Source organism: Pseudonocardia halophobica, from assembly GCF_027922425.1.
Classification (GTDB): Bacteria; Actinomycetota; Actinomycetes; order Mycobacteriales; family Pseudonocardiaceae; genus Pseudonocardia; species Pseudonocardia halophobica.
Map to the genome: position 1 here is coordinate 1 of NZ_BSFQ01000021.1, position 56,244 is coordinate 56,244.

A 56,244-nucleotide genomic window follows, 5' to 3' on the forward strand; every position below is an offset into this window, starting at 1 on the left:
GGGCACGTCCGGGCGTTCGGCGCCGGCCGCGTGCCGCCGGGAGGGCCAGGGCTCCCGCGGGGCGGGCGCGTCGCCGGACCGGCCGGAGCCGTTCGCGACCCCGTTGCGGCCGGTGGGGCCGCCGCCCGTGCCGCCGTCGACGCCGTTCAAGCCGGAGCCGCCGGTGCCACCGGAGCCGTTCGCGGGCCGCCGGGGCGGTGCGGGCTCCTGCACGAGGGGCCGCTCGGCGCGGCGGGGCCAGGGCTCGCCGGAGTGCGCCGGGCGTCGTCGGGAGGGGAGCTCACCGGGATCCCGGACGTCACGGAGCTCCCGGACGTCCTCGCGGGCGCGTCCGGTGCGTGCGTCGTCGGCCACGTCGGACACCCCCTTCTCCACAGCGACTCGGGACCGTACGTGCTGGTACGTGTGGCGGGGGTGTGCGGGTGTCCTCGTCGCGAGGGCACCGGGTCCACCGCCGGCACGCGGGATCTCGGCGGCGAGATCCCGGCGAGGATACTGCCCGTCACGACACGGCCGGGGGTACCCCTACTGGTAGGACACGAACACCGGCCGGACCGGCCCGACGGCCAGCGTGTCGGCCGGGTCGAACATCGGCCGGTCCTCGTCGTAGAAGTTCTTCCAGCCCCAGGTGACACCGGCCGGGACGGCCTGGTGCAGGCGGTCCCAGGTCTCCATCTTCTCCGCACGCGTGCCGAAACCGTCGGCGTGGAGCACGACGGACAATTCGTCACGGTCCGTGACCAGTTGCTCCCGGTCCCGGATCATCTGGGCCTGGAACTGGTGCAGCATCAGCAGTTTCTGCGGCAGGCGTGCCTCCCGGCTGAGATCGGCGAGCCAGGTCGCGACGGCGTTGACCTCCGCCGCATCGACGAAGCCCACCTGGACGCGGTGCTTCTGTCCCGCGCGCAGCCGCCACTCGGGGTCGAGGGCGAGGCCGACGTTCGGCCGCCGCAGCAGGTCGGTGTAGCGGCGGGCCTGGGTGAGGAAGTCGCTGCGGCCGGGCTGGAGGTCGAGCACCACGTACATGCCCGCCGCGGCGGCCGCGTCGACCCACGGGACCAGGTCCTCGGGCGCGGACTCGTTCGAGTAGTCGCCGTCCGCCCCGGGGGCCGAGCTCGCGACGGTCGCGATGATCTCGAACGCCGGCACGACGGGTTCGCCCGTGAGCGGGGCGTACCGGTCGGCGAGGTCGCGGGCGCGCTGCACCGAGGCATCGACGCCCTGTTCCCCCAGCACGCCGAGCGCGGGCGCGCCCGGATGGCCGTAGAGCGCGACCATCGTGCGGCCGGGGAAGAGGACGTGTCCGCCGCCGGGCAGCTCCGGGACGGGCGGCGGCGCGGACGTGGTCGGTGATGCCGCCGTGGGCGGGGCGGTGGACGGCGGGGCGGCCGCGTCGAGCGGGGCCGCGGCGCTGGTCGCGCACCCGGCGAGCACGAGAAGGACACCGAACAGGGGGAGCAGGAGCCGGATCCGTCGCGTCGCCGCCATCGACGATCACGCTAGGTGACGCCCGATCGGGCGCGCCCGACGACACGCGGTGCACGACGAAGGGTGCACCCGGTCGGCGCAGCGGTCGGTGGTGCGCCGGACGGTCGGTCCGGTGTGAGGTGCAGGGCCCGGTCGGTGGCCCCGGTCAGCGGATGCGCGCGAGCGGGCCCGTGGGCCCCTCCTCGCGCGGCGGGCGGCCGCGGAGGATCCGCTTGAGCGCGGCGGTGTGCCGGCGGCTCACCGGCAGCTCCGGCGCGCCCGGCCCGTGCCCGATCCGCACGACGTACCCCGAACCGGACAGCCGCAGCTCGGTGATCAGCGGCAGCGAGACGAGGTACGCGCGGTGGATCCGCACGAACCCGGCCTCGCGCCAGCGCTCCTCGAGCACGGACAGCGGGATCCGGACGAGGTGGCCGCCCTCCGTGGTGTGGAGGCGGGCGTAGTCGCCCTGGGCCTCGACGAACCGCACCGTGGACCGGGGGACGAGCTTGGTGGTGCCGGCCAGCTCGACCGGGATCACCTCGTCCTCCGGCGGCTCGGGCCGCGCGGGCGGGCCCTGCGGGGCGGGCCGGGCCGGCATCGGCCTGCTCTGCGCCTTGGTGGCGATGGTGCGGTCGATCGAGCCGGCGAGCCGCTCGGAGCGCAGCGGCTTGAGCAGGTAGTCGACCGCGCCGATCTCGTAGGCGTCGACGGCGCGGTCGTCGTGCGCGGTCACGAACACCACCGGCGGCGGCGAGGCCATGGCGGACAGGACGCGGGCCAGCTCCAGCCCGTCGAGGCCCGGCATCCGGATGTCCAGGAACACGACGTCCACCCCGGACTCGCCCGGGCCGGCGCCCGGCCGGCTCCCGAGGATGCGGAGGGCCTCCGTCGCGTCGGGCGCCGTGAGCACGGTGCCGACGCGGTGGTCCTCGTTCAGCAGGTGGGCCAGTTCCTGAAGCGCCGGTTCCTCGTCGTCGACGGCCAGGACCGTCAGTCCGTCCGAGACCTGCGTGCTCACGAGCGCCTCCTCGTGCATGTCGGGGAGCGGGCCGGGGAGCGGGCACCGCCACCTGTCGTGCCCCGACACCTGTGGGTGACTGCCGGCACAACGCTAGCGAAGGGGTGCGCCCCGCTCGACGACCGGTCGACGGCTGTTCCTCCCGCAGAGGCGAACGGCCCTACCGCGGGCCGGGCACCGGCGTGTCCCCGCATGTCCAGTCCGCGACCGACCGTCCGGGAACACCGGACGACCGTTCACCGTTCCGTCCGGTTGCCGATGCAATCATCGTCGGCGACGAGGGGGAGCACATGCAGTTCGGGATCTTCACGGTCGGGGACGTCACCACCGACCCGACGACGGGCGCCACGCCGAGCGAGCACGAGCGGATCCGGGCGATGGTCCGGATCGCCGAGCACGCGGAGGCGATCGGCCTGGACGTCTTCGCGACCGGCGAGCACCACAACCCGCCCTTCGTGCCGTCCTCGCCGACGACGCTGCTCGGCTACGTCGCCGCCCGCACCGAGAGGCTGGTGCTGTCGACCTCGACCACGCTGATCACGACGAACGACCCGGTGAAGATCGCCGAGGACTTCGCGATGCTGCAGCACCTCGCGGGCCCCGAGCGCGTCGACCTCATGCTCGGCCGCGGCAACACCCCGCCGGTCTACCCCTGGTTCGGCCACCGGATCCAGGACTCCGTGGCGCTGACGGTGGAGAACTACCAGCTGCTGCGCCGGCTCTGGGACTCGGAGGGGCCGGTCGACTGGGAGGGCCGCTTCCGCACCCCGCTGCACGGCTTCGTCTCCACGCCCCGCCCGCTCGACGGCGTCGCGCCCTTCGTCTGGCACGGCTCGATCCGCACCCCCGAGGTCGCCGAGATCGCGGCCTACTTCGGCGACGGCTTCTTCGCGAACAACATCTTCTGGCCGCCGGAGCACTACACCCGCCTCATCGGCCTCTACCGGCAGCGGTTCGAGCACTACGGCCACGGCCCGGCGGCGGCCGCCACCGTCGGCCTGGGCGGGCAGTTCTTCATGCGCCGCAACAGCCAGGACGCGTGGGACGAGTTCCGGCCGTACTTCGACGTCGCGCCCGTGTACGGCCACGGCCCGTCCATGGAGGACTTCACCGAGCGGACCCCGCTGACCGTCGGCAGCCCGCAGCAGGTGGTCGACCGGACGCTGACCTTCCGCGGGCACTTCGGCGACTACCAGCGCCAACTGTTCCTCGTCGACCACGCGGGTCTGCCGCTGAAGACGGTCCTGGAGCAGCTGGACCTGCTCGGCGAGATCCTGCCGACCCTGCGCGCCGAGTTCGAGGCGCTCCGCCCGCACGGCGTCCCGTCGGACCCGCCCACGCACGCGGAGCGGGTCGCGGCGCGGGCGGCGGCGGAGGCAGGGGTCGAGGACGCGCCGGCCGGCGTCTGACGTCACTCTTCGTGGTCGGCGTCCGGCCGGCACCACCCCGAGACGTGCGGCGGCGCCGGATGGTTCCCGTTCGCCCCCGGATGTGATGTTGACCCGCCGTGACGGTAACCCGGTTGCCGCAGTCGCGGCGGCACGGGCACTCTGGACTCCGTGATCGTGACTCGGGAGGTGGGAGCGGTGCCGCACGTGCCGCCGTCGCCGTGCCGTCACGGTCGCCATGCGCGCGGCTGGTGTCGCGGTCACTGACCGTTCCCCCGCCCGTCGCCCGTCCCGGAGATCCCCGATGCGCCCCCTGTGCTCGTCCCGGTGCCTGATTCGTCCGTTCCTGAGCCGTCGTCGCCCCGTCGACCATCTACGGACCGCGAGCGCACTCTGTCGGGCCGGCCTCCAGGCACCCGCCGATCCCGCCGCCGTTCACGTTCGTCCGTAGGAGTACGACATGACCGCCCCGATCCACGACCGGGAGGCCGCCACCCCGGCGCCCCGGGCCGAACAGGCCGCCGACCTCGACCCGCCGACCGTGCGGCTGCCGAGGCCGACCCGGGACGACCGCCGCACCGAGATCGTCGACCGGCTGCTCGACGCGCTGGAGGACCTCGTCGCCCGGCACCGCGCCCTGGCCGGGAACCCGGCGCAGGTCGACCTGCACGCCGAGCTCATCGCGGCCGAGGTCGCGCACGAGCTCGCGGTGACCCGCGCGGCCCTGCGCCGGGCACCGCACCTGCGCCGGACCGGCTGAGACCTTTCCGACGGCCCGCTTCCGACGGCCCGCTCCCGACGGCCCGCTCCCGACGGCCCGTTCCCGACGGCCCGTTCCCGACGGCCCGCGACGCACCCCGCGTCGCGGGCCGTCGGCGTTCACGGCCGTCCGCGCTGTTCACGGGCACCCCGGCCGCCCGGAGGAGGCCGGTCCTGACCCTTCGGAGGGGCTCGGGACCGGGATGCCGGGCCGCACTATGGCACCGAGTGCCGAAATAGTAGGGTGGCCGCAGACACGCGGATCCGAGCTGCGAAGGGGCAGGCGCGATGGCCAGCACGAAGAACTGGTTCGAGACGATCGCCGAGGCACAGCGGAGGGCCAAGAAGCGCCTGCCCCGCTCGGTGTACCTGGCGCTCGTGGCGGGCACCGAGAAGGGCGTCACGGTCTCGGACAACGTGGAGGCGTTCAGCGAGCTCGGGTTCCGCCCGCGCATCGCCGACCTGCCGGCGCAGCGGAACCAGGCGACCACGGTGATGGGGCAGGACATCTCCTTCCCGGTGATCATCTCGCCGACGGGCGTGCAGGCCGTCTACCCGGAGGGCGAGGTCGCCGTGGCGCGCGCCGCCGCCGGGGCCGGCACGGCGATGGGCCTGAGCTCGTTCGCGAGCCGGTCCATCGAGGACGTCGCGGCCGTGAACGACAAGACCTTCTTCCAGATGTACTGGGTGGGCTCCCGCGACCAGCTGCTGGCCCGCGCGGAGCGCGCGAAGAAGGCCGGGGCCAAGGGCCTGATCATGACCCTGGACTGGTCGTTCGACTCCGCCCGGGACTGGGACGCCCCGATGATCCCGGAGAAGGTGAACCTCAAGGCGGCGCTGCACTTCGCGCCCGAGGTGCTGCGCAAGCCGCGCTGGCTGTTCGACTTCGCCAAGACCGGCAAGCTGCCCGACCTGACCACCCCGAACCTGGCGATCGGCGACGAGGCGCCGCCGACCTTCTTCGGCGCCTACTTCCAGTGGATGCAGACCCCGCCGGTGACCTGGGCGGACGTCGCCTGGCTGCGCGAGCAGTGGGACGGCCCGTTCGCGGTCAAGGGGATCATGCACCCGGACGACGCCCGCCGGGCCGTCGACGCCGGCTGCACGGCGATCTCGGTGTCCAACCACGGCGGCAACAACCTCGACGGCACCCCGGCGTCGATCCGCGCGCTGCCGGCGGTCGTCGACGCGGTCGGCGACCAGATCGAGGTGCTGCAGGACGGCGGCATCCGGCGCGGCTCCGACGTGGTGAAGGCTCTCGCGCTGGGCGCCAAGGCGGTGCTGATCGGCCGCGCCTACCTCTGGGGCATGGCCGCCGCGGGCCAGCACGGCGTGACCAACACCCTCGAGGTGCTGCGCCAGGGCATCGACTCCACCCTGCTCGGCCTGGGCAAGTCCAGCATCCACGAGCTGTCCCGCGACGACCTGATCATCCCGGAGAACTTCGCCCTGAGGGCCAAGTCCTGATCCGGCCCCGGGGGCCTCACCGCACGACGAGGTCCCCGGGCTCCGGGTGGCGCAGCCACCGCCACATCTCGGTCCCCTCGAACGGGCAGTTCGCGGCCGAGCGGCCGTGCGCGTTGCGGTAGTAGTTGTCGACCCGCGGGTCGCTCCAGGTCCGGGTGCGCTCCCGGGCGTCGAGCGCGGTGTTGTAGGAGTCGTAGGCCTCCTCGGTCACCTCGACCGACGAGCGTCCGGACAGCACCAGCTCGGCCACCCGGTCCAGCGCGAACCGGGTCGTCATCTCGGAGAAGGTCACCACGCCGAGACTGAACGGGTTCATGTTCGGCCCGTAGAGCAGGAAGAAGTTGGGGAAGCCCGGCAGCATGGTGCCCAGCCAGGCCCGCGCCCCGTCGCGCGCCCACAGGTCCTCCACCCGCCGCCCGCCCCGGCCCCGGATCTCCATCGGCCAGAGGAAGTCGTTGGCCCGGAAGCCGGTGGCGTAGACCAGCACGTCGAGCGGGTGGTCGGCGCCGTCGGCGGTGCTGACCCCGGTCGCGGTCACCTCGGTGATCGGTGCGGTGACCAGGTCGACGTCGTCGCGGAGCAGGGTGTCCACCACGCTCAGCCCGGGATCGACGACGACGGGCCGTGCGGACATCGGCGGATGGTCGGGGGTCATCGCGGTGACCAGGTCCGGCCGGCCCGCCAGCTTGCGCTGCAGGAACTCCAGCCGCTGCTCGCGCAACCGCGCGTTGAGGGCGCTGAGCGTGTGCGGGTCGGACCACTCCGGGTCGATGGTGAACGCCGCGCTCTGCACGTGCGGGCCGGACAGCCAGCTCACCCGGAGCCGCTGGAAGTTGCGGTACCAGGGCACGTTGCGGTCCAGCCACGTCGCCTCCGGCGGGAACGCCGTCCGGTAGCCGGGCCGGTCGAACACCCACTGCGGGGTCCGCTGGAAGATCGACAGGTGGCCCGCGGTCCCGGCCAGCTCGGGTGCCATCTGGTAGCTCGTGCAGCCCGAGCCGATCACCCCGACCCGGGCGCCCTCGAGGTCGAGGCCGGCGGGCCAGCGGGCGCTGTGGAAGGCGGCGCCCTCGAAGAGCTCCGCGCCGGGCAGGTCCGGGATGTTCGGCCGGGCGAGGAAGCCGACCGCGCTGATCACGGCGTTGACGGCGATCTCGCGCTCGCCCTCCGGCGAGGCGAGCGTGACCCGCCACCGGGCGGCGGCCTCGTCCCACACCGCGGAACGGACCTCGGTGTCGAACTCGATGTGCGGCCGCACGCCGAAGGTGTCGGCGACCCAGTTGAAGTACTTCTCGTTCTCCGCCTGCTCGCAGAAGGGGTTCGGGTACTCGTAGTCCACGCCGAACAGGTGCGTGTAGGCGCGGCTCGGGGTGTCGACGCGCGCGCCCGGGTACCGGTTCTCGTACCAGGTCCCGCCCACGCCCGGGTTCTTCTCGACGACCGTGTACGGGATCCCGGCGCGCTCCAGCTGCACCGCGGCGCCCAGTCCGCCGAGCCCGGCACCGATGACGAGGACGGAGAAGCCCGCGAGCGCCTCCGGATCCGGCGTCCGCGGCCACCGCAGCCCCCGTGCGAACGGGTCGACGGCCAGCTCCTCGGTCCAGCACTCCAGCTCGTCGGCGGGCAGCTCGACGCCCGCGACCAGACCCATGCTGCGCGGCAGCCGGTCCGCGGGGCCCAGCGGCAGGTCCGGGGCGCCGCGGTCGCGGTGGGCCGCGAGGAACCGCAGGGCCTTCTCGCGGACCAGCGCGGCGTCGGCCTTGTCGGCCAGCCGCATGGCCTCGGCGTTGCCCGCCGGGGCGAGCGTGACCGGGAGCCGCGCGAGGGACTCGTCCCCGGTGAGCTGGTACAGCAGCCCGCGCAACGTCATCGGATCGGCGACGGCGAGCGCGGCGCGGATCTCGTCGTCCGTCGCCCCGCCCAGCTCCTGGCCACTGTTCGTCATCGAACGGCCTCCCCCTCGAGGAACGCCTCCGACGTTAAGACGAGTGCATGAAGGTTGGCAATGCTCTCTTCCGGGTGGGCGCCGGGTTCGGCTCCGGGCTCAGCTGAGGGCGAGGCCCCGGGCCCGCAGCACCCGGCGCTCGAGCGGCCGGAACACCAGCAGCTCGATCCCGATGCCGACCACGAGGATCAGCAGCACCGCCGAGAACACCGCGGCGATGTCGTTGAAGTCGCTGCCGTTCTTCAGGTACGCACCCAGTCCGATGCCCAGGGCCGGCCCGGCGGCGATGATCTCGGCGGCCATCAGCGAACGCCACGAGAAGGCCCAGCCCTGCTTGCAGCCGGCCAGGTAGCCGGGCAGCGCGGCGGGGAGCAGGACGTGCCGGGCGCTCGCCAGGCCGCGGGCGCCGAGGACCCGGCCGACCCGCGGCAGGATCGGCGGGATCTGGTCGATGCCCGCCACCAGGCCGTTGGCGATCGACGGCACCGAGCCGAGCAGCACCACGAAGTAGATCGTGGCGTCGGTCAGGCCGAACCAGAGCACCGCCGCGGGCACCCACGCGACCGACGGCAGGCTCTGCAGGCCGGACAGCAGCGGGCCGATGGCCGACCGCACCACCGGCACCTTCGCCACCAGCAGGCCGAGCGGCGTCGCGATGACCAGCGCGATCGCGAAGCCGAGGAAGGCGCGGCTGATCGAGGTCCACAGGATCGACCAGATGCTGCCGTCGGCGACGATCGTGAGGAACGAGTCCCACACCGCCATCGGCGCCGGCAGCTTGAACTCCGGCAGCACCGCCGAGGCCCACACGACCTGCCAGATCACCACGATCAGCACGAGCGCGACGACCGGCGGCAGCACGCTCGACGACGCCCGCCGCCACCACGGAACGCGGTTGACCGTCGGGGTGTCCAGGGCGTCGAGCCCGGCGAGCGCCTTCGCGCTGTCGTCCGTGCTGCTCCCGCCCTGGCGTTCCACGAGCTCAGGCGGCATGGCTGGTGATCACCTGTCGCAGCCGGCCGGTGATCTCGTCGTGCAGCTCCGGCCCGTGCTCGTCGACGCTCCACTCGCGCACGACCGTGCCGGGCCGCGACGAGAGCAGGACGACGCGCTGGGAGAGCCGGACGGCCTCGCGGACGTCGTGGGTCACGAAGACCACGGTGGTGCCGGTGGCCTCCCACACCCGCAGCAGCTCGCCCTGCAGGACGTCCCGGGTGATCGCGTCGAGCGCCGCGAACGGCTCGTCCATGAGCAGCAGGCCGGGGGCCCCGCCCTGCGCGCTGCCGTCCGTGCTGGTGGCCGCGGCGAGCGCGCGGGCCAGCGACACGCGCTGCCGCATGCCGCCGGAGAGCTCGTGCGGGCGCTTGTCGCCCACGCCGTCGAGCCGGACGAGCTCGAGCAGCTCCCGGGCCCGCTCGCGGCGGGCCCCGCGGCCCTGCCCCGCGAGCTGCAGCGGCAGCTCGACGTTGCGCGCCGCGGTGAGCCACGGCATGAGCGCGGCCTCCTGGAACATGAACGACGGGCGCGCCGTGTTCACCGACACCGTGCCGGTGGTCGGCTCCTCCAGCCCGGACAGCAGGTTGAGCAGCGTCGACTTGCCGCAGCCCGAGGCGCCCAGCAGGCAGAGGAACTCGCCGTGGGCCACGCGCAGGTCGATCCCGCGCAGCGCCGTGACGGCGCCCGTCCCGGTGCCGAAGGTCTTGCCGACCCCGGACAGCTCCACCGCGGTGTGCGCGGTGCGGCCCCGGCGGGCGTGCTCGATCTCGGACTCGATGCTCGTCGTCACCCGTCTCATCCCTGCTTGTCGAGGCCCGCGGCGTCGACGGGGGTCTGCCCGGCGGCCTGGCGGACGGTGTTGAGGGCGGTCACGTCGACGAAGCCCTGCAGGTTCGTCTCCGTCGGCGTGGCGCCCGCGGTCACGCTGTCCTCGGACAGCTGGGGGAAGGTCGAGGCGAGCGGGTCGCTGTCGAAGCTGAGCTCGGAGAAGGCGCGGTCGAGCACCGGCTGGGAGAGCGACGAGTTGGTGATCTGCTTGATCGAGTCGTTCGTGATCTTCTTGGCCTCGTCCGGGTTGGAGCTGGCGAAGTCGATGGCCTTCAGCTCACCGCGCAGCAGGGCCTCCACGGTCTGCGGGTGCTCCTGGAGGAACTGCGTGCGGACGATCAGCACGGTGGTCGGGAACTTGCCGTCCGGCCACAGCGACTTCTCGTCGACGAGGACCGTGGCGCCCGCGTCGACCAGCCGCGAGCTCCACGGCTCGGGCAGCCAGCCGCCGGAGACCTGGCCCTGCTTGAACAGGTCGAGCGTGCGCGGGTTGTCGATGTTCTGGACGGTGACCTTGTCCGGTCCCTCGCCGATCTCGAGGTTGTTCTCCTTGAGCCACTTCTTGAGCGCGACGTCCTGCGTGTTGCCGGCCTGCGGGGTCGCGATGGTCTTGCCCTTGAGCTGGTCCGGGGTGGTGATGTCCGGGCTGGTCACGAGCTGGGCGCCGGCGGAGGTGGAGCCCGCGATCAGCCGGACCGCCTCGCCGTCGGACTTCGCGAAGGCGTTGATGGCCGGGCTGGAGCCGATGAAGCCGGCGTCGAGGGAGCCGCCGAGCAGGGCGTTGACCTCGTCCGGGCCGGCGTTGAAGGTCTGGGTGGTCAGCTTCGTGCCGCTGCCCAGCTCCTGGGCGAAGTAGTTCTGGGCCACGCCGATCAGCGCGGGCGCGTGCGTGATGTTGGGGAAGTAGCCGAGGCGCAGCTCGGTCGCGGGGGAGGTGCTCGTCGGAGCCGCGGGGGTGCTCTCCTGCGCGCGCGAGCAGCCGGCGGCCAGGCCGACGGCGGCCAGGGCGGCGAGCAGGACGGTCGCGCGGCGGCGCAGGGCGGGGGCGAACATGGGCGGTGGTGGGTCCTTCCGGGGCACCGGTCCGCCCCGGACCGGCCGGGACGACCCGGCGGGTTGCGGTGCGCGTCAGACGGCGCGGGCGCTCGGGCGGGGTCGGGGCAGGGCGCGACGACCGGTGCCCGGGGTCCGGGCGGGCTCGTCGGCCCTCAGCGACATCCCTCGTCGAACGCGTGGCTCCGGCGCGAGGGCCAGAAGCGCTCGAGATCGAACGACCGCAGCGCGGGAGGCGGGACGGGGGACCCGTCACCGTGCGCAGCGGCCGTCATGCCCCCATCGTGCGACGTGCGCGCGGACCGGACAACCACGCGACCGGATCCCGGGACTCGCCCGCAATTGACCGGACATCCGTATGCGTAATGCGGATGCCTTGACCTCCCGGGGTCGCTCGGCGACCATCGGGCGTCATACCGAGTAGTACGGTCAACGACGACCTGGAGGACCCGGGTGCGTGTCACGAAGGTGTGGACGGCGGTCTGTGCGCTGGTCGGCGCGATCGCCCTGACGGCGGGCTGTGCGAACACCGGCTCGGCCCCGCAGGGCGGGTCGGGCGGCTCCGGCGCCGCCAGTACGTCGGGCCCGGTGAAGGTCGGCGTGATCGTGCCGCTCAGTGGCCCGGCCGGCCCCAACGGGCAGGACGTGCTCGACGCCATCCAGGTCCAGGCGGATGTGATCAACGCCGAGGGCGGGGTCCTCGGCCGGCAGCTGCAGATCGTCGCCAAGGACGACCAGAGCAACCCGGCCAACGGCGTGAGCGCGGCGACGCAGCTGGCGAGCGAGGGCGTGTCGGTCGTGATGGGCGGCTGGAACTCGCCCGTCACGCTGGCCATCCAGCCCGTGCTGGTGCGGGCCGGGATCCTCAACATCACCACGATCCCGCAGAACGCCACGATCCTCGGCAACGCCGACCCCGACGCCGTCCGGCTCAACGCCGGCAACGCCGTCGGCGCCTACGTCGCGGGCCAGTACCTGGCGAAGAACCTCGGCGCGAAGTCCGTCGGCTACCTGCTGGAGAACGACGCCTACGGCAAGGACCTGGGCGCGCTGCTCACCGCCCAGCTCCAGCCCGCCGGGGTGGCCGTGGCCTCCGAGCAGACCTTCGACTACTCCGCCACGGACTTCCGCGTGCCGCTGTCGAACATCCAGGGTGCGGCGCCGCAGGCCGTCTTCTCGGCCAACGCCGCCGAGTCGTCCGGGATGCCGGCGCTGGCCCAGCAGTACGCCCGCTCCGGGATCGGCGCGCCGCACGTCGCCGCGCTCGGCACCGTCTCGCCCAAGGTGATCGACCTGGCCGGGGGCACCGCCGTGGACGGGCTGTACTCCGCGGACATCTACTTCCCGGACGTCGCGCCGTTCAACGGGTACCCGGAAAACCAGAAGTTCGCCGACGCGTTCCGGCAGAAGACCGGCAACCCGCCCGACAAGTACGCCGCGCTCGGCGCGCAGAGCGTCGACGTGTGGGCCGCCGCGGTGACCAAGGCGGGCACGCTGGACCGGCAGCCGGTCGCCGACGCCATCCACGGGCAGACCTTCACCGACACCGTGATGGGCGACGTGACCTTCACGGACAAGGGCCAGATGCAGACGAAGGTGTACGCCTTCACCGTCGAGGGCGGGAAGATCAAGGTCCTCGACGAGGTGCCGGTCCCGGCCGAGGTCTGGAACTCGTGACCGCCCTCCGCGTGGAGGGCCTCTCGGTGCGGTACGGCAGCCTGCAGGCGCTCGACGACGTGTCGTTCGCGGTCGACGGCGGCGAGATCCTCGGCGTCATCGGCCCGAACGGCGCGGGCAAGAGCAGCAGCTTCGCCGCGGTCACCAACGTGGTGCGGCGCAGCGGCCGGGTGCTGCTGCGCGGCGCGGACACCGACGGCGTGCCCACGCAGGTGCTGGCTCGGCGCGGGCTGCGCCGGACCTTCCAGCAGAACTCGTTCTTCGGCGGCCTGACGGTGCTGGAGAACGCGATGACCGCGTTCCAGGTGGAGCGCGGGACGGGGCTCGGCGGCGCGATCGTCACGCCGTGGCGGGAGGCCCGGGCGCGGCGGGAGTGCCGGGCCGCGGCCCGCGCGCTCCTGGCGGACTTCGGCATCGCCGAGCGGCACCACGACACCCGTCCCGACGACCTGCCGTACGGCCTGCAGCGCGTGCTGTCCGTCGCCCTGGCCCACGGCCCCGGCGCGGACGTGCTGCTGGTCGACGAGCCGGCGGCCGGAGTGGGCGGCGACGACATGCGCGCCCTCGCCGACCTGCTCCGCGAGCTGCGGGAACGCGGCCTCGCGATCGTGCTGATCGAGCACCACATGGACCTGGTGATGGAGATCGTCGACCGGCTGCTGGTGATCGACCGCGGCGAGACGATCGCCTACGGCCCGCCCGCCGAGGTGCAGCGCGACCCGCGGGTGCTCGAGGCCTACCTGGGGAGGACGGCGTGAGCGCGCTGCTCGACGTCGCCGACCTGCGGGTGCGCTACGGGCACAGCCTGGCCGTCGACGGGGTGTCGGTCCGGGTGGGTGCCGGCGAGCTCGTCGCCGTCGCCGGGGCCAATGGTGCCGGCAAGTCGACGCTGGTCGACGCCGTCGCCGGATGGTCGCGCGGACGTCCCGCCGTCACCGGGTCCGTGCGGCTCGCGGGGCAGGACGTCGGCCGGCTCGCGGCCCACCGCCGCGCCGGGCTCGGCCTGGTGCTGGTCCCGGAGGGCAAGGGCGTGTTCGACGGGATGACGGTCCAGGAGAACCTGCGGGTGGTGCGTCCGCCCCGGGGAACCGCCGGCCGCCCCTACTCGGTCGACGACGTGCTCGACGTGTTCCCGCGGCTGCGCGAGCGGATCGCCGCGCGCTGCTCGACCCTCTCCGGCGGCGAGCGGCAGATGGTGGCGATCGGCCGCGCGCTGCGGGCGGCCCCGCGCCTGCTGATCCTCGACGAACCCTCGGTCGGCCTGGCCCCGCGGCTCGTCGTCGAGGTGCTCACCCACATCCGCGACCTGGTCGACGCCGGGCTGTCCGTGCTGCTCGTCGAGCAGAACGTGCGGGCCGCGCTCGAGGTCGCCGACCGGCTCCACCTGCTCGACCAGGGCCGGATCGTCGCCTCGGGCACCGCCGCGCAGATGCGCGAGGACGACCGCGTCGCCCAGGCCTACCTGGGAGGGCTGGGCCCGTGATCCTCGCCGCCCTGGTCAACGGGCTCGCGCTCGGCGCGGGCTACGCACTCCTCGCCGTCGGCTGGACGGTGCTGCTCGGCGCCGCCCGCCTGGTCAACTTCGCGCACGGCCAGCTCTACATGCTCGGCGCCTTCGTCACCTGGTTCGCGATCAGCCGTTTCGGGCTGCCCTACGGGGTCGCCGTCCCGGTCGCGCTGGTGGTCGTCGCCGTGCTCGGCGTGGTCCTGCAGCTGCTGATGACCCGGATGACGCTCGACCAGAACATCGTCAACCTCATGCTGGTCACGCTCGCGTTCGGCTACCTGCTGCAGGGTGGGGCGGCGCTGCTGTTCGGCGGTGACCCGCAGACGATCGACAGCCCGCTGCAGCAGCAGGACCTCGCGCTCGGGGCCGCCCGGTTCACGGGCCAGGACGTGCTGATCGTGGTGCTCGCGCTGGCGTTCTACGCGCTGACCTTCGTGGTCCTCGGCCGCACCGACCTCGGCCGGATGGTCCGCGGCGTCGCCGAGGACCCGAAGCTCGCCCAGCTCTACGGGATCGACGCGGCGCGCGTCTACCTCGCGGTGTTCGTGTTCTCCGCGGTCTGCGCGGCGCTCGCGGGCGCGGTCGTGGGGCCACGCAGCCCGATCCTCACGTCCATGGGCTTCGAGGAGGTCATCGTCACCTTCCTCGTGGTGGTGCTCGCGGGCGTCGGCAACCTCGTCGGGGGTCTCGTCGTGGCCATCGGACTCGGCCTGTTCACGGCGTTCTTCGGGACGTTCTTCCCGCCCGCCTACTCCACGGCCGCGGCGTTCGTCGTGCTGCTGGTGGTGCTCGTGGTCCGCCCGCAGGGACTGGCGGCCCGCCGATGACCGCCGACGTCGCGACCCGGGGGACGACCGGCGCGCCGGCCGCGCGGCGCGTGCCGACCTGGGCCCGCGCGCTGCTGTGGGTGGTCCTGGTCGCGCTCGCGTACCTGCTCCCGTCCCTGCTCGGCGGGTCGGACCGGATCTACACGACGGTGGTGCTGGTCGCCATCTTCGCGATCATGTCCTACGGCGTCGACGTCGTCCTGTCCTATCTGGGCGAGGTCAGCCTGGGGCACACGCTGTTCTGGGCGGCGGGCGCGTACACGACCGCGATCCTCGCCGTGCGGTCCGGCTGGACGCCGATTCCGGCGCTCCTGGCGTCGATCGTGGTGACGGTGCTGCTCGCGCTGCTGCTCGGCCTCGCCACCCTGCGGACGCGGGAGTTCGTGTTCTCGCTGGTCACGTACGCGGCGGCGATCATCGGGCTGACGGTCGTGCAGAACACGCAGGCCCTCGGCGGGTCCGACGGCGTCGTCGGCGTCCCGTTGCTCGAGCTGCCGGCGTTCGGCGGGACCTACGTCGCCCGCACCAACGCCGAGCTGTGGCCGATCGCGCTGGTCTGCCTCGTGCTCGTCGTGCTGCTCGTGGCGCGCTTCCGCCGGTCCCGGCTGGGCACCACGGCGCTGATGGCGCAGATGAACGGCGAGCTGTCCACGGCGATGGGGGTCGACGTCCGGCGCACCCGGATGCTGGTCTTCGTGCTGTCCGCGCCGATCACGGCGCTCGCCGGCTGGCTCTACGCCTACCAGCGCAGCTACGTCAGCCCGGACCTGCTGTCCCCGACCTTCCTGCTGTTCATGCTCACCGCGGTGATCCTTCCGGGCCGCCGGCTGCTGCTCGGACCGCTGGTCGGGGCGCTGCTGCTGACGAGCCAGCAACAGCTCGCCTCGCTCGGCGGCGACGCGGACAAGATCGTGCTGGGCGGCGTCCTCGCCGTGGTGCTGCTGGCCTCGCCGACCGGGCTCGTCGGGATCTGGCACGGCCTCGTGCGGCGGGTGCGAGGATCCCGGCGGTGACGCGCGAGCTCTCCCGGTCCGGCGCGGGCCCCGGACGCCAGGACATCCTCGAGGCCGCCGCGGTGGCCTTCACCCGCAACGGCTACGACGCCACCACCATCGACGACATCGCCGACGAGCTGCGGGCGACCAAGGGGCGGGTCTACCACTACTACCGGAGCAAGGCCGACATCTTCCTCGACGTCGTGCTCACCGGGATCCGGGACCTGCTCACCGAGGTGCGGCCGCTGGCCGAGGCCGAGGGCGACGCCGTCGAGCGGCTGGAGCGGATGGTGCGCCGGCACGCCGCGAAGATGATGACGCGCAACGCCTTCCAGCGCGTGGCGGTGCAGGCGGTGGAGATGCGGCGGCTGGGGCAGGGCCCGCGCTACGAGTCGCTCCACGACATCGTGCGGATGCGCGACGAGTACGAGCAGCTCTTCGCCGACGTCGTCGCGCAGGGGCAGCGCGAGGGCGCGTTCCGCGGGACCGACCCGCGGCTGGCGACCAAGCCCGTGCTCGGGGCGCTCAACTGGATCACCGTCTGGTACGACCCCGAGCTGGCCGGGGAGGACGGCGTCGGGCAGATCGCCGACGAGTACGCCGAGTTCGTGGTGGGTGGGCTGCGGAGGGGGAGCGGATGAGCGAGGCGCGACGGGTGCTGGTCGCGGGGGCGAGCGGGCTGGTCGGGGAGGCGGCGGTCGAGTCGTTCGCCGAGGCGGGCTGGGAGGTCGTCGCGCTGTCCCGGCGCCCGCCGGCGCGCCCGGTGCGGCACCTGGCCGTCGACCTGACCGACGCCGCCGCGACGGCCGAGGCGGTGGCCGACCTCCGGCCGTCGCACCTGGTCTACGGGGCGCTGCACGAGAAGCCGGGCCTGATCCGCGGCTGGCGCGAACAGGACCAGATGCGGACCAACCTGGCGATGTTCCGCGCGCTCCTCGACCCGCTCGCGCCCGGCCTCGAACACGTCACGCTGCTGCAGGGCACCAAGGCCTACGGCGTGCACCTGCACCCGATCCCGGTGCCCGCGCGGGAGCGGGCCCCGCGGGACCCGCACGAGAACTTCTACTGGTTGCAGGAGGACCACCTGCGCGCCTCGGCCGCCGAGCACGGGTTCGCCTGGACGATCCTGCGCCCGCAGATCGTGGTCGGCCCCGCGACCGGGGTGGCGATGAACCTGCCGCCGGTCATCGGCGTGTACGCCGCGGTGCGCCGCGAGCTCGGCCTGCCGTTCGGATATCCGGGCGGGGCGGGCATCGCGAGCGAGGCCGTGGACGTCCGGCTGGTCGGCGACGCCGCCCTGTGGGCCGCCACCGCCGAGACGGCCCGCGACCAGCACTTCAACCTCACCAACGGCGAGGCCTTCAACTGGCGCGACCTCTGGCCGGCCCTCGCCGACGAGCTCGGCATGGCCCCCGCGCCGGACGAGCCGGTCCGGCTCGCGGAGTACCTGCCCGCGCACGCCGACGTCTGGCGGCGGATCGCGGAGCGGGAGGGGCTCGTCGAGCCCTCGCTCGACGCGCTGCTGGGGGAGTCGCACTTCTACGCCGACTACTGCTTCGCCCACGGCGCCACCGAGGCGCGGCCGCCGGCCCTGGTCAGCACGGTCAAGGTGCGGCAGGCGGGGTTCGGCGACTGCTACGACACCGAGGAGTCCTTCCGGCACTGGATGCGGGTGCTGCGGGAGCGGAAGGTGCTGCCGGGCTGAGGAGGCCCGGAGCGGGCTCCACGAACCTCGTTCCCCGCGGCGCAGCGGACGGGGACGAGCGTCGACCCTCGCCGTCCACAGGCCGTTCTGGGAGCCTCACGTACTGAGGATCTCCGATTTGATGGTCTTCATGGCAAAGCGCGACTGCAGTCGTCCGAGTCCGGGCAGCGCCATCAGCTGTCGGGTCATGAACTGCTCGTAGGTGGGAAGGTCGGCGACCGCGACCAGGGCGAGGTAGTCGGGCCGGCCGAACATCCGGCGAGCCTCGACGACCTGCTCGAACGCCACCAGGGCCGCCTCGAAGGCCTCGACGGTGTCCTTGCCCTGGTCGGCGAGCTCGAACTCGACGTGGACCTCGAACGCGCGCCCGATCATCGACGGGTCGATCCGTGCGTGATAGCCCAGGATCACGCCTTGCTCCTCGAGACGGCGGACCCGGCGCAGGCACGGCGAGGGGGTCAACCCGACCCGGTCGGCGAGTTCGGTGTTGGTCAGCTGAGCGTTCCGGCGCAGCTGGTCGATGATTGCGCGATCCGGAGATGTCCGCGCTGCTGGCCTTCGCCGGCGTCGCCGCGACCCTGATCATGGTCCCCGGCCCGGACTGGGCCCTGGTCCTCGGCGCGGGCTCGCGACGTGGGTTCGTCGCACCCTCGGTCGCCGGTCTCGCCGTGGGCTACGTCCTGACCACCGCGGTGGTCGTAGCCGGCGTGGCGCCCCTCGTGGCGGTCCAACCGGCGGCACTGCTCCTGCTGACCCTGGTCGGTGCCGTGTACCTGCTCTACGTCGGGGTCGGCATGCTGCGCCGCCCGACCACCGACGCGCCACCGGGAACCCTCGCCCCGAGGAGCGTGAGCCTGGGTAGAGCCGTTCGCCAGGGTGCCGGGGTCAGCGCGCTCAATCCCAAGTCCTTGCTGTTCTTCCTGGCATTCCTGCCGCAGTTCGCCGACCCGGGCGGTCCTTGGCCTTTCGCCGTCCAGCTGGCCGTCCTCGGCGGCACGTGGATCCTGCTCGCATCGATGTTCTACGCCTTCCTCGGCTACACCGCGCAACGCTCCCTCCACCGGCGACCCACGCCGGCCCGCATCCTCACGCGCATCTCGGGGGCGGCGATGATCCTCGCCGCCCTCGTCCTGCCCCTCGAACAGCTCGTCCTCCACATCGCACACACCTGACAGCTGGCACGCGGGCAGCGCCGCGCTGGGAGGTCCGGGTTCCAGCTGGACCTCGGCGCGATCCGAGGTCTCGCGTCTCTCGTGGATGTCCGAGTGTCCGGATGCGCTGGAACATGGCGCCGAGGCAGCCACAAGTCCTCGGGTGATCAACTCTTCGTGCGGGGCCGCTGAGCTGCAGACTTTACCTTGTGTTCGAAGTGTCGTTCGAGTAGTCTCGGATCATGCTCCCCAGCCCGGTCGCCGACGCGCGCCGCCTCCTGGACGAGGCCGTCGACGCGCTCGCGGCCGCGGTCGGGCAGGCCTCGGCGGCCGAGCTGGTCGAGGTCGTGACGATCGGCGAAACGGTCACGCGGCGGCTGGAGCGGATCGGGGTCGACGCGGTGGCCGGGCTCGACCGGCACGGCACCTTCGCCGAGCACGGCTACGCCTCGCCGACCCGGGCGCTGCAAGATCTGCTGCGGCTCGACCGCGGGGTCGCCGCGCAGCGGGTCGCGGTGGCCGAGGCGGTCTGCCCACGGGTCGGGCTCGACGGCGCCGCGCTGCCCGCGAAGCTGCCCGCCACGGCGGACGTGTTCGCCGCCGGGGACACCTCCCTGGCCCACGTCTCGGTGGTCGCCCGACTGTTGGCCTCGCCGCCCGCCGGCCGGCTCTCCCCGGAGATCTGGGCCGGCGCGGAGATCCAGCTGGCCGGCGCCGCCGCCACCTACACACCTCGGGAGTTGCAGCAGTGGGGCACCGCGCTGCTCGACGCGCTCGACGCCGACGGCCCGGAACCCGACGACGCCCCGCCGCCGCAGGTCAACGAACTACGCCTGACCCGCTACGCCACCAAACCCGGCGGGCGGCTGGTCGGCCGCTACGACGACGCCGCCCTGTTCGAGGCGATCGCCACGGCCCTCGATGCGAAGGCCGCGCCCCTCACCGCCGACGACGACCGGACCGCCGCCGAACGCCAGGCCGAGGCACTGGCCGAGGTGTGCGGCTGGGTCCTCGAGCACGGCGAGCTGCCGTCGGTGGGCGGGCGGCGCCCCACCCTGACCGTGCAGATCCGCCTCGAGGACCTCGAACAGCGCGCCCGGGCCGGGATGCTGGAGTTCGCCGGACAACTGAGTCCGACCGCGCTGCGCCAGTTGGCCTGTGACTGCGGGGTCGTGCCGATCGTGCTCGACGGCCAGGGCCAGCCCCTGGACGTCGGCCGGCTCACCCGCTCGATCCCCGACGGGCTGCGCCGCGCGGTGACCGCCCGCGACGGCGGTTGCGCGCATCCCGGCTGCGACTGCCCACCATCCTGGTGCGAGATCCACCACGTCACCCCGTGGGAACACGGTGGCCATACGGCCCTGGGGAACCTGGTCATGCTGTGCAAGGCCCACCACCGCCAGATCCACTCCACGGACTGGGTGGTGCGCCTGCGCGACGGGATCCCGGAGTTCATCCCGCCCGCCTGGATCGACCCCGACCAGATACCCCGCAGGCGACCCCGCCCCTCGAACCTCGACCGATCGGACGAGGGACGACGGCGCATCGCGCAGCTCGTGTAGGCCCCGCGGCTGCGGGGCTGCAGCGCTGTGCCCACCGCGGACCTCCGCGCGGATCCCTCAGCCCTCCCGCGGAGGCAGCCCGTCGACGTGACTGGTCGCCCGCTGCTGCGGTCGGTCGCGGTCTCGTCTACTTCTACTTCGCGAAGTCCTGCACGGGGCGGCGCTCGGGTTCGCTCGTGCATCGCTGGGCCGAGCGGGACGGCAGCTACCCCGACCTGGTCGCGCAACGGTCGGAGACGCTTTCGCTGCTCCTCGGGCTTCGAGCCCCCTCAGCAACCATCCTCCACGGTCGGCGCGAAGAGACCCCAGGCCCCGCAGGACAGGCACTTGCGGTAGCTGACCGCGCCGTCCGAGGTGTGGTGGTGCGACCCGGCGGCCCAGGTGTGGCGGTGTTCCGGGTTCGGCAGGGTCCGGCCGGGCCGGACCGTGATGAGCGTGGTGGGCATCGTCGTTCCTCTCGTGGGTTCTTGCCGGACCGTCCGGCCGGGGCTCCTCGCCCTGCACCCACGCTCTCGTCTCCCGGCCCCATCGAGGATCCGGTGACCGACGGACGTCCCGCCCGATGCCCGGGTCGACCGATCGGCCGACCCGCTCAGCCCGCGCCCAGCGCCGCCTTCGCCCGCTCCAGCCCCTCGTCCGCGACCACCCCGCGGATCGCCTTCTTGTCGTACTTGCCGACGCTCGTCTTGGGCACCTCGGGCACGAACAGGAACGTGTCCGGGATCCAGAACTTGATGAACCCCTCGGCGAGCAGGTGGTCCCGCAGCTCGTCCGCGGTCAGGGAGGGATCGCTCGGCACCACGCAGGCCAGCGGGCGTTCGAGCCACTTCTCGTCCTCGATCCCGACGACGGTGGCCTCGGCGACCTTGGGATGCAGCATGAGCGAGTTCTCCAGGTCGATGGTGGAGATCCACTCGCCGCCGGACTTGATCAGGTCCTTGGAGCGGTCCTTCAGCAGGACGTAGCCCTCGGGGTCGATGCAGCCGACGTCGCCGGTCCTGAGCCAGCCGTCGATCATCGAGTCCTTGGTCCGTTCGTCCTTGTAGTACTCGGACGCGGTGAACGGGGAGCGGACGAAGAAGTCCCCGATGGACTGCCCGTCCCAGGGCAGCTCCTCGCGGGTCTCCTGGTCGCACACCTTGATCTGCAGCAGCGGGATCGGCAGGCCCTGGGTCTGGCGCAGCGCGTAGATCTCGTCGTCGTCCCCGTCGGCCAGGGTGGACTTGAGCGCGAAGAAGCAGATCTGCGGGGAGTTCTCGGTCATGCCGTAGCCCTGCATGACCTCGCAGTCGTACTCGTCGCGGAACCACTTCATGACGGCCTTCGACGGCGCCTGCCCGCCCAGCCAGAGCGTGGAGAGCGTCGACAGGTCCCGCGGCCGGTCCGACGCGCGGACGGCGTCGCGGATCATCGTCCCGATCGTCACCGCCGCGTTCATCCCGGTCACGCCGAGGTCCTCGATGATGTCGACGTAGTCGGCCGGCGACGGGTGCGCACCCGGCAGTACCAGCGTGGCGCCCTGCAGCAGCGCGGTGTGCGGGATGTTCCAGCCGTTGCAGTGGAACATCGGCGCGACCTCGAGCCACACCTGCGACTCGCTCATGTTCAGCTTGTCGTGCATGGCCAGGCACATCGCCTGCAGCACCATCGCCCGGTGCGAGTACACGACGCCCTTCGGGTCGCCGGTGGTCGCCGAGGTGAAGCACATCGCCGAGGCCGAGTGCTCGTCGAACTCCTCGAACTGCGCGTCCTCGTCGGCGGCGGCCAGGAGCTCCTCGTAGCAGTGGACCGGGAGCGGCAGACGGTGCTCGGGCACCGAGTCGGCGAGCACCACGACCGCCTCGACCGTGGGCAGGCCCAGGTCCAGCAGGTCGGCGACGAGGTCGAGCTGGTCGACGTCGACCAGCAGCAGGCGGTCCTCGGCCTTGTCGATGGTGAACTTCTGCTGCGCCGGGGAGAGCCGCAGGTTGATCGTGTGCAGCACGGCCTGGATGCCGGGCACGCCGAAGTAGGTCTCCAGGTGCCGGTAGTGGTTCCAGGCCAGCGTGCCGACCCGGTCGCCCGGCCCGATGCCCAGCGTGCGCATGGCGTCGCCGAGCCGGCGGGCCCGCTTGCCGAAGTCCCGGTAGGTGTAGCGGTGGTACTCGCCCGGCCCGAGCCGGGTGACGATCTGCTTGTCCGCGAACAGTCGCTCCGTACGCCAGAGGAACGAGTGCAGGAGCAGCTGGCTGTCGAACATCAGACCACGCATGGGCGCCTCCACGGTGAGACCCGGATCGCGGTGGAGCGTGACATGCTACTGATCCGCCGGGCAACCCCCGGCGGCTCCGATCACCCCTTCCGGACCTCCCGCGCGGTGCCTCCGAACCGCGCGCGGAAGGCCCGGCTGAAGTGCGAGGCGTCGACGAATCCGCGGTCGAAGGCCAGCTCGGAGATGGTGCGGTGGCGCTGGGTGGGGTCGAGGAGGTCGGCGCGCACGGCGTCGAGCCGCTGCGCCCAGATCCACTCGGCCAGGGAGCAGCCCGCGTCAGTAGCTCCGCGGCAGCCCCAGCACGTGCTGCGCGAGGTAGTTCAGCACCATCTCCTGCGGCACCGGGGCGATCCGCTGCAGCCGGGCTTCCCGGAAGTACCGCTCCACGTGGTACTCGCGGGCGTAGCCGAAGCCGCCGTGGGTCTGCACGGCGGCGTCGGCCGCCTGGAACGCGGCCTCGGCGGCGAGGTACTTGGCGGTGTTGGCCTGCTCGCCGGCGTGCAGTCCGCGGTCGATCCGCCAGGACGCGTCGCGGATGACCAGCTCGGCGGCGCGCAGCCGGGCGTGCGCGTCGGCGAGCGGGAAGGCGATGCCCTGGTTCGACCCGATCGGCCGGTCGAACACCACCCGCTCGCCGGCGTAGGCGACGGCGCGGCGCAGCGCGGCCCGCCCGATGCCGAAGGCCTCGGCGGCGATGAGCACACGTTCGGCGTTGAGGCCGTCGAGCAGGTAGCGGAAGCCCGCGCCCTCCTCGCCGACCCGGTTCTCCACCGGCACCCGCAGGCCGTCGTAGACCACCTCGCAGGAGGCGACGGCGTTGCGGCCCAGCTTGTCGATCGGCGAGATCGTGACGGCCGGGTCCTGCAGGTCGGCGACCAGCAGCGTCATGCCCTGGGTCGGCTTCGCGGCCTCGGCGCGCGGGGTGGTGCGCACGAGCAGCAGCACCTTGTCCGACTCGAGGGCCTTCGACGTCCAGACCTTGCGCCCGTGCACCACGTAGGCGTCGCCGTCGAGCACGGCCCGGGTGGTGACGTTCGTGGTGTCCAGCCCGGCGTCGGGCTCGGTCACGCCGAACGCCACGTGGAGCTTCCCGGACGCGACGTCCGGGAGTACGCGGTGGCGCAGGTCGTCGCTGCCGTGCAGCACCACCGGGTGCATCCCGAAGATCGACATGTGGATCGCGCTGGCGCCGTTCATGCAGGCTCCGGACGCCGCGACCTCCTCCAGCACGATCGACGCCTCGGTGATCCCGCGCCCGCCGCCGCCGTACTCCTCCGGCATCGCGATGCCGATCCAGCCGCCCTCGGCCATCGCGGCGTAGAACTCCCACGGGAACGTGTGGGTGCTGTCCCGCTCGCTCCAGTAGTCGTCGTCGAACCGGGCGCAGACCGCGCGCACCGCCTCGCGGATCAGCCGGTGGTCGTCCTCCTCGGTGAAGTCCACACCTCTACGAGTACAGGTCGGCGTGGGCCGCGCGCAGCTTGTACTTGAGGACCTTGCCGCCCACGGTGTCGGGCAGCGCGTCGGCGAAGACGACGGCCTTCGGCGTCTCGTATCCCGCGAGCCGCTCGCGGCAGTACGCGATGATCTCGTCCGCCTCGGGCTTGCGGCCGTCCCGCGGCACGACGACGGCGGTCACCGCCTCGCCCCAGTGCTCGTGCGGGAGCCCGATCACCGCCGCGCGCAGCACGTCCGGGTGCTCGTGGAGCACGGCCTCGACGCGGATGCTCGACACGTTCTCGCCGCCGGACTTCACGATGTCCTTGTACCGGTCGACCATGACCCGCAGGCCGTCCTCGTCGACGGTCGCGGAGTCGCCGGAGTGGAACCAGCCGCCGCGGAAGGCCTCCCGGGTGGCCTCCGGGTTGCGGTAGTACCCGGCGGTCATGATCGGCGAGCGGTAGACGGCCTCGCCGGGCCGGCCGTCGCGGACCGGGTCGCCGAGCTCGTCGACCACGTCCGAGGCCAGCATCCCGCTGGGCACGCCCACGTAGTTGACGGCGGGGGCGCTGCGCGCGTGGACCTCCGGCCAACGGGTGGGCCAGAACCGGTGGCACGCGATCGCCTCGGTCTGGCCGAAGATCCCGAGCGTGACGAAGCCCGGTGCGGCGCGCGCCGCCAGCCGCTCCAGCACGGCGGGGGAGAGCGCACCCCAGCCGTAGACGAGGATCGACAGGGGCGAGACGTCCAGGTCGGGACGGGCGTCGAGCTCCTCGGCCAGCGCGGTGACGAACTGCGGGGAGCCGGCCCACAGGGCGGTCGCGCCGGTGGCCGCGGTGGCCTCGGCGACCGGCCCCGGGGCGGGTCGGCGGCCGAGCGCGACGGACCCGCCGGAGACGAAGGCGCCGAAGGGGAACAGCTCGTCCCCGATGTGGTAGATCATCGGCAGGAACGTGCAGAGCCGCAGGTCGGAGTCGTGCCGCAGGCCGCGGGTGAGCGAGAGCGCGAAGTTGAGCGCCGCCAGGTGCGCGTAGCTGTGCGAGAGCATCACGCCCTTCGGCATCGCGGTGGTGCCGGAGGTGAACAGCAGCTGCCAGATGTCGTCGCCGTGGATCTCGACCTCGGGCTCGTCGGCCGAGGCCCCGGCGACGAGCTCGCCGAACGCCGGGCTGCCCGCCACCGGCCCGCCGCCGACCGTGATCGTGGCGCCCACGGTCAGCCCCGTCACCGCGAACACCTGCTCGACGCGCGGCCACAGCTCGGCGTCGACGAACGCGAACCGCGGCTCGGTCAGCCCGATCAGGTGCTCGAGGACGTCCGCCGCCAGGCTCGGGTTGAGCGGCACGGCGACCATCCCGGCCTTCGCGATCCCGATCTTCGCCAGCAGCGCCTCGACCGAGTTCTCGCAGATCAGCAGCACCCGGTCGCCGGGGGTGAGCCCCGCCGCGGCCAACGCCTGGGCGACCCGGTTCGCCGTGTCGTCCGCCTCCCGGTAGGTGACCTCGGCGAACCGCTCCTCGCCGCGCGCCCCGTCGACGGCCGTGAGCGCCACCTTGTCCGGGTAGCTCCAGGTCAGCCGCTCGAAGAGGTCGCCGACGGAGGTGCGTTCCCAGCGGTGGACGGCCCGCCGCCCGCGCAGGGTCTCGACGTCGATCGAGGCGGGATCGGGCAGCGCCGTGCCGTGCGGCTGGAGGGGCAGCATGCGGGCCAGCATGCCGTGATCGCCGTCACGATGGCAAGGCTGCAGTCATTCCCGGTTCACTCGGCCGTGCCGGGCACGGCCTCCGCCGACGCCGCCTCCGCGGGCTCGACGCCGAGGCACGCGTGGGCCATCCCGTCGAGCAGGTCGGCCTGCCGCTCGTCGGCCAGCCCGCTGCGGAAGAACAGCGTCGACTGGATGGCGCCGATGGCGGCGTGCACGGCCAGCCGGAGCTCGCCGTCGGCCAGGTCGCGGCGCAGCGGGGCCAGCACGTGCACCCAGTCCTCGAGGTAGTGCCGCTGCAGCCGGCGCAGCCGCCGCCGGTCCTCCTCGGGCAGCGTGTGCACCTCGCGGTGGTAGACGGCGAGCACGCTCCGGTCCTCGATCGCCACTCGAATATGGTCCCTGACCAGTGCAGACAGGTGAGCCCGCTCGTCGCCCGGGCCCGCCAGCACCGCCCCGGCGCCCTCCTGCAGGCGGGCCATCACCCGGTCGAGGAGGGCGACGAGGATCGCGGTCTTGCTGTCGAAGTGGCGGTAGACGCCGGACCCGACGATGCCGGCCTCGGCGCCGATGTCGGCCATCCCGACGGTGTGGAAGCCGCGCCGGGAGGCCAGCTCCGCGGCGGCGGCCAGGATCCGCTCGCGGCGCTCCGGGTCCCGCCGGCTGCGCCCTCCGGCGGCCGTGCCGGGGGTGGCGGCGGTGGTGGGGAGGGTCGGCATCTGGTCATCATGGCAGCCGCACGGTAGGGTCCGCCACGAGTGAACCAGAAATCACAATTGGGGTTCCGGGAGACGCGACGGGAGTCGGAGTGGACTTCGCCGAGAGCGACGAGCACCGCGACCTGCGGGCGGCGGTCGGGGCCGTCGCGGCGCCCTACGGGGGCGCGTACTACGTCGAGCACGCCCGCGCGGGCACCGAGTGCACCGAGCTGTGGCACGCCCTCGGCGACTCCGGCTTCGCCGGGGTCAACGTGCCGGAGGAGTACGGCGGGGGTGGCGGTGGCCTCGTCGAGCTCGCGCTGGTGTGCGAGGAGATCGCGGCGCAGGGCGCGCCGATCCTCCTGCTGCTGGTCACGCACGCGATCTCGGCCGAGGTGATCGCCGAGTACGGCACCGAGGAGCAGCGCAAGGAGTGGCTGCCCGGGCTCGCGAGCGGCCGGCAGAAGGTGGTCTTCGCGATCACCGAGCCCGACGCCGGGTCCAACACCCACAAGCTCTCGACGCGGGCGCGCCGGGTGGGGGACGAGTGGGTCGTGACCGGCGAGAAGTACTACATCTCCGGCGTCGACACGGCCGAGGCGCTGCTGCTGGTCGCCCGCACCGGCGACGAGGGGCAGCTGTCCCTGTTCCTGGTGCCCACGGACACGCCCGGCCTGCAGAAGACCGTGCTGCCGGTCGACGTCATGCTCCCGGAGAGGCAGTTCACGCTGCACTTCGACGAGGTCCGGCTGCCGGCGTCGGCGCTGGTCGGCGCGGAGGGCCAGGGCTTCCGGCAGGTCTTCCACGGGCTCAACCCGGAGCGGATCACCGGCGCCGCGCTCTGCGTCGGCATCGCGCGCTACGTCCTGGACCGCGCCGCGCGGTACGCGCAGGACCGGCAGGTGTGGGACCGGCCGATCGGCGCGCACCAGGGCGTCGCGCACCCGCTGGCCAAGGCGAAGATCGAGACCGAGCTGGCCGCGCTGATGACCCGCAAGGCCGCCTGGCTGCACCAGAACGGACTGCCGGCGGGCGAGGCGTCGAACATGGCGAAGTACGCGGCGGCCGAGGCCGCGCTGGCCGCGTGCGACGCCGCGATGCAGACCCACGGCGGCAACGGCGTGGCGCAGGAGTTCGGACTGCTGCCGTACTGGGGGCTGGCCCGGCTGCTGCGGATCGCCCCGGTGAACCGGGAGATGATCCTCAACTTCGTGGCCCAGCACAGCCTGGGCCTCCCGCGGTCCTACTGAGGAGCGCCCGTGACCACCAATCTGATCCATCGGGTCAACGTCGGCGACGCGCTGACCCGGTCCGCCTTCGCCCGTCCCGACCACCCCGCCGTGGTGGACGGGGACCGCCGCTGGACCTACGCCGAGCTCGACGCCTGGGTGAACCGGCTGGCCCGCGGCCTGCGGGACCGCGGCTACCGGGTCGGCGACGCGCTGGCCCTGGCCTCGGCGAACAGCGCCGAGTTCCTCGCCGTGTACTACGCCTGCGCCAAGGCCGGTGTGGTGTGCGTGCCGATCAACCTGGGCTGGCGGCCGCCCGAGGTCGCGTACGTGCTCGACCACTCGCGGGCGCGGGGGATCGTGGTGGAGAGCGGGCTGCTGGCCGGCCTCGCCGAGCTCGACCTGCCCGAGACGGTCGTCGTCGGGGACGGCCCGACCACCCTCGCCGACCTCGAGTCCGCCGACGGCTCCCCGGTCGAGGTGGAGATCCCCGACCGCGCGCCGCTGAGCTACCTCTACACGTCGGGGACGACGTCGTTCCCCAAGGGCGTGGTGGGCACGCACCTGGCGATCCACCTCGAGTCGATGTCCGCCGCGCTCGACTCCGGCTGGACGACCGCGGACCGCTTCCTCGCGATGATGCCGATGTTCCACACGGCCCAGCTCAATGCCTTCTGCACGCCGGCGGTCACGGTCGGCGCCACGATCCACGTGCACCGCGGCTTCGAGCCCGAGCGGTTCCTCGACACCGTCGAGTGCGAGAAGATCACCCAGGTGTTCGGGCTGCCGATGATGTACCGCGCGGCGCTGGAGCACCCGTCGTTCGGCTCCCGGGACCTGTCCTCGCTCAGGCGGGCCGTGTACGCCATGGCGCCGATGCCGGAGGCGCAGATCAAGGCCTGCCTCGACGGCTTCGGCTGCGACTTCGCGCTGCTGTTCGGCCAGACCGAGATGTCGCCGATCACCACGCTGTTCCGCCCGGAGCACCAGCTCACCCACGTCGGCGCCGTCGGCACGCCGCTGACCGGGGTCCAGGTCGCGATCATGGGTCCGGACGGTGCGCTGCTCCCGCCCGGCGAGCAGGGCGAGATCGTCTACCGCGGGCCGTCCACCATGCAGGAGTACCTGCGCGACCCGGAGGCGACCGCGGAGGCGTTCCGGCACGGCTGGTTCCACTCCGGCGACGTCGGGCGCTTCGGCGAGGACGGCGTGCTCTGGTTCGCCGACCGCTCCAAGGACGTGATCAAGACCGGCGGCGAGAACGTCGCGTCGATCGAGGTGGAGCGGGCGGTGTACGACGCCGAGCCGAAGGTCGCCGAGGTCGTGGTGGTCGGGCTGCCGCACGAGCGGTGGAGCGAGGCGATCACCGCCGTCGTGGTGCCGAAGCCGGGGGAGACGGTCGACCCGGAGGCGCTGCGGGTCGCCCTCAAGGACCGGCTCGACGGCTACAAGGTGCCCAAGTCCGTGATCGTCGTCGACGAGCTGCCGCGGACCTCCACCGGGAAGATCCAGAAGAACGTCGTCCGCGAGAGCTTCGCGGACCACTACGGGGGACGCTGATGCCCGTCCTGAAGACCCTGCTCGACGTCTCGTCGGAGACCTACGCGAGCAACCGCACGGCCCAGCTGGAGGTGATCGACCAGCTGAACGAGCAGCTGGACCTGGCGATCGCCGGCGGCGGGGAGCGCTACGCGCAGCGGCACCGCGACCGCGGCAAGCTCCCGGTCCGCGAGCGGCTGGAGCTGCTGCTCGACCCGGACAGCCCGTTCCTGGAGCTCTCCCCGCTCGCGGCGTGGGGCACCGAGTTCACCGTGGGCGCCTCGGTGCTCACCGGGATCGGCGTGGTGTCCGGGGTGGAGTGCGTGGTGATCGGGCACGACCCGACCGTGCGCGGCGGCGCGATGAACCCGTACTCGTTGAAGAAGACGTTGCGCGCGTTGGAGATCGCGCGGATCAACCGGCTCCCGGTGATCAACCTCGTCGAGTCCGGCGGCGCCGACCTGCCCACCCAGGCGGACCTGTTCGTGCCGGCCGGGCGGATCTTCCACGAGCTCACGGAGCTGTCCTCGCTGGCGATCCCGACGATCGCGCTGGTGTTCGGCAACTCCACCGCGGGCGGCGCGTACGTGCCCGGCATGTGCGACTACGCCGTGCTGGTCGACCGGCAGGCGAAGGTGTTCCTCGGCGGCCCGCCGCTGGTCAAGATGGCCACCGGCGAGGAGTCCGACGACGAGGCGCTCGGCGGCGCGGAGATGCACTCGCGGATCTCCGGGCTCTCGGACTACTTCGCGGCCGACGAGCGCGACGCCGTCCGGCTGGGCCGGCAGATCATGTCCCGGATCAACTGGCACAAGCTCGGGCCGGCGCCGGCGGCGAGCCCGGAGCCCCCGAAGTACGACCCGGAGGAGATCCTCGGGATCGTCCCGCCGGACCCGAAGGTGCCGTTCGACCCGCGGGAGATCCTGGCCCGCACGGTCGACGGCTCGGACTTCGACGAGTACAAGCCGCTCTACGGCACCTCGCTGGTCACCGGCTGGGCGAGCATCCACGGCTATCCGGTCGGGGTGCTGGCCAACCACCGGGGCGTGCTGTTCAGTGAGGAGGCCAGGAAGGCGACCGAGTTCATCCTGCTGGCCAACCAGACGGACACGCCGCTGATCTTCCTGCAGAACACCACCGGCTACATGGTGGGCAAGGACTACGAGCAGGGCGGGATCATCAAGGACGGCGCGAAGATGATCAACGCGGTGACCAACAGCCGGGTCCCGCACCTGACGATCAACATGGCGTCGTCCTTCGGCGCGGGCAACTACGGGATGTCCGGCCGCGCCTACGATCCGCGGCTGATGTTCGCCTGGCCCGGGGCGAAGCTCGCGGTGATGGGCGCGGCCCAGCTCGCCGGGGTCATGTCGATCGTGGGGCGGGCGTCGGCGGCGTCGCAGGGCAAGCCGTTCGACGAGCAGGCCGACGCGGCGCGCACCCGCGCGATCGAGCAGCAGATCGAGGCGGAGTCGCACAGCTTCTTCGTCACCGCCAAGCTCTACGACGACGGCATCGTCGACCCCCGCGACACCCGCACCGTGCTCGGCCTGTCCCTGTCCGCCGTGCACTCCCAGACCGTCGCCGGCCGCCGCGGCTTCGGCGTCTTCCGGATGTGAGCGCCCCCATGTCAACCAGCAGAATCCAGAAGTTGTTGGTGGCCAACCGCGGGGAGATCGCCGCCCGCGTCATACGCACCGCCCACGCCCTCGGCATCGCCACCGTGGCCGTGTACTCCGACCCCGATGCGGACGCCCCGTTCGTCCGGCTCGCCGACGAGGCGGTACGCCTTCCCGGCGCGTCCTCGTCGGAGACCTACCTGCGCGGCGACCTGGTGATCGAGGCGGCCCGCGCGACGGGTGCGGACGCGGTCCACCCCGGCTACGGGTTCCTGTCGGAGAACGCCGGGTTCGCCCGGGACTGCGCCGCGGCCGGGCTGACCTTCGTCGGGCCCTCGCCGGAGGCCATCGCCTCGATGGGCTCGAAGCTCGAGGCCAAGGCGCTCATGGACAAGGCGGGCGTGCCGGTCCTTCCCGGGGCGACGGTGGACGAACTCTCCGACCTGAGCGCGATCGCCGCCGACATCGGGTTCCCCGTGCTGGTCAAGGCCGCGTTCGGCGGCGGCGGCCGCGGCATGCGCGTCGTCCACGACCCGGCGGAGCTGGCCGACGCAGTGGCGGGCGCGCGGCGGGAGGCGGCGTCGGCGTTCGGCGACGGGACCGTGTTCCTGGAGCGGTTCGTCGTCGACCCCCGGCACGTCGAGGTGCAGATCGTCGGGGACACCCACGGCGAGGTCGTGCACGTGTTCGAGCGCGAGTGCTCGATCCAGCGGCGCTACCAGAAGATCGTGGAGGAGAGCCCGTCCCCGGCGGTCGACGACGCGCTGCGCGCCGAGCTCGGTGCCGCTGCGGTCGCCGCCGGGAAGGCGATCGGCTACACCGGCGCCGGGACCGTCGAGTTCGTCCTCGACCAGGACGGGAGGTTCTTCTTCCTCGAGGTCAACACCCGGCTGCAGGTGGAGCACCCCGTCACCGAGCTGGTCACCGGCCTGGACCTGGTGGCGCTGCAGTTGCGGGTGGCCGAGGGCGAGCCGTTGCCGCCGGAGGTGACCGGCGCCGTCCTCGACGGGCACGCGATCGAGGTGCGGCTCTACGCCGAGGACGTCCCCGCGGGGTTCCTGCCCGCCACCGGCACCCTGCACCGCTTCCGCATCCCGGAGCTGCCCGGCGTCCGGCTGGACACCGGGGTCGAGGACGGCTCCGTCGTCAGCCCGCACTACGACCCCATGCTCGCCAAGGTGATCGCCCACAGCCGCACCCGCGCCGAGGCCGCCCGCACCCTGGCGCGGGCGTTGCAGCGGGCGGAGATCCACGGCGTCACGACCAACCGGGACCTGCTCGTCGACATCCTCCGCGAGCCCGAGTTCCTCGCCGGCGGCACCGACACCGGCTACCTGACCAGGCACTCCGTGCTCGTGAGTGGCGATCGTCGCTCTGGCGACCATCGCCACTCACAGGCCCTTGCGGCGGCTCTCGCGAGCCAGGCGGCGAACCGGGGCGAGGCGCGGGTGCTGGGCGGGCTCCCGAGCGGGTGGCGGAACGTCGGCGGGATGCCGCAGCGGGTGGCCTACAGCCTGCGTGAGGAGACGCTGGAGGTCGCGTACACGTTCCGGCGGGGTGGGTTGACGGCCTCGGTGAACGGCGAGCGGCTCGCGGTGCGCCTCCTCGCCGCGACGCCCGAGGCCGTCGAGCTGGAGGTCGACGGGGTGCGGCGCCGGTACGCCGTGCACCGCGTACCCGGCTGGTCCTTCGTCGACGGGCCGGACGGGTCCGCCGCCCTCGCCGAGGTGCCCCGCTTCGCCGACCCCGACGCCGTCGCCCACGCCGGGTCGCTGCTCGCCCCGATGCCGGGCGGCGTGGTCCGGGTGCTCGCGGCCCCCGGCGACACCGTCTCGGCCGGTCAGGCCCTCGTCGTCCTCGAGGCGATGAAGATGGAGCACACCGTCGCCGCACCCGTCGACGGCGTGGTCGGCGAGGTCCACGTGGGGCCCGGCGACCAGGTGGAGACGGGCCGGGTGCTGGCCGTGGTCGAGGAGGAGGCGTCGTGAACATCGCCGGGCTGCTGCGGCGCGCCGCGGCCGACCACGCGGGCCAGATCGCCCTCCGGCTCGACGACACCGAGATCGGGTACGCCCAGTTCGCCGAACGCGGCGGCCGGTTCGCCGCCTACCTGCGCGCGACCGGGGTCGAGCCCGGCGAGCGGATCGGCTTCTTCCTGCCCAACTGCCTGGAGTACCTGATCGGGCTGCTCGGCACCTGGCAGGCCGGCGCGGTCGGCGTCCCGCTCAACCACCTGTTCCCCGACGCGCCGCTGCGGCACGCGATCGAGGACTCGGGGGTGACCCGGCTCGTCGCCCCGCCCGGCGAGGTCGAGCGGCTGAAGACCGTGCTCGGCGGAGGCGGCCCGGAGATCCTCACCACCGGCCCGGACGGCGGTTTCGCCCGGGTCCTGGCCGCGCACGAGCCGGTCCACGACGTGGTGCCGCGGCTGGACCGGGACGACGCGCTGCTCATGTACACGTCCGGCTCGACGGGTGTGCCCAAGGGCGTGCGGCAGACCCACCGCAACACCACCGCCCAGGTCGACGGCGTGATCGACCTCTACGAGCTCACCGCGGCCGACCACGTGCTCAACTGCATGCCGCTGTTCCACGTCGGCGGGCTGCAGCTGGCGAGCCTGCCGATCCTGCTGCGCGGCGGGCAGATCACGTTCATGCCGCGCTGGGACGTCACCGTCTGGCTCGACCTCGCGCAGCGGCTGCGGCCCACCTACGGCGGCCTGATCTCCACGATGATGATCGACGTCGGCAACCGGACCGCCGCGAACCCCGTCGTCCTCGACTCCTTCCGGATCTGCATGTTCGGCGGCTCCCGCACGCCCACGGCGGCGATCGAGCGGCTGGAGGCGGGCACCGGGATCCGGGGCGTCGAGATCTACGGGCAGACCGAGCAGAGCGGGCTCGTGGTGTCCTACGCGCCCGGCGACCCGCGGCGCCCCGACTCGATGGGCAAGCCGTTGGAGCAGGTCGTGCGGACCCGGCTCGTTCGGGTGGGCGGGGCCGACGACCCAGCCGGCGGGCCCGACCTGCGGCCCGGCGACGAGGGCGTCGGCGAGCTGTGGGTGCAGGGCGACGCGGTGACGCCGGGGTACTGGGGGATCGAGGCCCCGGAGAAGTGGTCGGACGGCTGGTTCCGCACCGGCGACCTCATGTCCGCCGACGCCGACGGCTACCTGTACTACGTGGACCGGATCGACGACATGATCGTCTCCGGCGGCGAGAACGTGTTCCCGCAGATGGTCGAGGAGCACCTCGCCGACCACCCCGACCTGGCCGAGGTGGCGGTGATCGGCACGGCCCACGAGCGCTGGGTGGAGCAGGTGACCGCGGTCGTCGTCCCGACGCGGCCGGACGTGACCGCCGAGCAGATCGCCGAGTGGTGCGCCACCAACCCCGACCTGCGCGGCATGCACAAGCCCCGGCGGATCGAGATCGTCGACGCCCTGCCGCGCACCGGCAGCGGCAAGCTGAACCGCCCCGAGCTGAGGAAGAGGTTCCCGTGAGCGAGACCCTGACCGACGTCGTGACCTACGAGGTCGTCGACGGGATCGCCTGGCTCACCATCGACCGGCCCGAGGCGCGCAACGCGCTGAGCAAGGCGGTCCGCGACGGGCTGTGGGAGGGCACGCACCGGTTCGTCGCCGACGACTCCGCCGCCGTCCTCGTGCTGACCGGCGCCGGCGACAAGGCCTTCTGCGCCGGCGGCGACCTGAAGGAGATGGCGGAGACCTCGCTGGAGATCCCGCCGCCGGACTTCCTGCCGCAGTTCGGGCGCAACGTCGAGGTGCCGAAGCCGACGATCGCGGCGGTCAACGGGGTGGCCTACGCCGGCGGGTTCCTGCTGGCCCAGCAGTGCGACCTGGTCGTGGCCGCCGAGCACGCCCGGTTCGCCGTCACCGAGGTGAAGGTGGGCCGGGGCTCGCCGTGGGCCGCGCCGCTGTCCTGGCTGGTCCCGCCGCGCGTCGCGCTGGAGATCCTGCTGACCGGCGACCCCCTCGACGCGGCCCGGGCCCGCGAGGTCGGCCTGGTCAACCAGGTGGTGCCGGGAGGAGAGTTGCGGGCGCGCACGCAGGAGCTCGCCCGGCGGATCGCGGCCAACGCGCCGCTGTCCGTGCGGGCCGCGAAGCGCACGGCGTACCTCTCCGCGGAGTGCACCCGCGCGGAGGCGTACGACCGGGCGGAGGAGATCTGGGCGCCGGTCTACCGGTCGGAGGACGCCCAGGAGGGGCCCGCCGCGTTCCGCGACAAGCGGACCCCGGTGTGGAAGGGGAGATAGCGATGCCCGTCTCGATGACCGCGCTGGCGGACGACCTCGCCGCCGAGTCCGCGGAGCTGCGCGCGATCCTGGCGCCGCTGGACCACCACGGCTGGGCCCGCGACACCCCGGCCGAGGGGTGGACCATCGCCGACCAGGTGTCCCACCTGGCCTACTTCGACGACGTCGCGCTGCAGTCCGCCACGGACCCCGAGGCGTTCCGCGCCGAGCTGGAGCGGATCGAGACCGAGGGCGGCGTGAACCCCGACGCGGTGGCGGCCCGGTTCCGCGACCTGTCCGGCGGCGAGCTGCTGCGCTGGTTCGACCTGTCCCGGGAGCGGCTGATCGACGCGTTCCGGGGCCTGGACCCCGGGCTGCGGGTGCCGTGGTTCGGGCCGCCGATGAGCGCCGCGTCGTCGCTCACCGCCCGGATCATGGAGACCTGGGCGCACGGGCAGGACGTGGCCGACGCCCTCGGCATGGTCCGCGAGCCCAGCGCCCGGCTGCGGCACGTGGCCCACATCGGGGTCGGGGCGCGGGCGTTCAGCTACGCGCTGCACGGCCGCGAGCTGCCGGCCGCGCCGATCCGGGTGGAGCTCGACGCGCCGGACGGCTCGCTGTGGACCTGGGGGCCGGAGGACGCTGCGGACCGGATCACCGGGACCGCCCTGGACTTCGCCCTGCTCATCACGCAGCGGCGGCACCGGGACGACCTCGCGCTCGTCGTGACCGGCCCGGCCGCGGAGGAGTGGGTGGCGATCGGCCAGGCCTTCGCCGGCGAGCCCGGGACGGGCCGCGAGCCCGGACTGTTCGTGGGAGGTTCTGCATGACCGGCGGCATCACCCCGGCCGAGAGCGACCGGCCGATCCGCATCGGGAACTGCTCGGGCTTCTACGGGGACCGGCTGCGGGCGGCGCGCGAGATGGTCGAGGGCGGGCCGATCGACGTCCTGTGCGGGGACTACCTCGCCGAGCTGACGATGCTGATCCTGGCCAAGGCGCAGGCCAAGGACCCCGCCGCGGGCTACGCGCGGACCTTCCTGACGCAGATGGAGGACGTCCTCGGGACCTGCCTCGAGAAGGGGATCAAGGTCGTCTCGAACGCCGGCGGGCTCAACCCGGCCGGCCTGGCCGCGGCGATCGAGGCGCTCGGCACCGACGCCAAGGTCGCGTACGTCGAGGGCGACGACCTGCGCGGATCGCTGGGCGCGATCGACCCGCCGGTGGACGGCAAGCCGGTGTCCGCCAACGCCTACCTGGGCGGCTGGGGCATCGCCGAGGCGCTCGCGGCCGGGGCGGACGTCGTGGTCACGGGCCGGGTCACGGACGCGTCGCTCGTCGTCGGGCCGGCGGCGTGGTGGCACGGCTGGGACCGGGAGGACTTCGACGCCCTGGCCGGCGCGGTGGTCGCCGGGCACGTGATCGAGTGCGGGCCCCAGGCCACCGGCGGCAACTACGCGTTCCTCGACGAGATCACCGACCGCCGCTACCCGGGCTTCCCGATCGCCGAGGTCGCCGTCGACGGCTCGTCGGTGATCACCAAGCACCCCGGGACCGGCGGGCTGGTCTCGGTCGGCACGGTCACCGCGCAGCTGCTCTACGAGATCGCGGCGCCCGCCTACCTCGGCCCGGACTGCACCACGCACTTCGACACGATCCGGCTGGAGGCCGACGGCGAGCACCGGGTCGCGATCTCCGGCGTCCGCGGGAGCGCGCCACCGCCCACGTTGAAGGTCGCGCTCAACGACGCCGGCGGCTACCGCAACACGATGACGCTCGTGCTCACCGGCCTGGACATCGAGGCCAAGGCGGCGTTCGCGGAGGAGCTGCTGTTCGACGTCCTCGGCGGGCGGGGGCGGTTCGCCGAGGTCGACGTCCGGCTGCTGCGGTTCGACACCCCCGACGCCCCGGCCAACGAGCGGGCCACGGCGCACCTGCGGATCACCGTCAAGGACCCCGACCCGCGCACGGTCGGCCGGGCCTTCTCCAACGCCACGATGGAGCTGGCCCTGGGCGGGTACGCGGGCTTCCACACGACCACGCCGCCGAGCGCCGAGTCCGCCTACGGCGTGTACCGGCCGGCCGCCGTGCCGCGGGAGGCCGTCACGCACACCGTCGTCCTGCCCGGCGGGAAGCGGCGCGTGGTCGCGGACCCGCCGGTGGCGACGGCGGGCACCGGACCAGCCGCCGGGTCCTCGACCCCAGCAGAGAGTGAACACAGCCGACCCGGCGGCCCCACGCGACCGGCGCCCCTCGGCACCGTCTGCGGGGCGCGGTCCGGCGACAAGGGCGGCGACGCGAACATCGGCGTCTGGACCCGCAGCGACGAGGCCTACGCCTGGCTGCGGGCGTTCCTCACACCGGACAAGGCCCGGGAGCTGCTCGGACCGGAGGCCGCGGAGCTGCCGATCGACGTGCACCCCCTGCCGAACCTGCGGGCGCTCAACGTCGTGGTGCACGGGATCCTCGGCGAGGGCGTGGCCTCCTCCACCCGGCCGGACCCGCAGGCCAAGGGCCTGGGGGAGTACCTGCGCAGCAGGGTCGTCGAGATCCCGGAGGCGCTGCTCGGGTAGGCCAGCTCGTCGGTCAGGGGTGGGCCGGCACCGGGTCGCCGGCACGTCCCGGGACGGCGTCGGGCGCGGTGACCTCGAGGATCGTGCGGACCACCAGCGCCGGGTCGTCGTACATCGGCACGTGCCCCACGCCGGGCAGCCGGACGCGCTGCGCCGCCGGGAACAGGGCGCGGAAGCGCTCGGCGTAGCGCGGGGCGGGCAGCAGCCGATCCTGCGCGGACCAGGCGATCCGCACCGGCACGTCCGGGGCGGGCACGGTGAAGTGGTAGTCGATCGCCGAGCGCAGCAGCGGGCGCAGGAAGCGGCAGCGGGCGTTGTCGCGCAGGAAGGCGGCGGCCTCGGCGGGCTCCAGCCGGTCGCCGTGCTCCACACCGAGCCGCAGCAACGCCTTGCGTGCGGGCGCGAGCCGCACGGCCCGGTCCAGGTGCCGCTCGGTGCGCCGGGCGAGGTCGTGCGCCGGCACCAGCAGCCGCCAGACCCGGTGGACCTCGTCGCTGTCCGGCAGCCAGCCACCCGCCGGGGACAGTGCGACCACCGAGAGCGCCCGGCCACGGGCGGCCAGCTCGAGGGCCAGCCAGCCGCCGAGCGAGTTGCCCACCAGGTGTGCCTGCGCGATCCCGGCCGCGTCGAGGGCCGCCTCCACGCCGTCGACCAGCGCGGGGACGGTCGGGCGCACCCGCACCGGGAAGATCTCGCCGCCGACGTGGCCGCGCAGGGCGACCGTCCGGACGTCGTGCCGGGCCCGCAGGCCGGGCAGCACGCGGTCCCAGGCGTGCACGCTGCCGCCGAGCCCGTGCAGGCACACCAGGGGCTCGCGAACGGGCTCGCGGGCGTGCGGGTCGGCCATCCGGGCTCCTCCGTCGTCAGGTGAACGACAGGGGAATCGCCGCAACGGCCGGGAATGTCACACGCCGGGCCGGATCCCGGCCGATCAGGCGGGCGGAACCACCCGGTCGAGCCACCCCAGCAGGTCGGCGACGACCTCGTCCCGGTTGGTCTCGTTGAACACCTCGTGCCGGGCGCCCGGCCAGATCCGCACCGTCACGTCCTTGAGGCCGGCCGCCGCGAGCCGGTCCGTGAGCGGGTGCAGCAGCGCGAGCCCGCCGTGGACGGGGTCGGCGTCGCCGACCGTGACCAGGACCGGCAGGTCGGGCCGGATGCGCGCGACGCGCTCGGGGTCGGCCAGGACCCGGCCGCCCGCGAACATGGCCTTCGACCCGGGCACATCGAGCCCGAAGCCGCAGGCGGGGTCCGCGACGTACTTGTCGACCTCCGCCTCGTCCCGCGAGAGCCACTCGTACCCGGTGCGCTGCGCGAAGGGGGCGTTGAAGCCGGCGAGGTCGATCGGGCCGTCGAGGTCGAGGTTCGGCTCCAGGAGGTCGATCACGGCGGTGCCCGAGAGCACCAGCCCGTCGATCTCGCCGCTGTGGTCGATCACCCACTGCTGCGCGGCGAACGAGCCCATGCTGTGCCCGAGCAGGACGACCGGGACACCGGGGAAGGCGGCCTTCCCGGCGTCGAGCAGGATCCCGATGTCGTCGACCAGGCCGGTCCAGCCCGTGGTGCCCAGCACCCCGTGCCGCTCCGGGGTGCCGGCGGTGGCGCCGTGCCCGCGGTGGTCCTGGCCCTGCACCACGAAGCCGCGGCCGACGAGCGCCGCGGCCAGCCGGTCGTAGCGGCGCAGGTGCTCGCCCATGCCGTGGGTGAGCTGCACGATCCCGCGCGGGGTGCCGGCGGGCTCCCACCGGTAGGCGGTGACCTCGGTGCCGTCGCGGCCGGTGATCGTGAAGGTGGTCGGCTCGGTCATGGGACCTCCTCGTCGCGCTCGGGCGTGATCGTCGTCGGCGCCCCGCAGACGGGTCAAGGCTTCACGAGGCCCCGCGGTTCCACGCCCCCAGCACCAGCAGCGTCTTCGTCCCGGTGACCGTGCCCGCGGTGCGCAGGGTGTCGATGACCTCCTGCAGGTGGGCGACGTCCCGGACCCGGACCCGGACCAGCGCGTCCGGGTCGCCGGCGATGGTGAAGATCGACTGCACCTCCGGCACGGTGCTGGCGGTGGCGACGATGTCGGGCACCCGGGTGGTGCCGGCGTACCGGAGCTCGGTGAAGGCCTCGACGCCCCAGCCGAGCTTCGCGTGGTCGATCTGCGCGGTGAAGCCGGTGATCACGCCGATCGCCTGCAGCCGGTCGACGCGGCGCTTCACCGCGGCCACCGACAGGCCGACGATCCCCGCCATGTCCGAGTAGGTGCGGCGGCCGTCCTCCTGGAGCAGGTCGAGCAGCCGGTGGTCGATGGCGTCGATCTCGGGCACGGGTGCTCCTCGCGCAAAGAATTCGGGTCGAGTCGAGCCTAGCCGGCCCTGCTTTGCGTCTTGTCGGCCACTTCTCGCGACTTGCTTGCGTCCACCCCGATCACTCCGGTGTGCTCGGCGACACGTGCGCCGGAACCGGCGCCCCGGGAGCGACGGGAGCCGAGCTTGAGCATCGACACCACCGTGACCCTCGACGACCGCTACGCCGCCGAGCGCGGGCGCGTCCTCCTCACCGGCATCCAGGCGCTGGTCCGGCTGACCCTGGAGCAACGCCGCCTCGACACCGCCCGCGGGTTCGACACGCGGGTGTTCGTGTCCGGCTATCAGGGCTCGCCGCTCGGCGGCCTGGACTCGGAGCTGCTGCGGTCCCGGCGCTTCCTCGACCCTGCGGGCGTGGTGTTCCAGCCCGGCGTGAACGAGGAGCTGGCCGCCACCGCCGTCGCCGGCACGCAGCTGCTCGGGGAGGTCCCGGGCCGCCGGCACGAGGGCGTCGTCGGGTTCTGGTACGGCAAGAACCCCGGCCTCGACCGGGCCGCCGACGCCATCCGGCACGGCACCCTCGCCGGCACCGCCACGCTGGGCGGCGCGGTCGCAGTGATCGGCGACGACCCGGCGTCGAAGTCCTCGACGGTGCCCAGCTCGTGCGAGCCGATGGCGCAGAGCCTCGCGATGCCGCTGCTCGCGCCGGGCTCCGTGCCCGAGATCGTCGAGCTGGGGCTGCACGCCGTGGCGCTGTCCCGGGCGACCGGGCTCTGGACCGGGCTCAAGATCGTCGCGGACATCGCCGACGCCTCGGCGACCGTCGACGTCGAGGGCCTGCGCCGCGGGATCCCGATGCCGCCCGCGCGGCCCCGCCCGCCGGTCGGCGCGCTCGTCGGTCCGGCCGCCCTCGACGCCGAGCACGACATGCTCACCCGCCGTCTCGACCTGGCCCGCGCCTACGCCCGCGAGGCGGGGCTCAACCGCGTCACCTTCACCTCACGGCAGGCCCGGCTGGGGATCCTCGCGAGCGGCACCGGCTACGCGGTGGTGCTGCGGGCGCTCGAGGACCTCGGGCTCGACGAGGCCGCGCTCGACGACCTCGGTGTCCGGCTGATCCGCCTCGCCATGCCCTTCCCCGTCGACGCCGCCGAGCTCGCCGCGCACACGGCCGGGCTCGAGGAGGTGCTCGTCGTCGAGGACAAGGTGCCGTTCCTCGAGGGGCACCTCAAGGAGGCGCTCTACCGGGTGCCGGACGCGCCGTTGGTGATCGGGCGGCGCGACGAGCGCGACCGCCCCCTCCTCACGGCGCGCGGCCAGCTCGGTGCCGAGGACGTGGCGCGCGCGATCGCGTCGCGCATCGGGCCGGGGCGGCTGCCCCGGACCGCCGCGGTGCACCTGTCCGCGATCGAGCCGAAGAAGCCGTCGCGGATCGGGCTGCCGATGGCAGGGAGCTCGCGGACCCCCTACTTCTGCTCCGGCTGCCCGCACAACACCTCGACCCGCGCGTCCGACGACACGCTGGTCGGGGTGGGTATCGGCTGCCACGCCATGGTCGCGATCAACGGCGAGGGGCGCGGCCACCGGATCGGCCTGACCCAGATGGGCGGCGAGGGCGCGCAGTGGCTCGGCCTCGCCCCGTTCACCGACGACCGGCACTTCGTGCAGAACCTCGGCGACGGCACCTTCCACCACTCGGGCTCGCTGGCCGTGCGCGCGGCGGTGGCCGGCGGCGCGACCATGACCTTCAAGCTGCTCTACAACGACGCCGTCGCGATGACCGGCGGGCAGCAGGCCGTCGGGCGGCTGTCGGTCCCGGAGATCACCACACTGCTGGCCACCGAGGGCGTCCGGCGGATCGTGATCACCACGGACGACCCGGGCAAGTACCGCGGTGTCGCGCTCGACCCCCTCGCGTCGGTGCGCCATCGCGACGACTTCGCCGCCGCGGAGGCCGAGCTCGCGGCCGTCGACGGCGTGACCGTGCTGATCCACGACGACCGGTGCGCGGCGGAGGAGCGCCGGCTGCGCAAGCGCGGGACGCTGCCCACCCCGGCGGAGAAGGTCGTCGTCAACGAGCGGGTGTGCGAGGGCTGCGGCGACTGCGGGGACAAGTCGACGTGCCTGTCGGTGCAGCCGGTGGCGACGGAGTTCGGCCGCAAGACCCGGATCCACCAGCCCTCGTGCAACTCGGACCTCTCCTGCCTCAAGGGCGACTGTCCGTCGTTCCTGCTGGTGGAGCCGGGTACGCGCCCGCGCCGCGAGGTCCCGCCGCTGCCCGTCGAGCTCGTCGAGCCCGAGCCGCGGTTCGACGGCAGCGAGACGCTGGTCCGGATGCCCGGGATCGGCGGGACCGGCGTGGTCACGGTGTCGCAGATCCTGCAGATGGCCGCACACCTGGACGGCCGGTTCGCGGCCGGGCTGGAGCAGGTCGGGCTGGCGCAGAAGGGCGGCCCGGTCGTGTCCGACGTCCGGATCGCCAAGCAGCCCGTGCGCGGCTCGCTGCGCGCGTCCCGCGGCACCGCGGACGTGCTGATCGGCTTCGACCTGCTCGGCACGGCCGACGCGGCCAACCTCGCCGTCGCGCGGCCGGGGCACACGGTGGCCGTGGTGAACAGCGCGATCGTGCCGACGGCGGCGATGGTGACCGGTCGCGTGGTGCTGCCCGGCTCGCCGGACGACGCGTTGGAACGGATCGCCGCCGCGACCGGCGACGAGAACGTGCACGTCGACGCGCAGGGCCTGGCCGAGGCGCTCTTCGCCGACCACATGCCCACGAACATGCTGCTGCTCGGCGCGGCCTACCAGCACGGCTGCCTGCCGGTGAGCGCCGAGGCGATCGAGCAGGCGATCCGGCTCAACGGGGCGGCGGTGGAGAAGACCCTGGCCGCGTTCCGGTGGGGCCGGGCCGCGGTGCTCAACCGCGAGGCCGTCCTGGCCGCCGCGCTGCCCCCGGCCCGGGCGACGGTGGAGGTCTCCGCACGCTCCCGGGAGATCGCCGGGCTGATCTCGGAGGGCCTCGACGAGGCCGTCGCGGTCCGCGTCGAGGACCTCACCGGCTTCCAGAACGAGGCCCTCGCCGCCCGGTACGCCGAGGAGGTGCGCCGGGTCGCGGCGATCGCCGCGGAGAAGGCCGGCGCGGCCGGCGAGCGGGTCGCGGTCGCCTACGCCCGCGGGCTGCACAGGTTCCTGGCGTACAAGGACGAGTACGAGGTCGCGCGGCTGCACCTCGACCCCGTCGAGAAGGCACGCCGCGAGGCCGAGTTCGGGCCCAACGCGGCCGTCTCGGTCCTGCTGCACCCGCCGGTGCTCCGGGCGCTGGGCATGAAGAACAAGATCCGGTTGTCCGGGCGCACGGCGGAGATCGCCTTCCGCGGCCTGCGCGCGGCCAAGGGCCTGCGCGGCACCCCGCTCGACGTCTTCGGCCTGGCCGGCGTCCGGCGCACCGAGCGGGCGCTGGTCGGGGAGTACCAGGCGCTGGTGCGGTCGGCGCTGGAGTCGCTCACGCCGGACACGGTCGACCGGGTCGTCGCGATCGCCGGGCTGGCCGACGAGGTCCGGGGCTACGAGGACATCAAGCTCGCGGCCGTCGAGCGGTTCCGGGCCAAGGCTGCGGATGCGCTGGCCGCCCTCTGACCTCTGAGTGGCGATGGTTGCCATGGCGACCATCGCCACTCACAACTGACCGGGGAGCACGGCGTGGGCCTGCTCGAGAGGACGGGCCTGGAGGCGGAGCTGAGCCCCGCCGTGCTGGACCTGCACCGCTCCGTCGAGCGCGTACTCGATCCCCGGGGCATCCTCAACCCCGGCAAGGTCGTCTGACCCGATCCCCCTTGGGAAGGAACCTCGCATGAGCTCCGACACCGCCGTCGGGACCGAGGACCAGCTGGTCCGCTCCGGCGTACGCCGGGCCGGGCGCCGGCTCGTCCCCCTCCTGATCCTGCTGTACTTCGTGAACTACCTGGACCGCGTGAACATCGGGTTCGCCGGGCCCAACGGCATGAACGAGGACCTCGGCCTGTCCGCGACGATGTTCGGCGTCGCGGCCGGGGTGTTCTTCATCGGGTACCTGCTGCTCGAGGTGCCCAGCAACCTGATGCTGCACCGCTTCGGCGCCCGCCGGTGGATCGCGCGCATCCTCGTGACCTGGGGGATCATCGCCACGATCATGGCGTTCACGCCGAACGCCACGGTGCTGATCGTGCTGCGCTTCCTGCTGGGCGTGGCCGAGGCGGGCTTCTTCCCCGGGATCATCCTGTACCTCACGTACTGGTTCCCGGCCGCGCAGCGGGCCCGGATGACCGCGTGGTTCATGACCGCGATCCCGGTCTCCACCGCGCTCGGCGCCGTCGTCTCGTCCCTGATCATCGAGCACGGCGACGGGCTGTTCGGGCTGGCCGGCTGGCGGGTGATGTTCCTGCTGGAGGGGATTCCGGCGGTGCTGCTCGCCGTCGTCGTCTGGTTCTCGCTCACCGACCGGCCCGCGGCGGCCGGGTGGATGCCGCAGGCCGAGAAGGACGCGCTCGAGCGCGCGCTCGCGGCGGAGGGCCGGGAGGTCTCCGAAGCCGGGCCGAAGTCCGTGCTCGGGGCGCTGAAGAGCCCGCGGGTCCTGGCCCTGTCCTGGGTGTACTTCGGCGTGGTCTACGGCCTCTACGCGCTCGGCTTCTTCCTGCCCACGATCATCAAGGGCTTCTCCGCGCAGTACGGCACCCACTTCACCACCGTGCAGCAGGGGCTGATCAACGCCATCCCGTACGCCGTCGGGCTGGTCGCCATGATCGTGTGGACCCGGCGCTCGACCAACCCGACGGTCCGGGTGGCGGTGCCGGCGCTGGTCGGCGGCGTGGCGATCCCCGTGGCGCTCTACCTGTCGAACCCGTGGCTGGCGATGGTCGCCGTGACGATCTGCGCGTGCGGCGTGCTGGCGGCCCTGCCCGGCTTCTGGTCGCTGCCCACGTCGTACCTGACCGGCGCGGCCGCGGCGGCGGGCATCGGGCTGATCAACTCGCTGGGGAACATGTCCGGGTTCGTGGCCCCGTACGTCACGGGCGCGCTGTCCGACGCCACCGGCAACAACAAGCTCGGGCTGTGGGTGGTCGGGATCTGCATGGTCTCCGCGGCCGTGGTGACCTGGCTGCTCCGCCGCACGCGGAGAGGCGCCGCGACGCCCACGAAGTGACGGTCCAGGAGTGACTTCTCAGGGGCGGCGCCGCCGGACCACGGCACGCGCCGCCCCCACGATCCGCTCCAGGCCCTCCGCGTGGGCGCCCTGCCAGTAGACCCGCCCGCAGGAGCGGCACCGGGCGAACTCGGCGTAGGTGCGCCGGGTCCCGGCCTTCAGCTCGCCGGCCACCTCCTCGGGGGGCGCCGGGGCCAGGTCGCCGTTGCAGGCGGTACACCGGGTCGAGGGCGCGAGCGGCGGGGCGAAGCGGTCGAGGACGTCGGCGAGCTGGTCGTCCGGGCGGTCGCCGCGCACGTGCGCGCCGGCCCAGAGTGCGCGGCGCATCAGCAGGCCGCGGTCCTGGGTGAGCACGATCCGGTGCTGCGCGGCGCCGTCGCGGACCAGCTCCGCATCGGCGGCGTCGTTGCGGTAGGCGGCGTCGATCCCGAGCACCCGCAGCCGGCGGGCCAGGGTCCCGAGGCCGACGTCGAGCAGGAACCCGGTCGCGCCCGGCACCTCCTGCGGCCGGTCCACGGGCAGGATCGCGACCTCCACCCCCGGCACCGGGCGGTCCTGCGGGGCGGCCGGACGACCGTCGAGCCGCAGCGCGCCGACCTCGGTGAGCGGGATCCCGAGGCTCTGCACGACGTGCCCGAGGGTGGCGTCGCCGTCCCACGGCACCGTCGCGCGGGCGCGGCGGCGCTCCCGCGCGAGGAACGACCACAGCGCCGGGTCGGTGCGCACGTCCAGCGTCCCCGGCGTGCGCGGCTCCGGGCCGGGCATCCTCCCGACGCTACCGGCGGCCGGGGGACCCGTACTGCGCCGTCCGGGGCAGTCCCCGCACGCCGCGTGGCACGCGGGCTTCCCGAGACGGCACGATGCGGAGCGTGATGGACCGCCCGTACGTGATCGCCTCGGCGGCGGTGTCCCTCGACGGCTACATCGACGACGTCGCCGAGGCGCGGCTGATCCTGTCCGACGAGGAGGACCTCGACCGCGTCGACGAGGTGCGGGCCTGGGCCGACGCGGTGCTGGTCGGGGCCAACACCATCCGCACCGACGATCCCCGGCTGCTCGTCCGCTCCGCCGAGCGGCGCCGGGCCCGGGTCGCGCAGGGCCGGCCCGAGTCGCCCGCCAAGGTCACGCTGACCCGGTGCGGCAAGGTCGATCCCGGGGCCCGCTTCTTCACCACGGGCGACACCGAGCGGTTCGTCTACACCTGCGACGCCACGGTCGACGAGGTGCGGTCGAAGCTCGGCGGCGTCGCGACCGTCGTCGGCGCGGGGGACCCGCTCGAGCTCCCGCGCATGCTCGCCGACCTGCGGGGACGCGGCGTCGAGCGGCTGATGGTCGAGGGCGGCGGGGCGGTCCACACCCTGTTCCTCGCCGCCGACGCGGTCGACGAGCTGCACGTGGTATACGCGCCCTTCTTCGTCGGGCAGCGCGACGCCCCGCGCTTCGTCAACCCCGCCGACTTCCCGCAGGGCCCCGCCTCCCGCATGCGGCTGGCGAGCTCCCGGCAGATCGGCGATCTGATGCTGCTGTGCTACCGACCGCGGAAGGATCGAGCGCGGCATGACTGAGCGCGCGCTCTTCCTCGACGCGCCGGGGCGGGTCTCCCTGCACGAGGTCGAGGTGCCGCGACCCGGGCCGGACGAGGTGCTGGTCCGCACCCTGCACTCCGGCGTCAGCCGCGGCACCGAGGCGCTGGTGTTCCGCGGCGGGGTGCCGGAGAGCCAGCGCGCGGCCATGCGGGCGCCCTTCCAGGAGGGCGACTTCCCGGCGCCGGTGAAGTACGGGTACCTCAACGTCGGGGTGGTCGAGGAGGGCCCGTCCGGGCTGGCCGGACGCGCGGTCTTCTGCCTGTACCCGCACCAGACCCGGTACGTCGTGCCCGCGTCCGCCGTGACCCCGGTGCCGGACGGGACGCCGCCGGAGCGCGCGGTGCTCGGCGGCACGGTCGAGACCGCGGTCAACGCGCTGTGGGACGCCGCGCCGCTGGTGGGCGACCGGATCGCCGTCGTCGGGGGCGGGATGGTGGGGTGCTGCGTCGCCGCGCTGCTCGCCGGCATCCCGGGCGTCCGGGTCCAGCTCGTCGACCCGCTGCCGGCCCGCGCCGCGGTCGCCGACGCCCTCGGCGTCGCGTGGGTCCCGCCGGAGGAGGCCGCCGACGGCTGCGACCTCGTGGTGCACACCAGCGCCACCGAGGCGGGGCTCGCCCGGTCGCTGGAGCTGCTCGGGCCGGAGGGCGAGGTCGTCGAGATGTCCTGGTACGGCGACCGCCCCGTGCGGGTGCCGCTGGGCGAGGCCTTTCATCCCGGCCGCCTGACCATTCGCAGCAGCCAGGTCGGCATGGTCTCCGCCGCCCGGCGCTCCCGCCGGAGCTTCGGCGACCGGATCGCCCTCGCGCTGCGCCTGCTGGCCGATCCGCGGTACGACGCCTTGGTCACGAGCGAGGGGTCGTTCCCCGGGCTGCCCGCCGACCTGCCGCGGATTCTCGCCGACGGCGGTGAACCGTCCGGGCTCCTCCACCGTGTCACCTACTGACACCGCGAGGAGGAGCAGTTGTTCGGGATCACCGTCCGCGACCACATGATGGTCGCCCACAGCTTCCGCGGCGAGGTCTTCGGACCGGCGCAGCGGCTGCATGGCGCCACGTTCGTGGTCGACGCGACCTTCCGGCGCGCCGAGCTCGACGCCGACGACCTCGTCGTCGACATCGGGCTGGCCACCACGGCCCTGCAGGCGGTGCTCGGCGAGCTCACCTACCGCAACCTCGACGACGACCCCGCCTTCGCCGGCCGCAACACCTCCACGGAGTTCCTGGCCAAGGTCGTCGCCGACCGGCTGGCCGAGCGGGTGGCCGCCGGCGAGCTGGGGGAGGGCGCCCGGGGCCTGGAGGGCATCGCGGTGACGCTGCACGAGTCCCACGTGGCGTGGGCGAGCTACGAGCGGCCCCTTCCGTGACGGTCGCCGCCCCGGCGGTGGCGGCCGTGCTGCCCGCCGACGTCGACGACCCGCAGCGGCCCAGCGGCGGCAACGTGTACGATCGCCGCGTCCTGGCCCGGCTCGCGGGGGTGCACGAGATCGCGGCGGGCGGCGCGTGGCCGCACCCGTCGCCGGCCGACCGGGCGGCGCTCGCCGATTCTCTGGCAGCCCTCCCCGACGGTGCCGTGGTGCTCCTCGACGGGCTGGTGGCCTGCGGGGTCCCCGAGGTGGTGGTGCCGGAGGCGGGGCGGTTGCGGCTGGTGGTGCTGGTGCACCTGCCGCTCGCCGACGAGGCCGGCGCCGCTCCCGCGCTCGCCGAGCGGGAGCGGGCGGTGCTGGGCGCCGTCGCCGCGGTCGTCGCGACGAGTGCGTGGTCGGCCGCGCGGCTCGCCGCCCTGCACGGCCTGCGCGACGTCCCGGTGGTCACCCCCGGCGCGGACCCCGCGCCCCTCGCCACGGGCTCGGACGGCACGAGCCTGCTCTGCGTGGGCTCGGTGACGCCGACCAAGGGCCAGGACCTGCTGGTCGGCGCGTTGGCCGAGATCGCCTCCCGGCCGTGGCGCTGCCGGCTGGTGGGCCCGCTCGGCCGGGCGCCGTCGCACGTCGAGCTGGTCCGGGGCGAGCTGGAGCGGCACGACCTCGCCGACCGGGTCCCGCTCGACGGCCCGCTCACCGGCGCGGACCTCGACGGGGCCTACGCCGCCGCCGACCTGCTCGTCCTGCCCTCGCGCGCCGAGGCCTTCGGGATGGTCGTGCTGGAGGCGCTGGCGCGGGGGATCCCGGTGCTCGCCACGGACGTCGGCGGGGTGCGGGAGGCCCTCGGCACCACGGCGTCCGGCGAGCTGCCCGGTCTGCTCGTCGCGCCCGACGCGCAGTCCCTCGCGGCCGGCCTGGCCGAATGGCTCGACGACCCGGCCCTGCGCGGCCGCCTCCGCGAGGCCGCCCACGAGCGCCGGGGGACGGTCCCGGGCTGGGACGTCCCCTCCGCCGCCCTCGCCGCGGTCCTCGAGGGGGTGCGGTCGTGAGCGCCCCCGCCCTGCCGACCCCGGCAGTGCAGTACGGATCCACAACGCCCTCGAACCCTGCCACCGAGCCGCACTATGGAGCCATAACGCACTCGGACCCTGCTGCTGGGACGCGTGAGCGAGCCATAGCGCGCTGTGTGGGTGCTGCGTGGCGGGCTGTGCGGCCGGTGCTGGGGTCGTCGCGGGTCCGGACGGCCGCGGCGGTGGCGCTGCTCGCCGTCGTGATCTGGCGGTTGGGCGCGGGTCCGGTGTTCGACGGGCTGCGCGCGCTCGACCTCGACGCGGTCGTCGCGGCCCTCCTGATCGGCGCCGCGACGACGCTCTGCGGCGCCGCCCGCTGGGTCCTGGTCGCCCGGCGCCTCGGGATGCCGCTGCGCCTGGGCCCGGCCGTGGCGCACTGCTACCGGGCCCTGTTCCTCAACTCGGTGCTGCCGGCCGGGATCCTCGGTGACGTCGGACGGGCCGTCGAGCACGGACGCGCGGTCGGCGACGTCGGCCGCGGCGCCCGGGCCGTGATGCTGGAGAAGGTCGCGGGGCAGATCGCGCTGGTGGTGGTCGGGACGGTCGTGCTGGTCGCCGAGCCCGCCGTCCTCTCCGCGCTGTCCGTGCCGGCCCAGGTCTGGGGTCCGGCGCTCGGCGTGCTCGGCGCGGGCGCCGTCGTCGCACTGCGCGTCCGCCGGGTCCGGAGCGGCCTGGGGACCCTGCTCGCCGACGCCCGCCGCGGCCTCCTCGCCCGCGACGCCTGGCCCGGTGTGGCCCTGCTCTCCCTCGCGGCGCTCGCCGGCTACCTGGGCCTGTTCCTGGTCGCCGCCCGCACCGTCGGCGCGACCGCCCCGACGACGCAACTGCTCCCGCTCCTGGTGCTGGCCCTGTTCGTGATGGGCCTGCCGGTCAACGTCGGCGGGTTCGGACCGCGCGAGGCGGTCGCCGCCGTCGCGTTCGGCGCGGTCGGTCTCGGCGCCGCCCAGGGCCTGTCCGCCGCCGTGGCCTACGGCGTCCTGACGGTGGTGAGCACCCTCCCCGGCGGCCTGGTCCTCCTCGCCGGGCTCCTCCGCCGCGCCCGTCCCGCTCGCGGCCTCGCGACCGCCACGGCAACAGCCACAGCCACAGCCACGGCCTGATCGACGGTTGCGTGCGCTGACGGTCGTCCCGTCCGCCGTCCGCGCACGCAACCGACGATCACGGGAGGCCCCCGGAGCGACGAGACGCCCGAGAACGACGAGACCCCGGTCCACGCGGACCGGGGTCGTGATCGGGGAGATGTTCTCTGTGTCCGAGGGGGGACTTGAACTCCTATGTGCACACACGCATCGAGGTACACGCAGGAGCCCCTAGGCACCGTCTGAGCTGCATAAACGGTCTGAAGAGGCCGCCGCTGGAGCATCGAGATGCATCCAAGATCCAGCTCGGCGGTATCGCGGCGGGTATCGCCGCAGGGATCAGGCTTGCACGGGGACCGCCCGTTGAGAGCGCACGCACCCCGCTCATCAACGAAGGCGGGCCCGAACCAGCGATCTCAGCGCTGGCCGGGCCCTTGATCGCCCCAGGAGGCGACCCGTGCAAGAACGTAGTGCTACCTCGAAGAGGCCCAGTGCCCCGGCTGGGCGTGTCCCAATCGGCGCGGAGTCGGTGACGCGGCGCCTGCCGGTCGTACGGCCCCGTCCCGTCCCGCCGCTCAGCCGGCTCATGCTCGACATCCACGCGGCGCAGGACGTCGCCCTCCGCGGATGGAGGGCCGAGCTTTGATCCGCTTCGTCCTCGGGCTCGGCGTGGCCGTCCTCGTCGTCGTCCTCTTCGCCCGCTACGTGGGCAGCGTGCCGAGCGCCAGCGACGTCCTGCCCGCCACGCCGGCCAGCTCGGCCATCACCTGCGAGTCGACCGGCGGGCGGGACCTCGTCCGCGTGCTGCCGGACCAGACCGTCGAGGTTGTCCGCTGCGAGGTGGACCAGTGAGCGCGCGGGAGCGCTGGGCCCGCACTTGGCCCGTCCTGCTCGCCGTCTCGACCGTCAGCGCGGTCGGCGGGCCGGCTGCGGTCGCCAGCTACCGGCACGCCCGCGACGTCATCGCCCGGGCCGGCGACCCGGTCATGGCGCCGTGGCTCGCACTGACCACGGACGGGATGCTCGTCGCCGCACTGGTCGTGATCTGGGTTCGGCGACACCGCGGCGAAGCAGCCGGCCGCGGACCGTGGGCGGCGTTCTGGGCTGGCATGGTCGCGACGATCGCCGCGAACCTCGCCGCCGCGGAGCCCACCGTCATCGGGTACGTCGTGGCCCTCTGGCCACCCGTGTGCCTGGCGATCACGCTGGAGTTGGTGGCGCTGGTCGCCGCCCGGCGCGCCTCGGTGGAGGCCGTCTCAGAGCCCGCTGAGGTCGACGCTGAGGCCCTGGCAGACCCGGACCCGGGTGAGTGGTGGGCGGAAGCGCCCGCCCTGGCCGCCCCGGTGGGCGAACCGGCGGGCGAAACGGGCGAGGACCGGGTGGCGATGCTGGTCGCCGCGGGTCTCGGCCGGCGTCGGCTCGCCAAGGAGCTGGGTATTCGGGAGCACGAGGCCCGCCAGCTCCTCGCCGCGCATCGGGCGGAGGTGGCCGCGTGAGCGCCGAGATCCACGAGGGCGAGCTGGTGCCCGTCGATCCGCCCGAGCAGCCGCGCACGATCTACGCCACGGCCATCGCGGTTAGGGAGACGCAGAAGCGCCCGATCGTGCCCGCGTATCTCCGCAACCGGGACGAGGCCCGCCAGCTCGGCGGGTGGCTGGCGAAGTACGGCGCCCACGTCGCCCTCTACCACCTCACGCGACTGCCGAAGTACGCCGGGAAGCTCGCCGCCCGCGCCCCGTACGGGGTGCTGGTCGCGCTCCTGGCGGTTGGGGCGTGGGTGTTCGACCGGGAGGCCACCGCGCTGCGCTCGCAGGCCGTGGCCCGCGGGAGCGTCGACGAGTACATGAAGCTTTCGAAGCAGCGGAACCAGCGGGTCCGGCAGCGCGGCACTGTCGCCCTGGCCGGCCTCGTCGCCCTTGTCGCGCTCACCGTGGTGGTGGCGTTCCTGCCGAACTGGGTCCAAGCCGTTTACGTCACGGCCGCCGTGGTGGTGTTCGGGAAGCTCGGCACGCCGGCCGACCGGCGGGTTACCGACGTCACCACCGTGACCGCAGCGGCCCCGCCGCGGCTGACCGCAGAGGTCGTGACCCGGGCCCTCCAGTCCATGGGGATCGCCGCGATGAACGCCAAGGGCGCCTCGATCTCCTACGTCGCCCCGATCACCCGCGACGGGCCAGGGTGGCGCGCGGACATCGACCTCCCGTTCGGGGTCACGGTCGCCGACGTCGCCGAGCGGCGGGACCGGCTCGCCTCGGGACTGCGCCGGCCCCTGTCCGCGGTGTGGCCGGAACCCTCGCTCGAGGAGCACGCTGGCCGGCTCGTTTTGTGGGTCGGGGATCAGCCGCTCAACCAGGTGAAGCCGAAGGCATGGCCGCTGGAGAAGTCCGGCAGCGTCGAGCTGCTCGGCGGGACGTTCCCGTTCGGCACCGACCAGCGGCAGCGCCCGGTGATGGTCAGCCTGGCCGAGACGAACGCGCTCGTCGGCTCGCTACCCGGCGGCGGGAAGACGGCCGCGGTGCGGGTGCTCGCCCTCGCCGCGGCGCTCGATCCGTACGCCGAGCTCCGCATCCACGAGCACAAGGGCAGCGGCGACCTGGAGGCCCTCGCGCGGTGCTCCCACCGCTACGTCTCCGGCGTCTCCGACGCGCACATCGCCGAGACGCTCGACTCCATGCGGGAGGTGTACGCCGAGCTGGAGAAGCGGGCCGCGACCCTGCAGAAGCTGCCGAAGTCGGTCGTGCCGGACAACAAGGTCACCCCCGAGCTGGCCCGCACGAACCGGGCCCTGCGTCCTCTCGTGCTCGTCGTCGACGAGGCCCAGGAGGTGTTCAGCCACGGCGAGTACGGCGAGGAGGCCGGCAAGCTCGCCGAGGGGATCATCAAGCGGGGCCGCGCCCTCGCGGTCATCGCCCTGTTCGCGACGCAGCGGCCGGATGCGAAGAGCCTGCCGACCGGGGTGTCGACGAATGTCGGCGTCAGGTTCTGCCTGCGGGTCATGGACCAGCTCGCGAACGACATGGTGCTGGGGACGTCGATGTACCGGAACGGCGTGCGGGCGACGACGTTTACCCCCCGGGACCGCGGCATCGGCTACCTCGTCGGGGTCGGCGACGAGCCGGCCGTCGTGAGGACGTACTACGTCGACACGGTGGCCGCCGAGAAGGTCGCGGCACGGGCGAGGGCGGCCCGTGAGCGGGCCGGCACAGTGACGGGCTACGCGCTCGGCGAGGAGGCCCCGAAGACGGCTGCGGCGTCGCTCCTGGACGACTTGGCCGTGGTGTTCGCGACTATCGAGGTGGAGAAGGTGTGGCGCGAGGACGTCTGCGCCGCGCTCGCCGAGAGGTGGCCTGATCGCTACGGCCAGCTCACCCCGGACGCCCTGACGGCGGCTCTCCGGCCGCTCGGGATCACTACCGGGCAGGTGTGGGGCCGGCTGCCGGACGGGGCCGGCGCGAACCGGCGTGGGATCACCCGCGAGGACGTCCAGGCCGCGCTCGATCGGCACCGTAGAGAGATCACCTCTAGCGCCGGAGCGCGCTAGGTCTAGCGGGGGTGCTAGCGCCCAGGCGAGGGGCTTGACCTGGGCGCTAGCGCCTAGCGCCTACCCCGGACCAACCGCTTGAAACCGGCCAGGAGGCCATCGTGTGGACCCTCATCGCGCTAGCGCTAGGAGCGCTGGTGGTCTACGTCGCGGCGTGCGCCTGGTGGCCGTTCATGGCCTGCCGGCGCTGCCTCGGCACCGGTAAGAAACGCTCGCCGTCGGGCAAGGCGTGGAGGCCCTGCCCGCGGTGCGGCGGCAACGGCAGGCGCGTCCGGCTTGGCCGGCGCATCTACGAGATCTTCCGCACCGGCGCCTAACGTCGACGGAAGGAAGCACGACAAAGCTCGGCGCGCTCGTCGCGTCGTAGGGGGCGCATAGCGCTGCACTACCACCGGTGCGAGGGACTACCCACCCCGGACGCCAACAGGGCCCGGCTCGAATCCATCGAGCCGGGCCCTGGGTGCGTGAGAGCGACTCTAGTATCCCCGCTGGGGCCCTCGATCCACCCTCGTCGCTACGGTTACTCCTGTACCCAGAAGAGGCGTTCCGACGCTGCGGTCCGGATGCGCAAGGAGCGGTGGACGCGGCGACGGGAGGGCGAGATGGGAGAGGCCCCGCGGCAACGGGGCCTCTCCGGTGCGTCTCCCCTGGTGTGCAGCAAGTGCCCTGGCAGGCAGACCAACTACGAATCGAGGTGACGCGTGCCCCGACACTACCCGGCGCGCTCCAACTCCCAGGACCCCGACGGCGACGACTGGGTCTCGCGGCTGATCCGCGCGGTCAGACCCGCCATATACGGCGCCTCCTGGGTGCCGTGGCTCCGCATCCTCGTCCTAGTCGCCCTATGGCTCCTGCTGAGCTAGATCCGTCAGGCGCTCGGCGGTGGCACATCGTGGTGCCACTCGTCGAGCAGCTCCAGCGCGGAACGGCCCTCGACCTTGCCGAGGACCTCGAACAGCTCGGCGACGTCACCGGCAAGACTGTCCGCGAGGTCGCGTAGCCCAGGCACGCCGTGAGTCTCTGCCAGCCACGCCGTGCACCGCCGCACGGCCTCCATGCCCTCCGGTGAGGCCGGCGGGTACGCCAACCAGGCCCGCACCATGTCCGCGCTCGTCTGGGCGATCACAGCCCCATAGGGGTCTTCCGTCATGGCCCGGATGATGCATGCTGGTCGCTGCCCGCTTCCCCCGGGCTGCTCGTATTACTGCGCCCACAGGGGGAATCGTGAACGAACGGCAGCTCCGCGCCATCGAGAAGCTCCGTGCCGACCAGGCCATCGTCAGCGCCACTGCGGACCGCGTCCGAGGTGGGCTCCTGCCCATGCCCGACCCCGAGCGCTACCGCCAGCCGCTCGGTGAGCTACTCGACGCCCTGGCCGAGCACCTGCCCCACGTCGACCCGCCAGTCCGGGAGCACGCCGTCCGGGTCTGCCGCAACGCCTTTGGCGACCGCATGGACCAGCCCGGAACTCGGCGGAGCCGGCGACGCTGAGAGGTCGCCCGCCAGCGCGGAGTAACAATCCGAGGCCAGCGGAGACGTACAGGCGTGGCAAATCCCGACGGAGTACAGCTCCTGATCGACCAGCTTGACCGGCTCGGCCCCGATGCATCGCGGGCCGTCGCGCAGCAAGCCGCGCGAATCGCCTTCTCGGAGGACGTACGGACGGACCAGGACGTGGCCCAGGTGTTCAAGTTCCTCTACAGCGCCACGGCGCAGCCGGCCCCTGCTGATCCCGCGCACCCAGACCTCTCTTCCGGCGAGATCTCGCGCTAGAAACAGACGATGCCCCCTGACCTCGATGAGTCAGGGGGCATCGTCTTTAGTTGTGCAGCAGATACGACTCGACCTGATCGAGCGACAGGCCATAGCCGCGACGAGAGCCGTCGGAGGCGACGATTTCTCGGTCAATCCACACCTGCCCAACGTAGATGTCTCGGACGAGGCGGAACGTGCCATACCCGATCGACCGCGGGTCACGTCGTCGGCACTTCTCCAGGACGAGGCCCTGACGAGTCGCCATGCGACGGAGACGGTTTTCGCGAACCTGTTCGCTCATGGTTCATGCAATCCTTCCGGTGATGCCGGAAGCGATGCTGCCCGGCTAGAAGTGGGTTGGGAGACCCGTACAGACCCCGAGGAGCCTTGGGGCTGGGTCAATTCGCGCGAAGCCCGTAGAGAGGCAATCCGCCCCCGTCAGGCCGCCTCGTCGCCGTCGTACCACTGGACGTCATCCGCCCATTTCCGCGACACGCGCAGACCGTGGGGGGTGTACCAGCCCGCGAGACGCGGCTGGCCCGCCGGCCGGGTCGTGCTCGGCCGAGACGCCGGCGCCGCACGGTCTGCCTTGCTGTAGTTGCAGTGATCGCACGCAGCACGAAGATTCTGCGGATCGTCGGTGCCGCCGCGGACCTTCGGCACGATGTGGTCCACAGTGTTCGCGGGCTGACCGCAGTAGCCACACCGGTGGCCGTCGCGCTCCAGCACGA

Annotated in this window: 52 protein-coding genes and 3 pseudogenes (1 of these 55 only partly in view); 33 read left to right on the forward strand and 22 right to left on the reverse strand. The window is 73.4% G+C overall.

Translation table 11 applies throughout. The features are described from left to right. The 3 genes and pseudogenes from PKE99_RS22250 to PKE99_RS22260 all read right to left on the reverse strand — a co-directional run. Positions 1-354 (reverse strand): annotated as a pseudogene (locus PKE99_RS22250) (hypothetical protein); the annotation flags it as partial. A gap of 171 nt (positions 355-525) precedes the next feature. Beyond that, the gene (locus PKE99_RS22255; protein ID WP_051737825.1) at positions 526-1,488 is read right to left on the reverse strand and encodes a hypothetical protein; all 963 of its coding nucleotides are present in this window, start codon (positions 1,486-1,488) and stop codon (positions 526-528) included. Between the two features lie 145 nt (positions 1,489-1,633). After that, positions 1,634-2,506 (reverse strand): LytR/AlgR family response regulator transcription factor, encoded by an 873-nt coding sequence (locus PKE99_RS22260; protein ID WP_037049154.1) that lies wholly within the window; start codon positions 2,504-2,506, stop codon positions 1,634-1,636. Between the two features lie 272 nt (positions 2,507-2,778). Between PKE99_RS22260 and PKE99_RS22265 the strand changes: the two genes are divergently transcribed. The 3 genes from PKE99_RS22265 to mftD all read left to right on the forward strand — a co-directional run bounded on the left by PKE99_RS22265 (position 2,779) and on the right by mftD (position 6,102). Then, positions 2,779-3,897, forward strand: coding sequence for a CE1758 family FMN-dependent luciferase-like monooxygenase (locus PKE99_RS22265; RefSeq protein ID WP_037049153.1), 1,119 nt, complete (start codon positions 2,779-2,781; stop codon positions 3,895-3,897). A 439-nt stretch (positions 3,898-4,336) separates the two neighbouring features. Then, the gene (locus PKE99_RS22270; RefSeq protein WP_037049152.1) at positions 4,337-4,636 is read left to right on the forward strand and encodes a hypothetical protein; all 300 of its coding nucleotides are present in this window, start codon (positions 4,337-4,339) and stop codon (positions 4,634-4,636) included. 287 nt (positions 4,637-4,923) lie between these two features. Further along, on the forward strand, positions 4,924-6,102 hold the full coding sequence (gene mftD, locus PKE99_RS22275; RefSeq protein ID WP_037049150.1) for a pre-mycofactocin synthase MftD: 1,179 nt from the start codon (positions 4,924-4,926) through the stop codon (positions 6,100-6,102). Positions 6,103-6,118: 16 nt separating this feature from the next. Here the strand turns inward: mftD and PKE99_RS22280 are convergent, their stop codons facing one another. From PKE99_RS22280 to PKE99_RS22295, 4 genes are all read right to left on the reverse strand, one after another. Further along, complete coding sequence (locus tag PKE99_RS22280; protein ID WP_037049149.1) at positions 6,119-8,047, reverse strand: flavin-containing monooxygenase; 1,929 nt, start codon at positions 8,045-8,047, stop codon at positions 6,119-6,121. Between the two features lie 99 nt (positions 8,048-8,146). Continuing rightward, positions 8,147-9,040, reverse strand: coding sequence for an ABC transporter permease (locus PKE99_RS22285; protein ID WP_037049146.1), 894 nt, complete (start codon positions 9,038-9,040; stop codon positions 8,147-8,149). Next, positions 9,030-9,842 (reverse strand): ABC transporter ATP-binding protein, encoded by an 813-nt coding sequence (locus PKE99_RS22290; protein ID WP_156067776.1) that lies wholly within the window; start codon positions 9,840-9,842, stop codon positions 9,030-9,032. Before PKE99_RS22290 ends, PKE99_RS22285 begins: the two co-directional genes overlap by 11 nt. Beyond that, complete coding sequence (locus PKE99_RS22295) at positions 9,839-10,924, reverse strand: ABC transporter substrate-binding protein (protein ID WP_037049143.1); 1,086 nt, start codon at positions 10,922-10,924, stop codon at positions 9,839-9,841. Before PKE99_RS22295 ends, PKE99_RS22290 begins: the two co-directional genes overlap by 4 nt. A 453-nt stretch (positions 10,925-11,377) precedes the next feature. On the opposite strand from PKE99_RS22295, the gene PKE99_RS22300 reads away from it, so the two are divergent. From PKE99_RS22300 to PKE99_RS22330, 7 genes are read left to right on the forward strand one after another with little or no spacing between them, the layout of a single operon-like run. Continuing rightward, the gene (locus PKE99_RS22300; protein WP_051737824.1) at positions 11,378-12,601 is read left to right on the forward strand and encodes an ABC transporter substrate-binding protein; all 1,224 of its coding nucleotides are present in this window, start codon (positions 11,378-11,380) and stop codon (positions 12,599-12,601) included. Continuing rightward, positions 12,598-13,359, forward strand: coding sequence for an ABC transporter ATP-binding protein (locus PKE99_RS22305; protein ID WP_037049141.1), 762 nt, complete (start codon positions 12,598-12,600; stop codon positions 13,357-13,359). The genes PKE99_RS22300 and PKE99_RS22305 overlap by 4 nt, the downstream gene beginning before the upstream one ends. Next, on the forward strand, positions 13,356-14,084 hold the full coding sequence (locus tag PKE99_RS22310; protein ID WP_037049140.1) for an ABC transporter ATP-binding protein: 729 nt from the start codon (positions 13,356-13,358) through the stop codon (positions 14,082-14,084). Before PKE99_RS22305 ends, PKE99_RS22310 begins: the two co-directional genes overlap by 4 nt. Continuing rightward, positions 14,081-14,935, forward strand: coding sequence for a branched-chain amino acid ABC transporter permease (locus tag PKE99_RS22315; RefSeq protein ID WP_037049138.1), 855 nt, complete (start codon positions 14,081-14,083; stop codon positions 14,933-14,935). Before PKE99_RS22310 ends, PKE99_RS22315 begins: the two co-directional genes overlap by 4 nt. Next, the gene (locus PKE99_RS22320) at positions 14,932-15,948 is read left to right on the forward strand and encodes a branched-chain amino acid ABC transporter permease (RefSeq protein ID WP_051737823.1); all 1,017 of its coding nucleotides are present in this window, start codon (positions 14,932-14,934) and stop codon (positions 15,946-15,948) included. Before PKE99_RS22315 ends, PKE99_RS22320 begins: the two co-directional genes overlap by 4 nt. Further along, positions 15,945-16,571, forward strand: a complete 627-nt coding sequence (locus PKE99_RS22325; protein WP_037049137.1) for a TetR/AcrR family transcriptional regulator — start codon at positions 15,945-15,947, stop codon at positions 16,569-16,571. The genes PKE99_RS22320 and PKE99_RS22325 overlap by 4 nt, the downstream gene beginning before the upstream one ends. Continuing rightward, positions 16,568-17,635: an NAD-dependent epimerase/dehydratase family protein gene (locus PKE99_RS22330; protein WP_037049134.1), complete on the forward strand. Its 1,068-nt coding sequence runs from the start codon at positions 16,568-16,570 to the stop codon at positions 17,633-17,635. The genes PKE99_RS22325 and PKE99_RS22330 overlap by 4 nt, the downstream gene beginning before the upstream one ends. A gap of 96 nt (positions 17,636-17,731) precedes the next feature. Here PKE99_RS22330 and PKE99_RS22335 read toward each other — a convergent pair whose 3' ends face one another. Together PKE99_RS22335 and PKE99_RS38850 are read right to left on the reverse strand one after the other, a co-directional pair. After that, positions 17,732-18,046 (reverse strand): Lrp/AsnC family transcriptional regulator, encoded by a 315-nt coding sequence (locus tag PKE99_RS22335; RefSeq protein WP_306470748.1) that lies wholly within the window; start codon positions 18,044-18,046, stop codon positions 17,732-17,734. A gap of 6 nt (positions 18,047-18,052) precedes the next feature. Then, positions 18,053-18,160, reverse strand: a pseudogene (locus tag PKE99_RS38850) (winged helix-turn-helix transcriptional regulator); the annotation flags it as partial. Positions 18,161-18,174: 14 nt separating this feature from the next. Here PKE99_RS38850 and PKE99_RS22340 point away from each other — a divergent pair. Next, a complete protein-coding gene (locus tag PKE99_RS22340) occupies positions 18,175-18,807 on the forward strand; it encodes a LysE family translocator (RefSeq protein WP_037049131.1) in 633 nt (210 codons plus the stop codon). 221 nt (positions 18,808-19,028) lie between these two features. Then, a complete protein-coding gene (locus PKE99_RS22345) occupies positions 19,029-20,348 on the forward strand; it encodes an HNH endonuclease signature motif containing protein (protein WP_271214908.1) in 1,320 nt (439 codons plus the stop codon). 269 nt (positions 20,349-20,617) lie between these two features. On the opposite strand, the gene PKE99_RS22350 is transcribed toward PKE99_RS22345, so the two are convergent. The 6 genes from PKE99_RS22350 to PKE99_RS22375 form a co-directional block, all read right to left on the reverse strand. After that, positions 20,618-20,794 (reverse strand): hypothetical protein, encoded by a 177-nt coding sequence (locus PKE99_RS22350; protein ID WP_156067774.1) that lies wholly within the window; start codon positions 20,792-20,794, stop codon positions 20,618-20,620. Between the two features lie 146 nt (positions 20,795-20,940). Next, a complete protein-coding gene (locus PKE99_RS22355; protein WP_051737821.1) occupies positions 20,941-22,599 on the reverse strand; it encodes a long-chain fatty acid--CoA ligase in 1,659 nt (552 codons plus the stop codon). Positions 22,600-22,679: 80 nt separating this feature from the next. Further along, positions 22,680-22,862 (reverse strand): helix-turn-helix domain-containing protein, encoded by a 183-nt coding sequence (locus PKE99_RS22360; RefSeq protein WP_081924439.1) that lies wholly within the window; start codon positions 22,860-22,862, stop codon positions 22,680-22,682. 13 nt (positions 22,863-22,875) lie between these two features. Then, positions 22,876-24,042 carry an acyl-CoA dehydrogenase family protein gene (locus tag PKE99_RS22365; protein WP_037049129.1) on the reverse strand — a complete coding sequence of 389 codons (1,167 nt, stop codon included), beginning with the start codon at positions 24,040-24,042 and terminating at the stop codon, positions 22,876-22,878. Positions 24,043-24,046: 4 nt separating this feature from the next. Continuing rightward, positions 24,047-25,741: a class I adenylate-forming enzyme family protein gene (locus PKE99_RS22370; protein ID WP_051737842.1), complete on the reverse strand. Its 1,695-nt coding sequence runs from the start codon at positions 25,739-25,741 to the stop codon at positions 24,047-24,049. Between the two features lie 56 nt (positions 25,742-25,797). Beyond that, on the reverse strand, positions 25,798-26,460 hold the full coding sequence (locus tag PKE99_RS22375; RefSeq protein WP_051737820.1) for a TetR/AcrR family transcriptional regulator: 663 nt from the start codon (positions 26,458-26,460) through the stop codon (positions 25,798-25,800). Positions 26,461-26,549: 89 nt separating this feature from the next. Between PKE99_RS22375 and PKE99_RS22380 the strand changes: the two genes are divergently transcribed. The 8 genes from PKE99_RS22380 to PKE99_RS22415 are packed head-to-tail and all read left to right on the forward strand — an operon-like array spanning position 26,550 to position 37,652. Continuing rightward, positions 26,550-27,689 (forward strand): acyl-CoA dehydrogenase family protein, encoded by a 1,140-nt coding sequence (locus tag PKE99_RS22380; protein ID WP_037049127.1) that lies wholly within the window; start codon positions 26,550-26,552, stop codon positions 27,687-27,689. Positions 27,690-27,698: 9 nt separating this feature from the next. Further along, positions 27,699-29,228, forward strand: coding sequence for an AMP-binding protein (locus tag PKE99_RS22385; RefSeq protein ID WP_037049125.1), 1,530 nt, complete (start codon positions 27,699-27,701; stop codon positions 29,226-29,228). Beyond that, positions 29,228-30,826: an acyl-CoA carboxylase subunit beta gene (locus tag PKE99_RS22390; RefSeq protein ID WP_037049124.1), complete on the forward strand. Its 1,599-nt coding sequence runs from the start codon at positions 29,228-29,230 to the stop codon at positions 30,824-30,826. Before PKE99_RS22385 ends, PKE99_RS22390 begins: the two co-directional genes overlap by 1 nt. 8 nt (positions 30,827-30,834) lie before the next feature. Further along, complete coding sequence (locus PKE99_RS22395) at positions 30,835-32,814, forward strand: ATP-binding protein (protein ID WP_037049123.1); 1,980 nt, start codon at positions 30,835-30,837, stop codon at positions 32,812-32,814. Then, positions 32,811-34,328, forward strand: coding sequence for a class I adenylate-forming enzyme family protein (locus PKE99_RS22400; protein ID WP_037049122.1), 1,518 nt, complete (start codon positions 32,811-32,813; stop codon positions 34,326-34,328). Before PKE99_RS22395 ends, PKE99_RS22400 begins: the two co-directional genes overlap by 4 nt. After that, positions 34,325-35,101, forward strand: a complete 777-nt coding sequence (locus tag PKE99_RS22405; RefSeq protein WP_231498318.1) for an enoyl-CoA hydratase/isomerase family protein — start codon at positions 34,325-34,327, stop codon at positions 35,099-35,101. The genes PKE99_RS22400 and PKE99_RS22405 overlap by 4 nt, the downstream gene beginning before the upstream one ends. 2 nt (positions 35,102-35,103) lie before the next feature. Beyond that, on the forward strand, positions 35,104-35,910 hold the full coding sequence (locus tag PKE99_RS22410) for a TIGR03084 family metal-binding protein (RefSeq protein WP_037049121.1): 807 nt from the start codon (positions 35,104-35,106) through the stop codon (positions 35,908-35,910). Then, the gene (locus PKE99_RS22415; protein WP_051737819.1) at positions 35,907-37,652 is read left to right on the forward strand and encodes an acyclic terpene utilization AtuA family protein; all 1,746 of its coding nucleotides are present in this window, start codon (positions 35,907-35,909) and stop codon (positions 37,650-37,652) included. The genes PKE99_RS22410 and PKE99_RS22415 overlap by 4 nt, the downstream gene beginning before the upstream one ends. A 13-nt stretch (positions 37,653-37,665) precedes the next feature. Here PKE99_RS22415 and PKE99_RS22420 read toward each other — a convergent pair whose 3' ends face one another. The 3 genes from PKE99_RS22420 to PKE99_RS22430 all read right to left on the reverse strand — a co-directional run bounded on the left by PKE99_RS22420 (position 37,666) and on the right by PKE99_RS22430 (position 39,964). Continuing rightward, positions 37,666-38,499 (reverse strand): alpha/beta fold hydrolase, encoded by an 834-nt coding sequence (locus tag PKE99_RS22420; RefSeq protein WP_051737818.1) that lies wholly within the window; start codon positions 38,497-38,499, stop codon positions 37,666-37,668. Positions 38,500-38,583: 84 nt separating this feature from the next. Next, positions 38,584-39,459 carry an alpha/beta fold hydrolase gene (locus PKE99_RS22425; protein ID WP_037049119.1) on the reverse strand — a complete coding sequence of 292 codons (876 nt, stop codon included), beginning with the start codon at positions 39,457-39,459 and terminating at the stop codon, positions 38,584-38,586. Positions 39,460-39,520: 61 nt separating this feature from the next. Beyond that, a complete protein-coding gene (locus tag PKE99_RS22430) occupies positions 39,521-39,964 on the reverse strand; it encodes an Lrp/AsnC family transcriptional regulator (protein WP_037049117.1) in 444 nt (147 codons plus the stop codon). 165 nt (positions 39,965-40,129) lie between these two features. Here PKE99_RS22430 and PKE99_RS22435 point away from each other — a divergent pair, with 165 nt between their 5' ends. The 3 genes and pseudogenes from PKE99_RS22435 (at position 40,130) to PKE99_RS22445 (ending at position 45,122) form a co-directional block, all read left to right on the forward strand. Beyond that, the gene (locus PKE99_RS22435; protein ID WP_081924437.1) at positions 40,130-43,579 is read left to right on the forward strand and encodes an indolepyruvate ferredoxin oxidoreductase family protein; all 3,450 of its coding nucleotides are present in this window, start codon (positions 40,130-40,132) and stop codon (positions 43,577-43,579) included. Between the two features lie 45 nt (positions 43,580-43,624). After that, positions 43,625-43,765, forward strand: a pseudogene (locus PKE99_RS22440) (FAD-linked oxidase C-terminal domain-containing protein); the annotation flags it as partial. Between the two features lie 28 nt (positions 43,766-43,793). Further along, on the forward strand, positions 43,794-45,122 hold the full coding sequence (locus tag PKE99_RS22445) for an MFS transporter (protein ID WP_037049115.1): 1,329 nt from the start codon (positions 43,794-43,796) through the stop codon (positions 45,120-45,122). Between the two features lie 18 nt (positions 45,123-45,140). On the opposite strand, the gene PKE99_RS22450 is transcribed toward PKE99_RS22445, so the two are convergent. Beyond that, the gene (locus PKE99_RS22450; protein WP_037049113.1) at positions 45,141-45,887 is read right to left on the reverse strand and encodes a Mut7-C RNAse domain-containing protein; all 747 of its coding nucleotides are present in this window, start codon (positions 45,885-45,887) and stop codon (positions 45,141-45,143) included. 107 nt (positions 45,888-45,994) lie between these two features. On the opposite strand from PKE99_RS22450, the gene PKE99_RS22455 reads away from it, so the two are divergent. The 8 genes from PKE99_RS22455 (at position 45,995) to PKE99_RS22490 (ending at position 53,758) form a co-directional block, all read left to right on the forward strand. Next, positions 45,995-46,687: a RibD family protein gene (locus tag PKE99_RS22455; RefSeq protein WP_231498327.1), complete on the forward strand. Its 693-nt coding sequence runs from the start codon at positions 45,995-45,997 to the stop codon at positions 46,685-46,687. After that, positions 46,680-47,651 (forward strand): zinc-dependent alcohol dehydrogenase, encoded by a 972-nt coding sequence (locus PKE99_RS22460; protein WP_037049107.1) that lies wholly within the window; start codon positions 46,680-46,682, stop codon positions 47,649-47,651. Before PKE99_RS22455 ends, PKE99_RS22460 begins: the two co-directional genes overlap by 8 nt. An 18-nt stretch (positions 47,652-47,669) precedes the next feature. After that, positions 47,670-48,071, forward strand: coding sequence for a 6-pyruvoyl trahydropterin synthase family protein (locus PKE99_RS22465; protein WP_037049105.1), 402 nt, complete (start codon positions 47,670-47,672; stop codon positions 48,069-48,071). Then, complete coding sequence (locus PKE99_RS22470) at positions 48,068-49,117, forward strand: glycosyltransferase family 4 protein (RefSeq protein ID WP_037049103.1); 1,050 nt, start codon at positions 48,068-48,070, stop codon at positions 49,115-49,117. Before PKE99_RS22465 ends, PKE99_RS22470 begins: the two co-directional genes overlap by 4 nt. Positions 49,118-49,284: 167 nt before the next feature. Further along, positions 49,285-50,238 carry a lysylphosphatidylglycerol synthase domain-containing protein gene (locus tag PKE99_RS22475; protein WP_197040749.1) on the forward strand — a complete coding sequence of 318 codons (954 nt, stop codon included), beginning with the start codon at positions 49,285-49,287 and terminating at the stop codon, positions 50,236-50,238. A gap of 621 nt (positions 50,239-50,859) precedes the next feature. After that, a complete protein-coding gene (locus PKE99_RS22480) occupies positions 50,860-51,069 on the forward strand; it encodes a hypothetical protein (RefSeq protein ID WP_037049101.1) in 210 nt (69 codons plus the stop codon). Then, on the forward strand, positions 51,066-51,713 hold the full coding sequence (locus PKE99_RS22485; RefSeq protein ID WP_051737817.1) for a DUF2637 domain-containing protein: 648 nt from the start codon (positions 51,066-51,068) through the stop codon (positions 51,711-51,713). The genes PKE99_RS22480 and PKE99_RS22485 overlap by 4 nt, the downstream gene beginning before the upstream one ends. Further along, positions 51,710-53,758 carry a hypothetical protein gene (locus PKE99_RS22490; RefSeq protein WP_051737816.1) on the forward strand — a complete coding sequence of 683 codons (2,049 nt, stop codon included), beginning with the start codon at positions 51,710-51,712 and terminating at the stop codon, positions 53,756-53,758. The genes PKE99_RS22485 and PKE99_RS22490 overlap by 4 nt, the downstream gene beginning before the upstream one ends. Positions 53,759-54,626: 868 nt before the next feature. On the opposite strand, the gene PKE99_RS22495 is transcribed toward PKE99_RS22490, so the two are convergent. Continuing rightward, positions 54,627-54,908 (reverse strand): hypothetical protein, encoded by a 282-nt coding sequence (locus PKE99_RS22495; RefSeq protein ID WP_037049094.1) that lies wholly within the window; start codon positions 54,906-54,908, stop codon positions 54,627-54,629. 74 nt (positions 54,909-54,982) lie between these two features. Here PKE99_RS22495 and PKE99_RS22500 point away from each other — a divergent pair, with 74 nt between their 5' ends. Next, the gene (locus PKE99_RS22500; RefSeq protein WP_156067770.1) at positions 54,983-55,249 is read left to right on the forward strand and encodes a hypothetical protein; all 267 of its coding nucleotides are present in this window, start codon (positions 54,983-54,985) and stop codon (positions 55,247-55,249) included. Between the two features lie 54 nt (positions 55,250-55,303). Then, positions 55,304-55,531 (forward strand): hypothetical protein, encoded by a 228-nt coding sequence (locus PKE99_RS22505; RefSeq protein ID WP_037049089.1) that lies wholly within the window; start codon positions 55,304-55,306, stop codon positions 55,529-55,531. Between the two features lie 46 nt (positions 55,532-55,577). Here PKE99_RS22505 and PKE99_RS22510 read toward each other — a convergent pair whose 3' ends face one another. Then, positions 55,578-55,814: a hypothetical protein gene (locus PKE99_RS22510; RefSeq protein WP_051737815.1), complete on the reverse strand. Its 237-nt coding sequence runs from the start codon at positions 55,812-55,814 to the stop codon at positions 55,578-55,580. A 137-nt stretch (positions 55,815-55,951) separates the two neighbouring features. Further along, positions 55,952-56,244, reverse strand: partial view of an HNH endonuclease gene (locus tag PKE99_RS22515; protein WP_051737814.1) — the 3' portion only. It continues 103 nt past the right edge of the window; 293 of the gene's 396 nt are visible here — the last part of the coding sequence; the start codon falls outside the window, past its right edge; it ends in the stop codon at positions 55,952-55,954.

Bases quoted from the DNA above. Each gene is read 5' to 3' on its own strand.
- PKE99_RS22255 (WP_051737825.1), bottom strand. From the start codon at position 1,488: ATGGCGGCGACGCGACGGATCCGGCTCCTGCTCCCCCTGTTCGGTGTC.
- PKE99_RS22260 (WP_037049154.1), bottom strand. From the start codon at position 2,506: ATGCACGAGGAGGCGCTCGTGAGCACGCAGGTCTCGGACGGACTGACG.
- PKE99_RS22265 (WP_037049153.1), top strand. From the start codon at position 2,779: ATGCAGTTCGGGATCTTCACGGTCGGGGACGTCACCACCGACCCGACG.
- PKE99_RS22270 (WP_037049152.1), top strand. From the start codon at position 4,337: ATGACCGCCCCGATCCACGACCGGGAGGCCGCCACCCCGGCGCCCCGG.
- mftD (WP_037049150.1), top strand. From the start codon at position 4,924: ATGGCCAGCACGAAGAACTGGTTCGAGACGATCGCCGAGGCACAGCGG.
- PKE99_RS22280 (WP_037049149.1), bottom strand. From the start codon at position 8,047: ATGACGAACAGTGGCCAGGAGCTGGGCGGGGCGACGGACGACGAGATC.
- PKE99_RS22285 (WP_037049146.1), bottom strand. From the start codon at position 9,040: ATGCCGCCTGAGCTCGTGGAACGCCAGGGCGGGAGCAGCACGGACGAC.
- PKE99_RS22290 (WP_156067776.1), bottom strand. From the start codon at position 9,842: ATGAGACGGGTGACGACGAGCATCGAGTCCGAGATCGAGCACGCCCGC.
- PKE99_RS22295 (WP_037049143.1), bottom strand. From the start codon at position 10,924: ATGTTCGCCCCCGCCCTGCGCCGCCGCGCGACCGTCCTGCTCGCCGCC.
- PKE99_RS22320 (WP_051737823.1), top strand. From the start codon at position 14,932: ATGACCGCCGACGTCGCGACCCGGGGGACGACCGGCGCGCCGGCCGCG.
- PKE99_RS22330 (WP_037049134.1), top strand. From the start codon at position 16,568: ATGAGCGAGGCGCGACGGGTGCTGGTCGCGGGGGCGAGCGGGCTGGTC.
- PKE99_RS22340 (WP_037049131.1), top strand. From the start codon at position 18,175: ATGTCCGCGCTGCTGGCCTTCGCCGGCGTCGCCGCGACCCTGATCATG.
- PKE99_RS22345 (WP_271214908.1), top strand. From the start codon at position 19,029: ATGCTCCCCAGCCCGGTCGCCGACGCGCGCCGCCTCCTGGACGAGGCC.
- PKE99_RS22350 (WP_156067774.1), bottom strand. From the start codon at position 20,794: ATGCCCACCACGCTCATCACGGTCCGGCCCGGCCGGACCCTGCCGAAC.
- PKE99_RS22355 (WP_051737821.1), bottom strand. From the start codon at position 22,599: ATGCGTGGTCTGATGTTCGACAGCCAGCTGCTCCTGCACTCGTTCCTC.
- PKE99_RS22370 (WP_051737842.1), bottom strand. From the start codon at position 25,741: ATGCTGCCCCTCCAGCCGCACGGCACGGCGCTGCCCGATCCCGCCTCG.
- PKE99_RS22375 (WP_051737820.1), bottom strand. From the start codon at position 26,460: ATGCCGACCCTCCCCACCACCGCCGCCACCCCCGGCACGGCCGCCGGA.
- PKE99_RS22390 (WP_037049124.1), top strand. From the start codon at position 29,228: ATGCCCGTCCTGAAGACCCTGCTCGACGTCTCGTCGGAGACCTACGCG.
- PKE99_RS22395 (WP_037049123.1), top strand. From the start codon at position 30,835: ATGTCAACCAGCAGAATCCAGAAGTTGTTGGTGGCCAACCGCGGGGAG.
- PKE99_RS22410 (WP_037049121.1), top strand. From the start codon at position 35,104: ATGCCCGTCTCGATGACCGCGCTGGCGGACGACCTCGCCGCCGAGTCC.
- PKE99_RS22415 (WP_051737819.1), top strand. From the start codon at position 35,907: ATGACCGGCGGCATCACCCCGGCCGAGAGCGACCGGCCGATCCGCATC.
- PKE99_RS22420 (WP_051737818.1), bottom strand. From the start codon at position 38,499: ATGGCCGACCCGCACGCCCGCGAGCCCGTTCGCGAGCCCCTGGTGTGC.
- PKE99_RS22425 (WP_037049119.1), bottom strand. From the start codon at position 39,459: ATGACCGAGCCGACCACCTTCACGATCACCGGCCGCGACGGCACCGAG.
- PKE99_RS22445 (WP_037049115.1), top strand. From the start codon at position 43,794: ATGAGCTCCGACACCGCCGTCGGGACCGAGGACCAGCTGGTCCGCTCC.
- PKE99_RS22450 (WP_037049113.1), bottom strand. From the start codon at position 45,887: ATGCCCGGCCCGGAGCCGCGCACGCCGGGGACGCTGGACGTGCGCACC.
- PKE99_RS22455 (WP_231498327.1), top strand. From the start codon at position 45,995: ATGGACCGCCCGTACGTGATCGCCTCGGCGGCGGTGTCCCTCGACGGC.
- PKE99_RS22460 (WP_037049107.1), top strand. From the start codon at position 46,680: ATGACTGAGCGCGCGCTCTTCCTCGACGCGCCGGGGCGGGTCTCCCTG.
- PKE99_RS22495 (WP_037049094.1), bottom strand. From the start codon at position 54,908: ATGACGGAAGACCCCTATGGGGCTGTGATCGCCCAGACGAGCGCGGAC.
- PKE99_RS22510 (WP_051737815.1), bottom strand. From the start codon at position 55,814: ATGAGCGAACAGGTTCGCGAAAACCGTCTCCGTCGCATGGCGACTCGT.